Below are 44,710 nucleotides of genomic sequence, written 5' to 3' on the forward strand. Positions count from 1 at the left end.
CGACAGAGCGTTTTTCTTTGACAATACCATAACGGACGTAAAAAGCGAATATTCATTTTTTGCGGAGAAAACCGATAATAATTTATACATAAAAGACGGCGCAAATGTCCCTTGGTGGTTTGGGAAGTATTTGTTGGAGAGGTAAAATACGTTCCGCATGTATTTTTAGGAAAAAAAGGAGGCAAATATGAAAATGACAAGAAGAGATTTTATCGTCAGGGGCGGTATTGCCGCCGCGGGAGCTACGGCGGCGCTGGGACTTGGACTAACACATAATTTATTTGCAAAAAATCCTGATAGCGGCGAAGATGGAGCAACCCAAAACAAAAGAGACAAGCAGTTTTTAAGATATATCGATTTGGAACGCAGTGGTGAACTTAAACGTCGCGAAGAAGCGTTGTGGGATTTATATTCGCCTTGCAAACTCTGTCCGCGTATGTGCGGGGCTCGTCGCGCCGAAGGTCGGGGAGGCGCGTGTACTGTCGCGGGTAATTTTAAGGTTTCCTCGTTTGGTCCCGATTTTGGCAATGAACAACCTATTCGCGGAACGCGAGGGTCGGGCTCTATTTTCTTTTCGAACTGTAATCTGCTCTGCGTTTTTTGCCAAAACTGGCAAATTAACCACCGCGGCGACGGGCAAAATACCACGCACGAAGAAATCGCAAAAATGCTGTTGGATATGCAAGCTATGGGCTGTCATAATGTCAGTTTTATTACTCCAACGCATTTGGTGCCTCATCTTATAAAAGGATTACGGCTTGCTGTTGCAGGCGGGCTGACTGTGCCGCTGTGCTACAACTGCGGCGGATATGAGTCGCTTGAGGTGATTAAATTGCTTGACGGAATTGTCGATATTTACCAGCCTGATTTTAAGTTTATGAACTCCGCTGTTGCCGCGCGTTTCACACACGGAGCGCCGAATTACGCCGAACACGCCGCCGCCGCCATAAAAGAAATGCACAGACAAGTAGGTACATTGCAAATCGAAAACGGTCTTGCCTACCGCGGGACAGTGGTGCGCCATTTGGTTTTACCCGAAAACGTAGGCGGTACCGACAAAATTATTCGTTGGATTGCCGACGAACTCGGCACCGATACGCACGTTAATATTATGGGACAGTATTGGCCCGCGTTCAGAGCGAGCGAGTTTCCGCCGCTTGACAGAAGATTAACTCCTGAAGAATACGCCCAAGCGATGTATTGGGCAAGGGACGCGGGTTTGCATAATTTTCACTGATATAGCATTGAGATTACGGTTTTTTATAGCACATTCAATACGCCCCTGCAATAATTAAACTACTATAATCTGGCTTATATCTGCTTCTCATTTTTTGCCAAAAGCGACAGTAGGGCGAAAATCGAAATCACTCCCAAAACCAAATGAAGATTGCTGAGTTTGCCTGATAAACCATCTAAAAAGTTTATTGTCTGCGCGGACATAAAGCCGACAACGAATGCGAAAATAAAGACGTAAACTATAAAACGAAAGAAAAAGTTCATTTTCTTAGTGATGTCTTTCACCAATCTTTTAATGTAAATGCCGTAAATTGCAATTGTGGTCGCAACTATTCCGATTGCAATATACATTGAATTTGAACGGAACAGTTTTCCGAGGGCGTCTATTATTTCCATAATTTCTCCTCTAATTCTTTTTTGTTTTTGCATTCTTCGCTTATCATTGCGTTTCTTTTTACGCCGCCGTGAAAATCACTGCCGATGGTGGCTGTTAAGTTTCTTTCGGCGGCTATTTTGTTCAGCAGTGCTTTTTGTTCATGGCTAAAGGACAAATAATCGGCTTCTATTCCGTCTATGCCTGAATTGCACAGGTAATCTAATAATATGTCTAAATCTTCATTGCTTAAATATTCGGTGGTGTTATCTGTGTATGAAATAAACGGATGTGCCAAAATCGCAATTCCTGCGAATTTGTGAATTATATCTATTGCGTTTTGCATTGTAAAATCGTAGCAACGAAGGTCTTTGAAGCCGTCTCTTTCTAAGTATTTTATGCAGTTGTTCAGATTTTCGTCGTTTTCGACGTTTTCTTTTAGATGGTTGGTAATGTCTGCAATTCGCATTCGTTTTCGGGCGTGAAGTTTTATTTCGTCGTATTCTATATTATAGCCGAATTCGGACAGGCTTTTTACAATATCTTTGCATTTGTCTATTCTTCTTTTTCGGTGAGTAGCGAGCATTTCTACCAATTCTGTGTTTTGATGGTCGATGTTATATCCTAAAATATGGACTTGCAAATCTTGGGGAAGTTTTTCGATTTCGCCTCTGGTTGAGCAGGTAAATTCTATAGCGGGGATTAGTTTTATGCCGTACTTTTGGCAGGCTTGCGCGGCTTCGTCTATTCCACCGACGTCGTCGTGGTCGGACAGGGCGATTATGTCCAAATTGTTTTGATGTGCAAATTCCACAACTTCAGTCGGAGATAGTCTGCCGTCCGAAATATTTGAGTGAATATGCAAATCTACTTTCATTTTTAGTCCTTATTTGTTTGTTCTTTTTAAGGAAAATACTAAATGCCTACAAAAAAAAGGGCGAATAAATCGCCCCGATAAAGAAATCTTACTGTTTTGCATTATTGCGCAGGTATGACATTATCTATTGTTGCATTGGGAGAGCGACGAATTACTCCCTCTGCGCCGCTGTGATTAGAGCCATTACCTATGTCTTGCGCGCCGCCGCCGCCGCGCACGTGTATTGTGCCGCCCGAAATGTTAATAACTCCTGCGTGTCCGCCTGTACCTGCAAAACCTCCTCCGCCTCCAATTCCAGCGCCGCCACTGCTTGTCGGACGACCGCCGACGGCTATTATAGTGCCGCCTCTGATATTGATATTTCCGCCTGTCTCTGTTCTTGCGCCGCCTATGCCTGCGCCACCCGCGTCGGCAGGACCTACTCCACCGCCGCCTGTGGCATAAATTTCTCCGTCGTTTATATTTATTGTTATATTTTCGGTAGAGACGTTAGCTGTGCTTCTTTGACCACTGCCGATTCCCGGAGATCCGGGACCGCCTATGGCTCTTACTGTTCCGCCGTTAATGTTAATGAAAAGCGGATTTGTCCACAATCTTATTGTTCCGCCGCCGCCTATACCTGCTCCGCCAAAGCTACTCTCTGTGCCGCCAATGGCTGTAATGTCGCCGCCGTTAATAGTAATTGTACCGCCTCGAACATTAGAGCCGCTTCCGATTCCCGAGGCAAGTCCACGTCCTTCGGCAATTATTGTGCCACTGTTTATAGTGATATTTCCTGCCGTTCTTCCGCGATGACCTAGGGCTATACCTCCTTGAATGGAGAGTGGTATTCCGCCTTGATGACCGCCGATTCCAGAGGCGCTTGTTCCGCCTGTAGCCGTAAGTTTTCCGTCGCCTTGTATAACTATGCTCGTTCCTTCGGGAACGCCGAGACCCGCTGACCAGCCGGCATTTGCAGGAGGCAATACCAACTCATTTTCTCCGACAAGTGTAAGCGTGAGATGAGTACCGTCTCCGACCAACTGCATAGGAGATGCGCGGTGATAATAGGAGGGCAGTCCGAAAAACGGCGCTCCTTCGGGAAATATCGTTCCCGAAGGGTGGTCATATCTTCCTTGATAGTCAATAACGACAGCGGGACCTGTTCTGCGATTAACGGCATTCTCCAAAGTAATGTGCGCAGTACCTTCTACTTGTATTCGTATGCCGGGGTGAGCCGAAGTCCCCGTTATTCTGAGATTTGCGCCGTTGTTCACAAACAGCGTAGGTAGGTTTACACGTCCGTCGGGCGGAAAACGGCTCGGACGACTGTCATACCAAACATCCGCGTCAAAGTTCCAATTTGTTCCTTGCAGAGGTTGCAAGGTTGTTAGATTAAACGTCTCCGTCGGCGTTTGCGCAGAAATCGTAAATGCCGCTAAGGCTATAAATAAAAATATCTTTTTCATAGTGTTTCTCCTTATCTTCTCACGCCGATGCGCGTGGAATATGTGAATCTTCTTCCGCTTACGCCTGTCGCTTCAACGGTAATTAAATATGTGCCGCTTGCTACAAGTCGTCCATTGTTATTTATCAAATTCCAGACCGCGGTCTGTTGAGGCGAGTGCCTCGCCTCAACAATATTAAATACTTGATTGCCCAAAGCATCGAGAATGCGAATATTTATCGTCGCGGGCTCTGGGGTAATAACCGTGATTTTTGCAATATCCGACACTACCGCATTTTCGAGAATAATGCCGTATCTGCTATTGATTGCAGGATTGCGGTCGCGAATTGGAGATGGGTCGCAACCGTCGCAGATTTCTCCGACAATAAGACCGTCGTTTCTTCCCGCAAATACGATTTGATTTTGTCCTTTTATTTTAGAGTCCGCAATTCTGCCGCCGTTAAAATATACAAAACTTCCTGCGCTTCCTGTCGTCGAATTATCTGTTGAAATAGTTGCATCTGCCTCGGAATTTTTAATAAAGCCAAAATTCATTCCTATCAATCCGCCGCGCCAATTTCCGTTTGCTGTAATTTCTCCTTCAAAAGAACCTGCCGAAATTATGCCGTTGTTTAGACCTGCTAATCCGCCGATAACAGAACCTGTTCCCATCCCGGATGTTGCAATCTTTCCTGAGGCGGAAGAGTTTTCAATTATTCCGTTATTTGTTCCGACTAACCCTCCTAATACACCGCTGGATAAAACATCTGCATTAACGTTAATGTTCGTTATTCTTGCAAAGTCGCCTACAACTCCGAAAAAGCCGTGGTTTGGGTCCAAAGGAGATGTTCTGATAAAAATCCCATCGACAGTATGTTCGCCTCCGTTAAAATTTCCTTGAAACGGGCGCTCCGCAGTTCCGATCGGCGTCCATTGATTTGATTGACTGCCGTTAAGGTTAATGTTGGCGGCGAGCGTGATGTTTACATTTGCAAAACCGTCTCTGCGTTCGGTGGCGTTATTGCTTCTTACTCGCCTCGAAAGCTCCGTTAAATCTGCGGCAGTTCTTAATGTAATGTCGTTTGCAGTCCAAACTGGCGCTTGCGCCCACAAACAACTGATTAAAGATATTGCCAAAATAAATATTCGTTTAAGCATAGAAAAATTCTCCTTATTATTGTTTATATATTGGGCAAATATACTATATACCCTCAACAATATGCAAAAAAAACAAGCTTTTTGCGACTATTTTATCAAAAATCGTCGTCCAAAACGTTTGAACTTCTGTCGCTTGACCCCGAAATTCCGCCCAAAACCTTTAATTCAAAGTCGCTCGGATTACTTGCAAACGACTTGGCGACATCAAAATCTACGAGTTCTTTTTTGTAAAGTTCTTCGAGAGATTGGTCGAAAGTCTGCGAACCGTAAATTTTGTTTCCTGCAGCAATCGCGTCGTTTATCATATTGAGATGGTCGGGACTTTTCAGGTATTCTTCAATTGTGGAATTATTTACCATTATCTCGCAGGCGGGAATTAAACCGCCGCCTTTTTTGGGGATAAGTCGCATAGAAACCACCGCCGCAAGAACGCTTGCAAGCATTTGGCGAATTTGCTCGTGCTGATGGTGCGAGAAAAACGAAATTGCACGCGATACCGTTTCCACTGTGTTCATTGTGTGCAGTGTGCTTAAAACCAAATGCCCCGTGTCTGCCGCCGCAAGAGCCAAAGACATTGTTTCGGCGTCGCGGATTTCTCCCATCAAAATAACATCAGGGTCTTGACGCATTGCCGCCTTAAGAGCCTCGGTGTAAGAAATGGTATCACTTCCTACTTCGCGCTGAGCAACCGTAGCAAGTTTGTTGCGGTGCAAAAATTCTATCGGGTCTTCGATTGATATAATGTTTACTTTTTTGCTTGAATTTATTATGTCTATCATCGAAGCTAAAAGCGTGGATTTTCCCGAGCCCGTTGTTCCCGTAACCAAAATAAGTCCTCTCGGTTCCATTGCGATTTTGCGAATGGTCTCGGGGACGTTTAGGCTGTCAAAAGGCGGAATATCTAATTTTATGTTTCTTATTGCAATGGCGGGAGTTCCGCGCTGACTATACACGTTTACACGAAAACGTCCGACCCCGGGAAGCATTACTCCTGCGTCAACTTCTCTGCGCTGTTTAAGCATATTCAACTGCTGTTCGTCTAACATTTCCGATAAAATTTTCTGCATATCGTCAAGAGTTAAATTAGGGACTTTGGCGGGAACAAGCGAGCCGTAAAGCCGAAAAAACGGCGCACATCCGACCCTCAAATGCAAGTCGGAAGCATTTTGTTTAACCATAGCGCTCAAAAGACTTTTGTAATCCATAAAACTACCACCTTTCCCAAGTGTAAACTATATTTATTTTTATATACAACGAAAATCTTTCGTCGTATCAGTTATTATTTTGCAACCGTTATCGCCGACAATTACCGTATCTTCTATTCGGACACCAATTTTTTCGGGAATGTAAATCCCCGGTTCTACAGTGATAACCATTCCGTTCTGTAAAACGGTTTCGTCTTTGCTGTTCAACGCAGGTCTTTCGTGAACTCGAAGTCCGATTGAATGTCCTGTAGAATGCTTGAAATATTCTCCAAAACTCAAATCTTTAATTGTATTGCGAACTATTTTGTCAATTTCCTTTGCTTTGATGCCCGCTTTTACATTTGCCACTCCAATATTTTGCGCTTTTGCAACGACTTCGTAAATCTTTCGATGCTCTTCTTTATTAGCGCCGAAGCAAACAGTTCTGGTCATATCCGAACAAAGTCCATTTACCGTGCAACCAAAATCGCAGAGTATAAAATCGCCGTCTTTAAGCATTCTTTCACGGCTCGGAACTCCGTGCGGAAGTGCGCAATTTTCGCCGAAAAGCACTATCGTATCAAATGCAACTTTTTCGCTTCCGTTTTGAAGAGTAATTATGTCCAAAAGTCGCGCCGCTTCAAACTCCGATATTCCTGCGCGCAATTTGTATGTCCATTCCTGATATGATTTGTCGGCGATATTTGCCGCTTGTTTTATATGCTCTGCTTCTTTTTCGGTTTTTACGTAAAAAACTTCGTCGATTTCACTGCCGCAAGGAATAAAATTTATGCCGTTTTTTACTGTTTTTTTGTAATATTCAAATTCACTGACCGACATATAATTATCTTGAAAAAGCAAGTTCGCACCTATTTCTGCAAATTCAATCAATTTTTCTGCGAATTCGTTTTGCTTTGCTTCAATAAATTTCCAATCGTGGTTTTCACAAAAAATTTCGGCGCTTGTTTTGTAGCGCGAGTCGGTAAAAAGAAATCTTTTTTTATGTGAATAAAGCAAGGCAACATTTGACGAAACAAAACCCGAAAAATAACGCACGCTGATGCTGTCCGTAATCAGAAGATAATCGGCTTTATGCTTTTTCAGCAGAAGATTTGCTTTTTCAAATCTCGTCATCACTATGGTTTTCCTTCTTAAATTCCTCTTTTAGGCTTTCCCTGATTTCGGGTTTTATCCGCTTTCCTTTGAGCGATTTAATCGGTTTTTTTGCGGGATTCGGCACACGTCTCGGAGCAAAAGTTTTCTTTTCGACGATGACTTCTTCACCGTCTTCCAGCTTATTGATGTGCTTGTTAATTTCTTCCAGTTTTTCGGCGTAATCATCGTTGTCGGGACTTTGTGTAAGCAGTCGTTCGTATATTTGTTTTGCCAAATACGGCTGTCCTTGCTCCAAATAAATCTGTGCGAAAGTCGGCGTTAAAATATGGTCGGGTAAAAGTTGCGCCGCTTCTTTCTGCACAAGCATTTTCTCGAATGCTTCTTTTTCGCTTATCGGCTCGGCTTTTTCTTCCTCTTCGTTAAATTTTTGCTCGGCATTTTCTAAAATTTGCGGGTGTTCCGCTTCTTTATGCAATGGTGGCATCGGCGCATTTTCTTCTTCTTCTTCAAGCAAGTGTTCGTCAGCGTCGAAAATTAGCGGGGCTTCTGTTTTTTCTGCAATCGGTTCTTCTGCGACGGGGTCTGCTATATCTTCTATAAAGAAAGGCAATTCCTCATCAGTCGGTTCTTCCGCTAATGGCTCAACTACCACTTCGGGAATGTCGGTGGCGAGTTCTTTTTTGTAGTCTTCAAAGGAATTGTCGAATTTTTCGCTCAAGATTTCCTCAAAACCTTCTTCTGCGACTTCGGAAGCGCCTGTTTTTTCTTCGATTATTAAATTTTCGTCGTCAATAAAATCGTCTTCTAAAAAAGCGCTGTCAAAAATTAATGGCTCTGCTTCATCAAAACGCGACGGCTTGGCTTCTTCTTCGATTTTAGTTTCGTTTTCTTCTTCTGAAATTATCGGCTCGATTATCTCTATGTCGTCAATTATCGGTTCTTCTATTGGTGCGTCGTCTCCCATAATCGCTTCGAGTTCTGCATCTTCTTTGTCTGTAAAAAGTTTTTCGACATCCTCTGCTTCTTCTATCTCTGCAATAAAATCGTCTTGGATTTCTTCTGTTTTTTCTTCGGCATCTTTTATCTCCGATATAAATTCGTCAAAATCGGTTGTATCAATAAAGAATGAGTCTTGTTCTTCGCTTGTATCAATGATTTCTTTGACGGCTTCTTCCTGCGCCGCTTCTTCTGCAATCATTTCGTTTAAATCTGCGGTGTCAAGAACAAATGGCTCTTCCTCAAATGATTGCTCAATGTTTGTCTCGTCAAGCTTTTCTTCTATATCTGTTATTGTTTCGAGCAAATCCGCCGCGACATCTTTAATAAACGGTGTTTCGCTTATATCTTGGGTTTCAGTCTCTTCTTCTTCGTCTATATATTGACCCTGAAGTATCGCCTCTTCGACTTCCGCTTCGATGGTGTCTTCGATTTCGGGTTTTGGCTTTTCTGTGAGAAATTCTTCTTCTTCGACAATTTCTTCTTCTTCTGCTTGTGGTTCTTCCAAGCCTGCAAAAGGGTCGTCAATTTCTTTTGGAGCGTTTTCGGCTTCAGTTTGCGGAGTTTCTTCTGTTTCAGATACGATTTCGGGGATAATTTCTTCGTTTTCTGTTTGTTCTTCTTGCTTTTCTTCTACAGTTTCTTCCTCTGAAGGTAGTGGGACATTCGCTTCTTCTTTGGATAGGAACATATCTTCTATTTTGTCAAAAGTCGGCTCTTCTTCGGGCGTTTTCTCTGCGGTTGGCTCTTGTGCAACTTCTTTTGGTTTTTCTTCTGTTTTTTCCGATTGTGGCTCTTCAGGTGATATTTCCAATTCTGTGAAAGGGGCTCCGATGTCCGCAAGAATATCGTCGATTTCTGCTTCTTTTCCGGCAAGCAACTCGTCTCTGAATAATTGTTTTATGTCGGGCTCCGGTTCTGCTTCTGCTTCCGTTTGCGTCGTTTCTACCGCTTCGACTATTTCTACCGTTTCTGTTTTGTTTGCGTCGTCTTCTTCGCCAAATATTTCAGCCAAATCTTCTTCGTTCGTTTCTTCCGGAACATCGCCTGCTGAAGCGTCTGCTTTACTTGCAAATTGTTCCCAGTTTATTTCTTCTCCCAATATTTCGCGAATGTTGAATGCACCTTCATTTCTGGTAGTGAGTTTTTTCAGAAGCGAAGATTTTGGATTGCGCCGAAGTAGTAAATCCGCTACTGTGTGCGCTTTATCGGTGTCGCCTGTTTGTTCGTAAATATGGGCAAGTTTTTCCGTTGCCGCCTGATGCCCCGGCTCAAATTTTAGTATAGCGACTAATTGTTCTGTCGCAAGCGTATAACTTCCCTGTTCTATAAGGCAGAGCGCCAAAATAAAACGTCCTGTGGCATAATTCGGATGTTTTCCGACGCCGTCTTTTGCAATTTCAAACGCTTCGTCGTATTTTTTTGCTACTATTAAATTGTAAGCGTATCTCGCAAACAGAAGAGAATTCGGCTGAACACCCAACACATCTTTCATATAATCCTGCGAAATAACCAACTTACCCATAGTTTCTCCTACAAAAAAACGCCTCGTAAATTCGACTAAAATACTTTTTTCCCAAGCCAAAAGCAACAAAAAACACCATTACCTGCAAAATTAGCGAAAAAAAATGTAAAAAGGCTATTATCTGCTCAACAATCCTTGCCATTTATGGAACGATTTTAAGGCGAAATTGTCGGTCATTCCGCAAACGTAATCGGCGGCGAGCTGTAGTTTGTTGTAGGTTGTTTGCTTTGTGAATTTTTTGTAAATGAAACGATAATTTGTCGAAATCATCTCGTAAAATCTGTTGTGAAGCGGGTTATCGCTTTTGCCGTCAACAAGAACCACGGGTATAAGTTCGCCAAGCAAATAATTTATCGTGTTAAAGCCGATAATTTCGTTTTCGAGAATGGATTTGTCTCTGAAAATTATTTCTCCGCCTATGTTTTTAAGCGCCTTTGCGGTAGTTTGCGCGTATGAATTTTGCAGTAAATCGAAGTCGTATTCGCCTGCTGTTATTTTGTCGGAATTTTTGCAAAACTCGTCAACTACAGCTTCTATCATAAAGTTTTGGACAATAACCCGCAAATGCTGAATTGCAAGTTCGAGCCGATTTTGGTAGTCAGCGGAAATTCCGTCGTGGAATATCGAAAATTCGTTTATTAAGTCAAGTTTTTTCTCTTCCTCGCTTATGGAAATGTCCAAAAGGCGATTTTGCAGAAATTCTACAATAATGTTTTTGGTCAAAATGCCTTTTTTGCAAGCGTCTTCGATGTCGGCAACGCAATACGCGATGTCGTCTGCCGCCTCCAAAAGCGGGGTCAGCGGAAAACGTCCGTTTAAATTAAATGTTTTTTGAATGTCGCGATATGCGTCTTCTTCCGAGGCGAAAAATCCATACTTTTTGCGTGAAAGCCCCTTGCCTTTTTGATTACCTTCAAGCGACGAAAACGGATATTTTACCAAAGTTGCAAGAACGGCGTGGGTCAAATTCATCCCGTCGTGGTCTTTCACAAAATGAAGCTTGCGCAAAACCCTAAATGTCTGCACATTCCCGTCAAAAAACAGTAAATCCTGCTTTTCCTGCGGTGATAAATCGTTTGCTACCTGTGGGTTTTTCTCAAAAAACGTCTTGAAAAACCACCGCATACTGTCCTCGCCGAAATGTCCGAAAGGCGGATTTCCCAAGTCGTGAATAAGCCCCGCGGTCGCTAAAATCGAGGGAATACAACCAATTTTTTCCTCGCTCAAATCACCCTGCTCAACAAGTCGTTTTTCGACCGAAAGTCCAATCGAACGTCCCAGCGATGATACTTCCAACGAATGCGTAAGTCGAGTGCGAACAAAATCGCCTTTATCCAACTGAAACACCTGCGTTTTGTCCTGCAAACGTCGAAACGCCGACGAAAAAATAACCCGCGTAAAGTCGTTCTCAAACGGGTTTCTGTAGTCGCTCGCGGCAATTTGCGATTCGCGAAATCGTTTCGGTATCAAAAATCTGTCAAAATTTTTTTTTGTCTTTTCCATATTATACATATCTCCTTTTTCTTTTAATTTCTCGCTAAAATTCCAATAATCTCCTTAACCTCTACTGCAACACTCTTATCGCTCATCTTGCTTTCCACCTCTTTCACCGAATGTAAAACAGTGGCGTGGCTTTTTCCGCCTAATTCGTTTCCGATTTGTGCAAGTGATAGCGAAGTGTAGTTTTTCAACAGATAAACCGCGACGTGTCTTGCCCACGAAATTTGCGCGACGCGGCTTTTTCCAGCGAGAGTTTCCAAGTCTATTTTGTAATACGAGCAAACAGCCGCTAAAATTGTTTTTGCCGAGTGATAACCCTTGACGGGCTCTAATCGCCGATTTTTCAGCACTTTTCTGACGGCATTGCTTGTTGTCGTTTCTCCCGAATGCGAAACCGAAGCGGCAATGTTGGCGACAATTCCCTGCAACTCGTGAATGTTTTCGCTACAATTTTCTACTATGTATTCTATTTCGTCTTCGGAAATTTTGATTTTATTTTTTTTCAGCATATTTTCTAAAATAGCTCTGCGTGTTTCAATGTTTTCCACGCCCAGTTTTACTGAAAGCCCCCACTGAAATCTCGAAATAAGTCGCTCCGTAATTCCGCTTAACTCCGACGGCGCGCAGTTTGCCGTAATAACAATTTGCTTGTTTTCGCGGTGAAATTTGTTGAAAATTTTGTATAATTCGAGTTGCGCTTCTTTTTTGCTCGATAATTCGTGAATGTTGTCGAAAAGTACGACTTTTGCTTTATTGAAAGCGTTTTCAAAGTCGTTGTAAGTGTCTTTTCCCAAATGCGCCGAAAAAATTCTGTAAAATTGCGCTCCCGAAACCAGAATAACTTGGCTTTGCGGAATTGTTTTTGTGATTTCGTTTGCGATGGCGTGTAAAATGTGTGTTTTGCCGACTCCCGCTTTTCCGTATATATAGAAGGGATTGTATTGCCGCATTTGCCCGGGGGCGTTTGCAATTCCCGCGGCGCTTCCCGCGGCAAGACGGTTTTCGTAGGCGCTTATAAAATTGTCAAAAGTATAATGCTTGTTCACAGGATGCGAAAGGAATGCTTTTTTGTCTGTTTTTGGAGTATCTACCGATGGGGCTTGCGGCAAATCCTGCTTTTTTTCACGGAAGTCGTTATCTTTTTCGCCTGCGACCGAAAAATACATATCCACAAAATTTTCGTCTATGCTTTTGGCGATTTTGCAGAGTTTTTGTTTGTATCTGGCGTTTATAATTTGCGGCGCAAAGTTGTTCGCTGTTTCCAAACAGAGCGTTCCGTCGTCGTATTTTATGGGTTTTAGCGGCTTAAGTCGATTTTCGATGACCGTTTCTTGAAATTCTTTTTTCTCTGTCGCCTGCGTTATAATTCCGTCCCAAAGCGTTTTTGCACTGATTTTTTTCGCCATATTTATAAAAAACCTTTCTTTAGTTTTACAAAAAAATAACAAATATTACAAGTTGTATTGATTTTTGCTATTGGAAAATACTATATTCCACTGCAAATTATGGGTTGAAAATTAAATTTCGAGGAGATATAGAGATGAAAAGAACCTATCAGCCGTCCAAAAGGAAGAGAGCTAACACTCACGGTTTTCGCGCAAGAATGGCTACTAAAGCGGGAAGAGACGTCCTTAAAAGAAGACGGGCAAAAGGTAGAAAAAACTTGACTACGGTCAATGTTTAAGGCTTAATGAGGAACTGCTATAAAAAAGCGTTTCGCCTGAAAAAACAGAAAGAAATCGCAAGTCTTGTGCGTAATGCGCAACGAAATGATTGCGGTTTTTTTGTTGTTGTGTATGAAAAGAATGGCTTGGCGCAAGACAGGTTTAATGTTTTGGTGTCAAGAAGAAACGGTGGTGCGGTTGAGAGAGTCCGCATAAAAAGGATTTACAGAGAAGCATACATCAACACGCCTGTTGTGAGCGATGGAAGCTTCTACGATATTTTGGTGCGACCTGCCGTAAGCAAACAGCACGAATTCGGAGAAATCCTGAAACTTTACGGGAAATGGCGCAATGAGACGATTAAAAACGATTGTGGCAAATTCGCTTTACTTTCTGATACAGTTTGTTAAACAAATTTTTGGTATGCCGAGCGGAACTTGTCGGCACATCCCGACTTGTTCGCAATTCGCGCGCGAAGCTATTATCGAACTTCCGTTGCATTTGGCGGTATTGCGAATTTTGGGGCGGCTTTTGCGTTGCAATCCACTTGGAACTTATGGATTTGACCCTGTAATCAAAACAGAAAAAATTTATTCAAAGGAAAAATAAATGAAAAAAGAAACACTGCTTGGCTTTGCCATACTTATCGCGGGATTTTGGTTTTTTAATTCTCCGCATTACTATCGACTAATCGGACAACCCTTTCCGTTTGACGCACAAACACAGCAAGCGGAGGCGCAACAAACGCAACAAAACCTGATTGACGAACTTCGTGCGCAGGCGGATATTGTTGTAAGGCAAGAGCAAGAACGCGCTCTTTTATATATAAGCGAAAGTTCGGACGATGAATACGCAGACAGCGTTGAAGTTATAGCGCCGCCGAGGCAAATAATCCTTGAAAACAATGTTCTGCGATTGACAATCGACGAAATCGGAGCGAGAATAACCTCTGCGCAAGCATTAGACTTTACTTACGGAAGAGGGCATAAAAGAGAGGGCGAAACAGTCGAAATTATTTCTGACACAAATATCGGAATTATGACTACCGCAATAGGTCCCAACGACTTATCGCGAACAAGATTTTTCTTTGATGAAGAAGAGTCAAACGAAAGCAGGGCGATTTTTACGTCGCTCCTCAATGGTGAAACGGTGCGTAAAGTTTTTGAGTTAAACGAGAATTCCCACCTTGTAAATTTCAGAAAGCAGTCGGATTTGCTTGCTCAGCAGGCAAGTTTTGTGGCGCTTAAGGGCGGTGTTGCCGAAAGCGAAAGCGACGACGATCGTTCGCCGCCGTTTAGCGAAAGATACATAACAATAGCCTCGGATGGCAACAAAATAGAACGCCTTACGGTCGGAAGAGCGGAAACGCGCGAAAGGTCGGGGCTTTTTGATTGGGTTGCGCTCAATTCAAAATATTTTATGTTTGCGCTGATACCGCACGACAGAGTAAATCGCGACTTAACTATTTCGTCATTTGTCATAAACGAGCGTGCAAAAGTCGAGGGAATAAACATAAATTATGCGTTTGAATTCGGCAAAAATCCTCCTCGCGGCGCAAATCTCAGAGACGACAACTATGTCGAATACACAGTGTTTATAGGACCTTCTCGCCATTCTTATTTAACGGAAGCGGGTGTGGGCTTGGAAAGAACGCTTTTTAGAGGCTACGGTTGGTTTTTCCGCGCAGACTTGTGGTTTCCGCCCTTATGTGAAGGGGTTTTGTGGTTTTTGAACTTCTTCGGAAAACTTGTCGGAGACTATGGTATTTCAATCCTTTTATTGACGCTTTTGCTTAAAATCGTGACATTCCCGCTTTCGCAGGCTAGCATAAATTCTATGGCGGCAATGCAGGTATTGCAACCAAAAATCCAAGATATTCAGAAAAAATATAAGGATAACAAGCAGCTTCAACAGCAAAAAATTCTTGAATTATATCAGAGCGAGGGCATAAATCCGTTGGCAAGTTTGGGCGGTTGCATTCCGTTGCTTGTCCAAATGCCGATAATGATTGCGCTCTTTATTGTTTTGCGCAAGGCGGTGGAACTTCGCGGTGAAACGACGTTCTTTTTGCCGTGGGTACACGATTTATCGTCGGCGGAAGTACTTTTCAGGCTGCCGTTTACAATTCCGTTCTATGGCGATAACTTCGCAATTTTACCGATTGCTATGGCAGGGCTTATGTTTGTGCAAAACAAAATGACGATAAAAGACCCCAACCAAATCGCTATGGTTTATCTGATGCCTGTAATAATGCTTGTGATGTTTAACAACTTCCCTGCAGGTCTTACGCTTTACTTCGGTTTCTCAAGCTTGTTGCAGATAATTCAGCAAAAGTTTTTCGTAAAAAAGCCTGTTGTGTCGCAAGCAGTGGTAGTTGATACCACAAAAGGTAAGAAAAAATGAGCAAGCAAATCCGAAATCTTCTCCTGACAGCGTTTGAAGAAGATTTCGGCGCCGACGGCGATATTACGACCAACGCAATTTTTAACGAAGACAAAAAAGTTTGCGCGCAAATAAAATCCAAAGAAAACGGTATTCTTTCGGGCGCAAAATTCATAGCGCCCGCCTTTGAAGCATTAGACGAAAACTGTAAAGTACGCGTTCTTAAAACAGACGGCGACAAACTTGAAGCCGGAACGGTAATCGCCGAAATAGACGGCGGAATAAGAGGAATTCTTGCGGGGGAGCGCACTGTTCTTAATTTATTGCAAAGATTTTCGGGAATTGCAACCGCGACAAATAAACTAGTGCAAAAAATCGCCCACACAAACGCCAAAATTCTTGATACGCGAAAAACAACCGCGGGGCTTCGCGCTTTTGAAAAGGAGGCGGTTGTTCACGGCGGCGGGGTAAATCATCGTTTCGGGCTTTTTGATATGATACTTATTAAAGACACGCACGTGTTTGCGGCAGGCGGTCCCGACCTTGCAGTAAAAAAAGTGCAAGAAAAATACGCAAAATCTTTACGAACGCCGAAAATTGAAGTGGAAGTGCAAAGTTTGCAGGAATTCAAAAAAGCGCTCTCGGTAAATCCAAACAGAATTATGCTTGATAATATGTCGCTTTTCGATATGAAAACTGCCGTAGAACAAAGAAATAAACTTTCGTCGCTTTGCAAAATTGAGGCGAGCGGCAATGTAAATGAAGACACAATATCACAAATAGCTGAAACCGGTGTGGACTTTATATCGGTCGGAGCCATCACACATTCGGTAAAATCACTTGACATACACTTGAAAATAGTGTGATGTTTAAGGAAAATTCTTGTAAAATATGTGAAAATATGCCAAAAATGCAAGAAAAAACAAAAAAATGATGCTTTTGTGCTTTTTTTGTAGTATTTACGTATGAGCATATATTATATTAAACCTGTGTTTTTAATAAAAATTTTAATTTTTGTGTTTAGGGGGTATCCTGTGGCTAAATTATTTCTTGCATTGATTTTTTCAGCAGCATTTTTGTTGGTCGCCTGTGGCGGCAAAAACAACCAAACGGCAATGCCGGCAGATGGTGTAGAGGTTGTAGAAGTAGTACTTATTGAAGAAGCGGTTGACGATGAAGTTGACTACGCTGTAGAAGAGTACGAAGCAGAGCTTGCGGAAGCAGAAGAAATCGAAGTTGAAGCTGCTTACGAAGCTACTGAAGAGTAAGTGAATTTGCGCCGGAAAAAATCTTTTCGGCGTATTTTGTTTTAGATTTGAAACGAAATTGGGTTTAATGTTTAATTTTTTTTTAAGGGGTATTATTATGAAAAAATTCTTAGTTGTGCTTATAGCGGCGTTGTTTGCGCTTATTGCTTTTGCTTGCAGAGGAAATGACAACCAAGCAGCACCTGCAGTTGTGGAAACAATTGAGGTCGTTGAAGTTGTTGAATACGACGCAGACGGCGAAGAAGAAATCGTTGAAGAAAACGCATACGAAGCAGATGCAGAATAATTTTTCAGCGTAGCGAAAATATAAAATGGGAAGGAAGAAATTCTTTCCCTTTTATATTTATACTTTATATGGCAATTTAATTTGTTGCAGGCGTATTGAATGCGCTCTGAGAAACCGTAATCTCGTGGAGTAGAGCGTATGCGATGCGCCTGCAACAAATTAAATTAGCTGTCTTTCTTATTTTTGGCACAATTCTTGAAATTCGCACAGACGGCAAAAATTAGGTCTTTGGCATTTCTCGAAAATTTCTGTTGCCTGCGGTAAGTTTTCTTCTACATTCGAGCAATATGCCTGCATTTCTTTTGTTTCTTTCGCTACGATTTCGGCAAAATCATCAAGTTCTTTGTCGCATACGGTTAATTTAAGTTCGTCATAAGCACCGTTTACATAAACGGCTTTTGGGAGAATATCGCTTGCTTTTAGTTGCTCCGACAAAGTTTTTGCCGCTACCGCATAGCCTAAAAGTTGTTTTTTATGTCTCGCTTCGTCTTTTTGCCCTGTTTTCCAATCTACAATGTGAATTTTATCGTCTTTTATGAAAATGAAGTCCATTTTGCAATATGCTTTAAGTCCTCCGATTTTTGTTTCGCCGAAGTATTTTTTACCGTTCATTTTACTGCCTGCTTCAACGAGCCAAAGTTTTCTTTCGTTTGTGTCTATTGATTTTATCCATTCAAAAGTCGGCGAATTCAGAAAAATTTCGACGCACGACTTTATTTTCGCGCAGATTTGAGCGAAATCAACCTCTGCGGTACCGTAATATTTCTCAAAAAACACCTTTTGTGAAAGTTTGTTAAGGCATAAATTGTCAATAAAAGCGAAAAGTTTTTCTTTATTTATCGGCGCGTTGCTTTCTTGCATTCGCTCTAAAAAGACTTCCATAATGTCGTGATAAAGATTTCCGACTTCAAGCGGAACGGATGTAAGATTTTTCAAATTCTTGATTTTGTATTCCAAATTGCCGAAGGATTTAGGATAATACGAGTACAAATACTTGCGTTTGCACGAACAAAAAAGGTCGTAGCGTGAATTTGACCAACCCAAGATTTTAGTGAACGGGTAATCGGCAAAGCGTAAATTTATCATAGTTTATCCTTTTTGAAAGTCAATCCTTCTTTTTTCGCCAAATTTATCGCGTCTTTACTTCCCAAGACGGTTTTTTGCGCGTTCTTTGCGCTCTCGATTATTATGTCAATGTTGTGCTTAATGCTGTTTTCATCGGCATTCAAAATCGCTTCTCTTATTTTTTGTTCGTCTTCGTTGGTGTATTCGCAAAGGTGGTCGAATAGCTCATTTCTCGTTTTTACGGCAGGGCTTTTCGGCGCGTCTGCACCGCCTATTACAGACGGAATGGCGCGGTCTATTATTTCTTGTGAAATCGGATTTTGCGATAGTGATTTTGCAAAATTATCAAATGTTTTTGAAATATTCGGGTCTCTGAAAGAGCCGAAAGCAAATATCCCCGCGACTTGATTAAAGCTACAAAATCCGCCGTATGCTCCGCCTTCCACGCGAATTTTATCCCACAGATACCCCTTTGCCAAAATTTGTGAAAGCAGTTTAACTTCGCCTACAAACTTGTGTTCGCAGTTTTGGAGTTCAAACGCTTTTGCCGCATAATTTACCGAAGACGGAATTTCGAGTGCGTATATTTCGGAAATTTGTTTTATCTGTAAATTTTGAGGTGTCAATTCGATTTTTTTCTCAAAAGAAGGAATTTTCACGACAAATTCTTCCAGTTGACCGACAAATCCGTTTTCATTGCAAGATGTTGAAATAGTCAGCCCTTGCGAATTTATGAGAATAGAGTGAATTTCTTGCAGTTTTGCTAAAATTTCTTTCTCTTTATTACGCAGATTTTTCAAAAATTTGTAAAGTCCGATACCGTCAATTCTGTGTTTTATTGCATTGGCAGTTGAAAAGCGCGCCGCCGCGTTCATAATCGCGTGAGTATGCCCGTGTTGAATTATGTCCTCAAAAATACCGTTTTTGGTTTCGTTTATTACGTTTTTTATTAGTTTTGTGTCGCTGAAATCCGCCTCAAAAAGCGTTCTTGACAGGCAATTTAAGGTTTGCGGTATGTTTTTTTCGAGCGTTTTTACTCCAAAAGAGTTTTGGATGACAACGGGAGCGTTTCTGTTGTAAGAAGCCGAAATTATCGGGTCAGACCAAAATCCGCCCGAATGCAATTTCCACTGCTTTGCCGTTTCGGCGGCAGATAAACCGCCTGCGCCGCAACGTCCTAAATAGTCGGTGTAAAGCGGAAAATATTCAAGAAGATGGTTCGGAATTACCGAAAAATCGAAGGACAAATTTAAGTAGAAAACCCCGCCTGTAAAAATGGGCGAATGCAACCATTTTACTGCACCTATTTGGCTTTTTTCAGTCGGGATAATTTCGCCTTTTGTCGGAATATCGCTTTTTTTCAATAGCGGAATGCACGACAATTCTTGAGATGTATGCTCTCTTTGTTGATAATCGTTAAGTTCTTTTGTGAATTTGGCAAATGATTGTAAATCGGTTTTTGTGAAATCCGCCGACAATTTTTTTGCCTGCTCGCGAGATAATTTTCCGAGATTATCTCCCATTTTTGCGCTTGCCTCTGTGATTAACAGCAGTTCGTTTTTATTTTTCAACGTTAATTCTTCGAGTAAGTTTTCGAGGTAGCGCGGTTTTTCGGTGATGTTTTTGCGGAGTTGCGCAAACTGCTCTTCAAACTGCAAAAATCGGACGGGGTCGCAGTCGTAAATCCAAAATTTGTAAATTCTTGTGGCGAAACTCAGCGGATACGAGGCGTCGCCGCCGATTTCTCGTATCTTGAATTCCATTTGTCTTAAGATGCCTTCGATTGCTTCTTTGTCAAAGCCGTTCTCTGCTTCTTTTTTTATTGTGCTCTTAATTAAATCCACAATTTTTTCGGCGTTTTTCGGCTTGGTTTTTTTTAGTCCCACAACAAATGAAACAGCATAAAGTTCGGTTTCTATACCCGATAAATCGTCAATGTCTTCGCCTAAATCGCTGTCTAAAAGCGCTTTTTTGAGCGGTGCATTTTCGCCCGAAAGCAGATAACTCGACAAAACTTTCAACTCCAATGTGTTTGCTTCATTTTTTTGTTTTTCGCGCCAAATCCAAGATAAAAGCACCGTGGCTGTGCCGTTGTCTTCCTTTGAGGAGGGCGCCGAAATATGAATTTTTTGTGGTTTTTCAAAGTTTTTTTGCGGCAAAATCTGCGAATTAACTTTTAATTCGTCAAAATTTTTCAGATAGTTATCGTTTAGTCGTTCAAGAGACTCTTTAGAATTTATATTTCCGTAAAGCACAATAAAACTGTTGCTCGGGTGATAATATTTTTGGTGAAAGTTCTTAAAGTTTTCGTAAGTCAGTTCGGGAATATGCTTTGGGTCGCCGCCCGATTCAAAAAAATATGTTGTATCCGGAAAAAGTCCCGAATATAAATTTTTTCCGACGAAACTGTTGAAATCTGAAAACACGCCTTTCATTTCGTTATACACAATTCCTTTTATTGAGACATCGCTTTTGTCGGCGTTTTCGTTTTCCACGTCAAAATGCCAACCTTCCTGTGCAAAGGTATATTCGCTTAAAACAGGATTAAAAACAGCGTCGCAATAAACGTCGGTCAAATTGAAAAAATCGGCGGGGACTTGTGATGAAACGGGATAAATAGTGCGGTCGGGATAGGTCATTGCGTTCAAAAAAGTGTACATTGAACTTTTGAGAAGTTCCTTAAACGGGTCTTTCAGCGGGTATTTCTTTGAGCCTGCCAAGACTGCGTGTTCCAAAATATGAGGTACTCCCGTATGGTCAAAAACGGGTGTGCGAAATCCAATCGAAAAAAGGTTGTTTTTGTCGTCGTTATACCAATGAACGCATTTCGCCTTTGTTTTTTGATGTTCAAAAATGTATGCTACGCTGTTTCTTTCTTTGATTTCGCGGACTTCGTTGCACAAAAAACCGCCGACAACGTCGCCTTCTTTGATGTCTTGAAAATTTGCCAAAATCTAAATCCTCTCTTTTGTTTGATATGTTTTGAGGGAAAATACTATTTTGGCGCAACCGAAAGTAAAAACAGCAGTGTTTTGGGGTAAAAAAATCTGCCGTTTTTTAGAACGAAATCGTCACTTCCATTCCGAAGTTGGTGTTGTGGCTTAAGTTTTCGCTCCTGCCTCTTATGTTGCGGACTAAATTGTAGAACACCCGTGCGTCCACGTTTCTTGTCAGGCGGTATGTCATTTGCGGGCTTATGCTGACGGATATATCGTCGTATCTTTGGTCTTCGCCTGTTCTTTGTTGGAGGATGGGGTTGTCGTGCGAGACTTTGGTGTATCTTATTGAGAGCGAATAATCCATATCGCCGTTAATTTCTATGATTTGGTCTCTGAAAATTCGCATTGTCCGACCTCTTCGCCCCGGGACGTGATAACTTGCATTCCAAGTGTTTTGCGTGGTTTTTCTTTCGGTCAGCTGGGTTAGCTCTCTTGACCATAAATTATCGTTGTTGGACTCGCGGGTATGTGTTGTATCGAAGCCCAAATCGAGTTGGTAAGTAAAGCCGAGACCTATTCTTCTGAGGCGGAGGTTTGTCCTCAAAAGCGGCGTAAATCCCCAAGCTATGGTACTGTTTTCTTCTAATCTGACGTCTTTAACGCCCGATATTCTTTCGGTTCTTCTGAATGAATATCCCCAATCGACGCGGAAAGTCGAGAAGTTTTGATTTACCACTTCCAATTGTTCAAATGCCGAACTGCTTAGTCCGAAGCGAAGATCCGGGTATGTTATGGTTGTATCGAAGCGTTCGGGTATCGGGGTAATGTTATATTCTCTTCTCCAGCCGAGAGAAATTGTATTTACCGAAATTTCTACGGGTTGCGGTATCCTCATTGCGGTCGAAACCGTGTAATTTTGCGAGGTTCTTCGGGTGTCGGCGGCGTTTCCTTGCGTTGCGTTTTCGTCCCACCAATCGTTTCTGTTTTGCACTCCGCCGAACGCTCCCGCGTCATCCATATTTCCTGTGATAAAATCGCCCAAAGAACGGTTGAAAACACCAAACGAATAAAGCATAAATCTGCCTGTGTGGCGGTCAAGCCTGTGGTCGAGGTATTCCATATCGAGGCGATGATTTGTCAGGTTCATAGAAGCGCCGTAATTAAAGTTTACGCTTTCAAAACCGAAAGTTTCAAAGCCGCTTGCTATGCTTGACATTGCATTTGAAAATCCTTCGCGCTCTCTTGCTCGTCGAGAAATATCTTCAAAAAGACGTCTCGTAAAAAGTTGAGTATTTACGGTAAAGCCGCTTGTAATGTTTGTGCGCATAAAAGTAGAGTCATTGTCAAATTCCATATTTTGTACGTAATTTCCCGTAGAATTGGACGAAATTCTGAGCCAGCGAGTTATTTCGGGCGTAAGTGAAAGTTGAATACCTTGGTCTCGTCCGTGTTCGCTGAAAAGTACGTTGTAAGGACCAAATTCTCTATCCAAGCTTAAAACCGCTTCTCGCGCAAAGTTTGAAACGCCGCTGTTGTCCCAGTCTCGGATAAATCTGTCGAAATTTCTGTTTATGCCGATATTGTAGTTTATGGACACAAACGGATGTATCGGTCTGTGCGTTATGTTCAAACTATGTCGCATTCTCACTTCTTCGGTTGGGCGGGTGCTTATTACATATAAGCCTGCATCCGTCGTATCCATAACGTCTCGTATTGAGGAATATCTTTCGTGCCAATTGTATTCCACGTCGAACAAGCGAAATACAACGCGTTCGGGAAGCAGGTTGAAAGACATATTTTTTATGTTTCTCGAAAGCGTCGAGCTTGTATTTTGGGAGAACGGCTGCCACGAAAGCACTTGCATAACCTCTTGTGAAGGCGAAAAATCGTAGGTCACATCCATAGCGTGGCGTTGGCTTGTAATTATTTCGGCGTGAAATCTGTCGTCAAAGTCGGGTCGGCGAATAAGTTCTCTTTCGTCTTCGGGCATACGTCCCATTCTTGCTAAAGAGTCTCTGAAAGTCATACTGTAATTTACGTCTATTCTGTCGGCGGTAAGACGAGTGCCCACTCTTTCGGAACGCCTGCTTTTTCTGAAGCCTGTGAATGCGGTTCTGCTTCTTCCGCGCATTTCGTATTCTTCGGATAAAGTGGTGTTGCCTCTTTCGGAACTGCCTGTAATAAATCGCGCAAAATCGCCTCCCATATCACGCAGATTGTCTGCCTCGCCACGCTCGTTTCGCAGGCTTATATCGGAGTTGGGACGAATTTCCGGACGTTCGATTGTCGCTCTTATTTCACCGCCCAAAGGTATGTGTAAGCCGTGCCTGTCGGGAAAAAATCTGTCTAATCGTATGTCGCCGCTCGCTCCCGAACTTAATTGTGTGCGGCTGTCGGAAAGTATGTCATCGTTCATCATTCTGAAACCCGCGTCCTGATACCTGAAATCGAATGAATTACTTATAAAATCCGACCACCTGAAACGCATTGACGCGCGCGCCGCCCATCCCGACCTTTCGCTTATACCTGTCGCTCGAAAGCCGTTTATCCGTATATCGTAGCTTTTTACACTTCCCGAACTGTTTTGGACACCGAAGGCAATCCACGTAATGTTTGAAAGATTGGGCGGAATTCTGGTTTCGGTAAAAACCCTTATATAGTTGCCGTTGATTTCTTTTGTAGTATCTATGCCTACGTGCCTTTCGCCGCGCCTGTTAAACCACGCAAGTTTAAGGTCGGTAAAATCGTCCAGTTCTATTGAAAATCCCGGTCCCCAATCTTGCGTCAGCCGTCGGGTTCTGAATTCGTAAAAAGTCAAAGAATCGGTTCCGAGGCGCAGAATAAACCAACTACTGCTGTCGGCGGTGGCATTGATATTGTTTATACTTCCCAGACTGTCCATAGCCCAAAATCTTATTGCTCTATAATTGGATAAATTCATCGCTTGCGACGCCTCAAATCTTCTGTTTACAAAAACGCTTCTGGGAGTTGGGCTTTGAGCAGGCAAATCTTTGATTTCGAGACGAAGCGTGTAATCCACCGCCTGCTCGCCGTTAATTGTGTCGCGGTTTTTCCCTGACGGCACCGTGTAGCCGATGTGTGTGCGGCTGTCGAGAATACTTGCCGATATAAGCCCCGTGGTTTTTCCTGTACCGCCTTGCACCGAGTCGTAAACTTGCTCTTGCCACAGATTGCCGACAAACTGAATGCCTTCAAATTCCAAAGAATCCGCTTGTGCGTTTACATTTGTAGCCATTTCCGTCCAGAGCATTCTAACGTGTCTTATGGAACGCCAACCGACGTTTTCTAGCCAAAAACCTGCCGCGGGTTCTTGATAGTTTTCTGAGCCCCAGTTTGTACGAACGCTGTCGGGGACAAATCCTATGGGAAGACGAATGCGCACCCAACCGTCGTTGTTGGGATTTACGCCAAAACCTGCAAAAAACGGCGAGCTTTCAATATCTTCCAAGTTAATAATGTATCTGAAAAAAGCGCTGTCCGCTCTTCTCCAGCCGTTGTTGCCGATGTCTTCGCTGTCCACTCGGTCGTTGCCTTGCGTTCCGTTTACAAATCTTCGGTTTTGATGATTATTGTGGTCATAAATTCGCCAGTTATCTCTGCCGGGGTCGTGTCTCCAACCGCCTAAAACATGGTCGCGACTGTCATCTAAACGCGTGTCGCCGTATATCAATCTTTCCCAAACGGGCGCGTTTGTACCGTTTAGTCTCGGAAAACGCCAAAATTCCGAATGGTCGGGCAATCTGTCTAATCCGAGGTCGTTTTCGGCGCTGATGTCGCTTTGTTGGGATTCAAAATCCAAAATTCCGTTCGGCAGACCGCCGTCAAGCGAAATATCTGTCGATACTATACCGAAGTCTATGTTAAGCCTTCCTCTTCCTCTTGGGTTTGCAGTTCTGTCGAGCCTTAGCCAAAACTCAAAATATCGGTCTTCGCTTCTGTTCCAAAGATGTGAAGACAACGGATAAGTTATGCCTGCAAACGGACTGATTAACGACCTTCCCGTAAGCGTACTGTCTTCAGAAATACCTCTGAGCAAATCAGGATTTTGCGGAAACGGCTCTACTACAAGTCGCATAGTGCTTATTCTTTCGTCGTGCACTCGGTTGCCCCAAGATGTTGTAAAATCAGGCGGATAAATCTCATTACGTCCTGCTCTGTTGTCGCCTGTAGCAGGCAAATACCAATATTGATGCCATACGGGAGGGGTTCGCCATATATTGCGCGTATCGTCTTCGTTGCAACTCTGCACCCTTACATCGCACCCGTTTATTGTGTCTGCGCGCATAGCGTTATCGGGCGCGGCTCTGAACCAATTCAGATGTGAAAGGGAAAGCGAAACAGTACGGGCGGCGGTTGAAAAATTGTCTATAAACGCCTCGCCTCCGCCTCCTGCGGCGCTCGTTGCCCGAGAATGCGCTACTTCTATGTTAAAAGTCGCCGAACTTTGCGCCTCTCGTTCAATGAGCGGGATTAAGTTTATAAGCGAAGTCATCCAAAGCGGTGTAAAATCCAAGTTTAGATTGGAAGCGAACAAAAAGCGATTATATGGCTCCGTGCCTACTCGCGGCATCATTCTTTTTGCGTCCATCAATTGCCACATCAAAGTTGTGCTTAAAAACGAATTTCGACCGAGCCCGGGGAAATTAAGGATTGTATTAACTCCGATAAATACCTTTCTGTCGAGCAAAAACAGCGATTCTCTCTGATAACTCACCTCTAAAATGTCGGCGGCGAGAGCCCGCGGCGAAATCAAAACAACCTCTCCGAAACTGTAATCTATAGAGTAATCGATATGCCGTTGCAAAGTGTCGCCTGCCTGCGTCCAAATCCGCTCCGAATTTTCTACAACGCCGAAATCCAAGTGAAATCTTTCGCTTCTCCGTTTGCTTTCGGTGACTATTCTGAAATGTGCGGGCGGAGGATTTGTTCTGTTAAAATCATCGTAAATCTCGAAATTTACGTTCGGCACTTCATTTCTGTATAGTGAGGGGTTGGTGAAAACCCAGTTGGGGTTCAGCGAAGCGTCGCCTCTCGTGTCAAACGGCGGAATAAACATAAAGCCGTTTTCCAAGTCGAAAATACGCTGATTGTCTGTTTTCAGAATTCCTCTGTCGTCCGCAAGCCCCAAAATATCGGTAAAAAATCGTATGCTGTCGTTTTGTTCGTGCAATTCTCCGCCTACACTGCGAAAAATTTGCAATCTGAAATCTTCCCGACTGCTTTGTCCGATGTTATAGACGTTTCTCATCATTAAACGACCTCTGTCGAACAGCACGTGGTTAGTGTCGATTATTGCCTCGCGCGGCTTGAGCGTCCAGAAGTTGCTTGCAGGACTGGTTATTGTGTCGCCCTGCGGACTTACGGTTTGGACTGTCGTGTAGTTTTGCCTGCCTTTGGGCGGAATTCGCGGGTCGCCGGAATCCCAAATAATACCTATAATATCGTGGTCGCTGATATGAGTTAAAAACTGGATAACCCCGGGGCGGTCTCTATGTATTATATAGTCGCCGTCTCTGCCGTCGTTGCTTTGTCGCAAACGTCTGAACGTGTGTACTTCTTCGGGGTCGTTTCCGTCAAGAAAACCGAAATGAGGCTCGTCGGGCAGACTGGAGACTCGTCTGAAAACGTGGACATTTTCGGCAATAACCGTCGGAAGGTTTGGGACTGCCGACGGATTGTTTGCGTGCGCCCAAAACAGCGAGTCCAAAAAGAAGAACCGATTTCTGATATATCCGCCTTCAAAAATACTGTCGGTTCGCGGGTCGCCGCTTCTTATTGAGCGCCGCTGGTGTTCAACGTTTTCAATACTTGCTATGGTTGTGATATCGAGCGGACCAAACCTTGAACGAATTCTTATCCCGAACAGGTTGTCGTTGCTACCCGAAGAAAATCCCGCAAGTCCGTGTCCCGGCATCTGAAAGCTCGTTCTGCCGATTTCAACTTCCTGAATAATATCGTCTTCGAGTTCTCCCGGGTATGACTCGCGATAGTGAATTCTGACTTGCGAAAGCTGGTCGCGCGCCTGCTCAAAAAAATCGTAGCCGTGCTGTTCGTCGCCACGCAGGTTAATTTCTAAGGTTAAAAGCCTGCCTACCGTTCCTCTTATGTTAAAATTACTCGTCGGTTTAAATTCGGGAGTGGGGCGGTGCTTTTCGGGGTGCTGGCGCGTTCCCGATATGTTTCTTTGAGCACCTATCAGCAATCTTTGAGTTCCTGTTATGGCAAGTTTCGGCGGCTCTTGTCCCATAATTCTTGTAGCCCAGCGCGGTAAATTGGCAGGGACGGCAAAAGCAAGTCCCGAGCCGTCTGTTGTTCCTCTTGTTGCACGCGCGGCGCGCCCTCTTTCGCGAACAATTTCGTTCCATAAGGATTGGCGTGCGTGGTTTTCAATGTCGCGGAAAAAATCCTCCATTTCGGCATAATGAAAAGACCAAATCGACATACCTGTAAGTTCGTCAATTCTTGTAAAAGTGACCTGTCGGCTTTCAAAATCTATTATAAGTGTGTCGCGCATCATTCGCGGTCGGTTGTTGTCGAGTATGTCCGCGTGAAACTCCAAAAGTGGAGAGCCGCTGTATAAATCGTCAAAAGGATTTCTGAAACTTCCGCTTCCGAAGCCCGATTGCGCCGCCGCCACAGAGACGAACGACATTAAAATCATAAACGACAAAAATATTTTAAGCAAACTTTCGTTCCTTATTTACGCAATAAATTCGTGAGAAAATAATATGTTCACTGAACTTGCCGCAAGTAAAAGCGGTTTAATCGGTGAATTTTAGGAAAAAAGGCAATTGAACGCTCTTTCTGCTGCCTTTTCATTTGAGCATAAATTATTTTATCTCGGAAAAATTAGAAAATTCAGAGGATAAAATGGCAAAATATTTATTGTCGACAATTTTTGTTTTTGTAGTATTTGCCTTTGCGCAAGAATTGTCATTGGAAGAAGAATTACGACTTTTAGGCGGGGATATATTCTTTATCGCCGACCCTCAGCAACAAGACGAAGAGGCGTTAAACGACACCGATACGACAACCGCATTACTCGAAACAGAAGGCGAACAAAACGGCGAATTACAGGCAAATGAAGGCGACGACGGCGGTATGCAGGCATATCGCGGTTCACGAGGACCGGGCGGTCCGGGTTTCACAGGATTTTCTCCGATGCAAGGCGGGCGCGGCGGCGGTGGCGGCGGCGATACGGACACGACTGATACGCCGAGAGTTTCGGTTTTTGATACGGCAATCGTTATGTCGGAGCGTTCCATTGACTTTGCGCGCAATGTAGCGGAGTATCGTAATCCGCAAAGAGCGCTTCTCTTCTCGCTTTTAGTTCCCGGGCTCGGGCAGGTGTATAACAGAGATTTTGTTCGCGCGGGAATTTACGCCGCCGCAGAAGTAGGATTTATAATCGGCGCGGTTTATTTTCGCAGAGATTCGCGAAGATTACGAAACGAAGCGCACAGACACGCCGACAGATATTTTGACAGCGAGCGTTTGAGGCAATTTTATACGGAAATCGGAATAATAGCTCAAGGAAATCACGACGATTTTCCTCAAATTCCCAATGATACCATAACAATCGGTCAGCGAATTTTCGGACCGATAATTACCACCAACGACCCGACTGTTGCTGTTAATACATTTATGCAAATGGTGCAAGACGACTATTACGGCAACGATTTTGGAGCGGGAAGCAATTTTGGCGTTCGCGGTTGGAATGACGTAAATCCGCAAGATTACGGTCAGGTTAGTTTTAGTCCGGACGGGAGTTTTAACCTTATCAGTACGGGTGGTTTGTTTATATCTTGGGATGGCGGAAGTTTTTTCGGCACGTCGCAAAATCAACAGGTTTTTCACTCTATTATGGATGACAGCAGAAGACAGCATAATCGCAGTCAGGTTTTTGTCGTCGGAATTTTCGTAAATCACATTGCCGCGGCGACGGACGCATTTATTTCGGCGATTATTCATAACCGTCGTCTGCTTCGCGAAGAAAAAGGCGAGGAGCCGACAAGGGCGCAAGAAATAATAAGCAGAATGTCGATAGAATCAAATATGTTCAGAGACGACATAACAGGCGACTTTACTTCAAGAATGAGTTTAGTATGGCGGTTTTGAAAAAAAAAAGCACAGCGACTGTCTTTGTCGCAATCTTGTTATTCTGCATTCCCGCTTTAAGTGGCGGGTCATCTGCTTCGCAGGAAATATTACTTGATTTACAGAATATTCAGAGAGTACAGCAGGAAAATCGCGGTAAGCCAGATTGGGCGGCGAGCGGGCTAAACCTTCTTGTCCCCGGAGCGGGTTATCTTTATTTAGGCGAAAAAAACACAGCCGCCGCGTTTTTTACTACAGACCTCGTTATTTTCGGAAGTTTTCTTTTTACGCGCCTTACTTCTACACGCCGCTATGAAGCGTCTATCGGATTTGCAAGAATTTATGCGCATACACAAAGCCGCTTGCCTTACGACCACGCATATTGGAGTTATTTAAGCAACAGAAATTTTATGAACATTAACGAATTAAATTGGGCGTTTCAAAACAACCGAGAATTTGACCGTCAATTTATAGAACCAAGCGAATTTTACAGTTGGGACAGTCCCGAAGCCCGCGACCGCTACGCAGAAATGCGCCGCGAAGCAGGAAATTGGCGCACAGCCTCAACCCTAATGCTCGGCACCCTCGCGCTAAACCGTTTAGTCTCTTTTGTCTCCGCCAGAGTAGCCACCAGAAGATACAACGACAGAATGTTCTCCGCTCCGCTACTTGCCCCGACGGCGGATTTGGAGAATAAATCGGTCGGTGTTGTGGTGGTATGGGGGCGGTAATTTCGTTTAAAATATGTAAAAATGGTAGTCGTGTATCATTTTTGCATAAAATACGTTTTTGAGCTCAAATATTCGTCAAAGTCGTATATTAAATATTCGGTTCCTTGCGAATGCAAAACATCATAAAATTCCTCGATGTAATCAAGTAATCCGCTTGTTTGAAACAGAGAAAGCGCCTCTTTTCCCGTAATATTTTTTGCCGCGCGATATTCTTCGATTGCAAATATCACAAACTGCATTACTTCGTTTGACTCGTTTTTACACATCGGGATAATCAACCTTTCCTGTCGCTTTTTCCTGCATAAGCAAGTCAAACAACAAAATCTCGGAATAGTGCCAAATTTTTGTACTCTCGTCTTCGAGTGTTGCAAAAACTTGCGAATTATATATGAATGCCAACGCTTCTCGAAATTTAAGTCCCGTTTCACGCATAAACAGTTTCACAAGACCATTTAGTTTTGTGTACATTATTATTGAATATTTGGGTAGTTGTTTATTTTTCATATAATTTCCGCCCTGCAAAATTTCAAGAATTCGATAGATTTGTCTGTGCAAAACGTCCATTGGTCAAACAAATTTCTAACCTTTAACCGCCTTAACGTTTCACTTTTGGTGTAAGTGCCGTTCAAATAGAGATTTATTACGTTATACACGGTATCGTTTGCAACTGCGCCGATTACCAAATCATACTTTTTGCCTATATATGTATTCGTTCTGTTTTGAGCGACAAAATCAAGCCATTTTTCATCGGCTTTTTCAAATTTTATGTAAGAACATTTTGAGAAAATTTCTTTTTCGTCCATTTCGTAAGTCGATACTGTTCGTTGCCCTTCTTTTTTTCTTTGGACAACATTTTCGGTAAATCGTAGTGCTTGGTCGTAGTTGCTTGTAGTATAAAAACCGTTTCCGAAATCCAATCCGCGAATTCCGATTATTATTTCAGGTTTTTTAACAGCAACATTACTTCCGTGGTATAAAAGCATAAATCACCTCTTTCGTATCTATTAAAAATAATATTTGGCAAAACAAAAAGGGCGAAGAATTTATCCTCGCCCTAATTAAATAAAACACTGAATGTTTTTCTATCGATTCACTCCGATCCTTGTGGAATAAGTAAATCTCCTTCCGCTTACCCCCGTCGCCTCAACCACAATCAGATACGTCCCGTTGGCGACAAATCTGCCTGATTGGTTGGTTAAATTCCAGACGATTGCGTTTTGTAGGGGCGGGGTCTGCCCGCCCAAATCGCCGTTCGTTCTGTTTTCATGGCGGGCAAACCCCGCCCCTACGACGGTTTCCGCAAACACCACATTCCCCAAATTGTCCAAAATCGACAAATTCACCGTTGCCGCCTCGGGAGTTATTACGAAAATTTCCGCAAAATTACTCGACACTGGGTTTTCTTCAACAAAAATTCCGAATTGGTTATTTTGTTGCTCTCTGTCGCGAATTGAGTTCGGAAGACAATCGCCTTCGCTTAACATAGGAATTACAAAATCACTCTCCGCCTTTTTTGCACCGCAGACAGAACACTCATAATGCCCTGCGCCTGCTCGCTCGCAATTTGCCTCGAGGGTTGTTTTTCGGACAAAATCGTGCTCGCAGATTATCGACCACGGCAAATTAAGCGGCTCGGAATGGGTTTCACCACTCCACCTGCGGTTTATTGGGTCAACCAAACTTACTATTGCCGTAAAATTCCCGATAGCCGTTTTTTCGGTGTCGCCGCCCAAGGTGTAAAGTTCGGTGTTTACTGGGGTTAACGCTACTGTTTTCGGGTCGCTATCATAGATAAATTGATTTGCAACAAGAGCGGGTTTGGCTACCGACGCTTTATTCACAACAAAACTCAACGAAACATTTACCGAAAACTCTTTTCCTTGATTTTCTCCGCTTAAAACAAGTACATCGGTGTGGTTGTTTGCCGAAAGCGAGTTTTTGGGGCGAACGCTGATTGTGGCGAAATAGCCGTTTCCTGTTTGGCTTGGGGTGGTGGCGAGGGTGGTGGTGATTTCAAATGCCGAATTGTCGCCGTTTTGGAAAGTTGCGGTTAAATCTTTCATTTCGCCGTAGGCAACGAATGTGAAAGTTTGCGCGGCGATGTCGGAATAATTGTTCCAAGCTACTGTGCCGAAGTTTCGGCTGGCGGGAAAAGCGTCTATTCTGTTGTAAGTTTCGTCAAGAAAGGCAAATCTCTCTGTAAAATACAGTCGCATTCTAGGTATTTCATTAGAATATCTATTAATCCTGTTGTAGCGTATGTCATCTTGTTCCGCACTTCTTGCGACTTCGATCGCCATAGAATCGATAAATTTGCTCATATCCTCTTGAATCCATTCTCTGTTTTCATTCCAAATTTCTTTATATCTTGCACGAAATACAGGGTCTTGTAAAAATCTGTTAAAAAAAGGATAATTGGGATATGGCAATCTGTTTGCCGCCAAAGAATTTGGAAGTCCATTAAAGAAAGAACCAAAACTAAGGTCAAAATCCCAAAGAGGTCCTGCCTTTATTAGCGAACTATAGTTATTTTTGTGAATAAATATACTACCGGGATTCTCTCTGGAATCGTAAGTTTGCACATTAAAATCAGCGTTATTGGCGAATACTTGCACTAAGAAATATTTTATCCACGAATCTATATCAACTAAATCACGGTAGCCATTTTCTGGAAAATTGTCTGAAGCCATTAAATCCGTTAATTGATTCCAATCGTTTCTTACAAAATTATCTACTGAATTCGGTATTACGCCTGTAGGAAAATCGGGAGATTTTATCAAAACGGGAAGATTGTAATTACTTGTTCTGAATCCTGCATCGCCTGTGGGGCTGGTGTCAAATCTAAAATCCAATTCTACAAACCAACCTCCGTTTTGTGTATCAATTAATGGTCTTCCCCGAACACCATCTCTTCCGTAAGGGTTTGCTTGTCTATGTTCGGTAAACAGATAACTTCCTGCATACGTACCGTTTAAGAAAAGTTCCGTATGATTAAAAGAAGGTGTGCACTCTAAACCTAATCTATAACCCATTTCAAACGCAAAAGAAGTTCTTATCAAAGATGCATCAAACCAATTTGCCAACAACACCCAGTTTCTTGCCTCCGGAAGCCCAAAAGGAGATTGTCGTTCATTGTCTCTAAATCTCATACGATACGGATTTTTATTGTTGCCGCTTTGCCAAGTAGAATTTCCCCGTCCTCTAATCTGTTGATTGCTTATTGCGGCAATATCGTTTGCAGGGTCGTTGGGGTCGCTTAAAGAAAATCGCATAGTAGTCCATATATTGGCGGAACTGTGATGTATTGCCGCGCCGTTGTGTGTATCTATGCGAATAACGGGCAAACCTGTTGCTTGCGGGGAGGCAAATCGGACGGTGTATTCAAAATCGCCGACTTGGTAAATTACAGGGTGGCGAAAATCGTGCGGCGTAATTCCGCTGACTTGCGGTTGTCCGTTTACAAATATTGTTCCGTGTGGGTTGTCGGTAGTGAAGATAGGAGCAATATTGGTGATATTCGGGATCCATCGTTGGGTTGTTATAGTTATAGTGTGAGCGTAATTGTCGATTTCGACGTTGTTGTTGAGGTCTAAATGTCCGTATTCGTTCCAGCCGAGCGCTTCAAAGGAAATTCTGAAATCCGTAATCATTGTGGGAATATCCATTGGCGGGAACGGGTTCCATTCGCCGTGGGCGAGGTTTTTGGGGCGAATGATGCTTAATTGGCTTGCATTAAAATCCCCATAGCGCGTTTCGGCAAAATCGGTAAAGTTATTTGTGCTTACGTCAAAAGAAACGCGCCTTACTCCCGCCGAACCCGAGTTTCGCGGTGGAGCCACTATATAAGCGTTAAGCAAGTCCGAATTCGCATTTCTTGAACCGAGGAGGTCTATAAGCCCGTCGTCTTTTTCGCCGTCCGTAAATGGATTTTGCACGGTTAATTCGGTCTTTCCGCGAAATAATGCTATTCTGAGCGCGCGGTTATTCAATATGAAACTCGGATTATTTATGTCGCCCGAATTGTCTTGTATTTGGAGAGGCATTGCCGCGTTCGAGTGATTTCTCGCTCCTAAAATAAGAAAAGATGTTTGAGCGGGTATTGTTCCGCTTAAAGGAATTGCGCTCCAAGCGCCTGTTCCCTCGGCATAAAAAAGCGTTATGTCGTCCAAATCGATTTCGTCGTCGGAGGCGTTAAAAAGTTCCACAAACGAATGAGTTGCCGCTCTGTCGTTGTTGCTCGTCGCTCCCGTTCCGAATGCTTGGAAAATAAGCAGTTTCCCCGCAAGTTCGTCGCGTTCGATGAGCGGTATCGGGTCTGGATCCGGGGCTTGCGGAAATGGTTCCCAAGCGCCGTCTGATGTGCTTCTCGGTCTGTGTGATTGTAATCGCTCGTCGGTCATACCTTGCGCAAGTCGAAAATCAACCCTTTCAAAGTCGATACTGTTATCATCGGTATCTGTAAGAGAGCGGCGGCGAGCAGTTGCTTGTTGCGAAATTACGATTGCAGGCGATGCTTCATAAGCATCGACAGCATCTCCGGGTGCAGTGTTTATAACTCCAAGTAAATCAACAAAATCTTCGGCAGTTTCTCCGTTGCCCATATCAAATGGATTAGCGACAGTCAAATAGTTTTGATTAGCCATAAGCGCTACTTTGAAACTGCGATTACTTAAAGCGTGAAGAACAGTTGCAGGAACAGCATTGTCCGCTTCGGTGTCTTCAAATGCAAATCTTTGGTTTATTGTGTTGCTCACTTTGTTGAAGACAACAAGATACGAATGATTGGGCTGGATAGTTCCGCTTAAGTCAATTTTGACCCATTCTCCGCCTGCATCTCGATATTGCGTCCAACTGTTATTGCTGGTACGTCCGTTGGCTACGTGCAGAGAAAAACCATCTAAGTCGATTTCCTCGCCTGTATTGTTGTATAACTCTACAAAACTGCGCCCGATAGCGCCGTCGCTTCCTGCTGCACCTGCCTGAAAAATAAGCAACCGCCCCGCAAATTCGCTCGCGGCTCCCGCCACTGTCCCATTAGCCCATACTCCACCGACGATAAACACTATCGCCGCCAAGATTTTAATTTGTTTACCCAACAAAAGCAACCTCACACAAAAAAGTAATACAGAAACAGCAAAAGGCTGTTCTGCCGAAAATTCTTATTTTCGCCAAAAAATGTGAATTAAGTTATCGCTTCTTTAATACAATAGCGGTAAAGCAGCACGAACACCACTAGGACAGAACAACCTAATTAAAAGCGTTCTGTGGTGTTGTAGCACCGCACGAAATGTATAAAGAACAGCAATAAATAAGGATAAAATCCTTACTAATCACATTTTTTGGCAGTGGTAATATAATTTATGCTTGCGGCTAAGTGGGAGAAAAATTTTTGTTTTGTGGAAATTTGTGAAGAAACGTTGGTTTCTGAGCTGAAAGCTAAAAAATGTTAAGCGTTAATTTTACCTTTATACAATTGCTCAACAGGGAAAACCAAATCCCAGTTTTGACCCCAAACGATATTTCCGCTCTCTATTTTGAATTTTTTGAAATTATTTTCGTCCAAATAAGAGCGAATAGTTGGATGTAATGATTTTTTCAAAAAACTGCCGAAATTTACTTTTCTTTTCACTCCGTCGTTAAAAGTAAGTAAAACAGAATAAGCGCCTATAAAATCGGCTTGTTTAATTTTTGGTAAAACAAAAGATTTGTTGTTTTTGTTGTATTCAACTGTTATTTTCATAAATGCTTTTCTATCCTTTCGAAAGGAACGTCCTTATGATAAACAAAGAAGTCCACCCATTTGGCAACAATTTGCGGCGAATAATTTTTAAGAAAGTCCTTAAAATCTTTCAGCTTTGCGCCTTTGAGCGGTTTCATACCTCTTACTTCTTTTATTTTTATTTCAGTTATCTCACCGTTTATTATGTAAAATTCCGCTTTACTTTCAAACTCTCCATATCTGCCGTGGCAGTGGATTGGTTGATGTTCGCTCGAATAAAAATACAGCACTATTCCCAAGTATTCAAATATGTTAGGCATAACTTTTTCTCTCTTTCTGTATAAATATACTATATTGCTATAGTGTGCGGTACGTTTTTTTTGAAAAATATGAAAAATAAGCGTTAATCAAAACAAAAAAAAGCCGAAGTTTCCTTCGGCTTTTTTTATCTTAGTAGGCTTGTTGCTTACTTCGCAATAACTTTTACCATTTCGAGGCATTTGTTTGAATAGCCCCACTCGTTGTCGTACCAAGATACTACTTTTACGAATGTGTCGTCGAGTTGGATGCCTGCTTTTGCGTCGAAGATTGAAGTCAATTCGCAAGTGCGGAAGTCGGTCGCAACTACGTCGTCTTCAGTGTAGCCGAGAACGCCTTTCATTTCGCCTTCGCTTGCGGCTTTCATCGCCGCTTTAATGTCGTCCATTTTGGCGGGGTTTTTAAGAACAACCGTCAAATCCACAACTGATACGTCTGAAGTCGGAACGCGGAAAGCCATACCTGTGAGCTTTTTGTTAAGCTCGGGAATAACTACGCCAACCGCTTTTGCCGCGCCTGTTGAAGACGGAATGATGTTTTCCAAAATTCCGCGACCGCCCCTCCAGTCTTTAGAAGAAGGACCGTCAACGGTTTTTTGTGTTGCGGTTGCCGCGTGAACAGTTGTCATAAGACCTTTTTCGATGCCGAATTTATCGTTAAGAACTTTTGCAATCGGAGCAAGGCAGTTTGTTGTGCAAGACGCGTTTGAAATAATGTCTTGTCCCGCGTAAGTTTTGTGGTTTACGCCGTAAACAAACATAGGAGTGCTGTCTTTTGAAGGCGCGCTCAAAATAACTTTTTTTGCGCCTGCTTCAATATGTTTGCGCGCTGTTGCGTCGTCCAAGAAAAATCCTGTCGATTCGATAACTACGTCTGCGCCGACTTCGTTCCATTTGAGGTTTGCGGGGTCTTTTTCCGCAGTCAAACGAATTTTTTTGCCGTTTACGATAAGGTTGTTTCCTTCAACGGAAACTTCGCCTTTAAATCTTCCGTGAACCGAATCATATTTGAGCATATACGCCAAATACGCGGGGTCGAGCAAATCGTTAATTCCTACGATTTCGATGTCGTTTGCAAAGCTTAAAACCGCGCTGCGAAACACATTACGACCAATACGTCCAAATCCGTTAATACCAACTTTAATAGCCATTAAAAAACCTCCCAAAAAAAGATTAATGTAATATACAAAATAAATACCGCGACTAAAATACGTTAACGCCGAACGCCTTGTCAATGATAATCGCATCTATCACATATTTTGCAGTCGGAGTTTGTAATTTTATTCACAAGCGAGAGTGTTTTTTTACGCCGCTTTGCTTATTTTACCTTAATATAAAACTCCAGATTTTCCATTTCTTCCTGAAAATCTTCGCCGCACTCAATCAGCATATCGTCGTCTTCGTTTGCGACAAGCCAGTTTACGACTACTTTTTTGCCGGGCGCGCTCTCGTCCATAAGCCGCATTATGTTGTAAAGCATTTTGGTCGTTGAGCTGTTGAAATATTCCAACGCGCAGTCAAATGTTAAATTTGCAAAACCCGACGAAAGATAATTTTTGAGCCATTCGTTTATCTCTTTAAAGAAACCGATTGTGTCTTCGAGATAACTTTCGCCTTCAATACGAACGTAGCCGTTTTCTTCGTCTATTAAAACATACGGCGTTGTTTTGGTTTTTTCCCGTTCCAATTTATAAGCCATACTATTTCTCCTCCTGTTTAGATAATGAAACTTCCACATACATCGTGAAATAAGTCAAACCGTCGTTTGCTTGTTCAAATTTGTATTCTATAGGCGCGGACGCCCGTCTTGCAATCACTATAAGTCCCAAGCCCGCGCCTTTGCTGTCGGGATTGTCGTTTTCGCTTTGCACCATTTCTTTTTGGTACTGCCTGAGCTCTTTTTTGTTCAAGGTGTTCAGGTAGTCTATTTTATTTTTCAGATACTCCGTTTTTTCGCTTCTGACGGCGTTTCGGGTCTGGATAAAACACATATCGTCTTTTTGTCCGAGCACAAGCATACCCATAGGCACGTTTATGAGTTCTTTGTTCGTTTGATATTGCCCCTTTTCAGCCGAATACATCAGCATATTGGTTATCTGCTCCACAAATACCGAGAAAATGGATTTCGCCGTGTTTCCGCTTAAATTGTCGTGCGATAAATTGACTTTTACCATTTCGGCAATCCCTTTTATGCCGTCTTCCCACATCGGACCACTGTAAATGATGCTGATGTTAAGGTCGTTTATCATTCTGGCATATTCGTTCATATTTAATACCATTATACCTCCGCCTCTTTATTCATTGTCGTCCTCCTCCGTTTTTGGTTTAAACGTAATTAGTTGCACGTCGTCTCGTTGCGCTTCTTCGCCGCGGTGTTCTTCAAATGCGTTCCATATTTTATCGGATATAACCGTCAGCTTTTCGTCGTGATTTTCGAGAATAATCTGCTCAAGCGTTTTATAGCCGAACTGTTTTGCCTGCTTGTCGCCGATTTGGTCGAACAATCCGTCGGTGGCTATATAGAATTTGTTATTCGGATTTGCAGGAATAGATACGACTTCCACCTCGTCTTTGCTTTTTAATTTACCCTCGCCGATAAAAATCGCCTGCCCTTTGTGTCGGATAACTTTTTCTCCGTCGCATACAAACAAGTTGGTATTTCCCGCCGACATTTTAATGCCGCCGTCTTTTGCGATAAACAATACCGCAAGGTCGCAACCGTCGTTTATTTCCATATCGTTGTTGTTTACGTTAAGCACGGTTGAAAGCCGCTTGTCGAGTTTGTAAAGAATTTCGGCGGTGTCGTTGTGTCTTTCTTCGGTAATTACCATTTCAAATACGCTTACGACCAGCATTGTAAGCAACGCGCCCGGCGTTCCGTGTCCCGTACAGTCGCATACGCAAAGAATGGTGCCGCAGTCAAAGTTCGCAATCCAGTAAATATCTCCGCCTACAATATCGCGCGGTTTCCATATAACCGAATAATCCGCAAAGGCTTTGTGGAACATTCCCATTTTCGGTATAAGATTTTTTTGAATTCTGCTCGCGTAGTTTATGCTTTGCATAATCGTTTCTTTTACGGCTTCGGCGCGGTTTTTTGCAAGCTCCGACTCATACATCAACTGTCTCGATTCGATAATTTCGGTTATGTCAACCGAGTGCTGCAGGTGAACGGTTCTTCCGTCTATCCATTTAATATAGCGGTCGGTGTTGCGGTATATGCGTTTGGTCAGAGGGCTGTTTTCTTCCCAGACTACGGTTTTTGTCGGGTCTTTGTCAAGTTCGTGGCAGGGGCAGAAAGGACATATATCATCCAAGCCTTTTTGGAAAATTTTATAGCAAATCAAATCTTTTACGTCGTCCTTAACGCCGTAATTCTCTTTCATTAAATCGTTAATAAACAGGATTTCGCCCGTATCGGGAACGGTGGCGTATATCATAGCGTCAATGCTGTTTAATACGGAACTCAGCAAACGGTCTTTTTGCTTAAGAGTTTCTATCAGCGCTCCGAAACGCCTTTCAATAATTACGGAAACAATACCTGCGATTATAAGACAAATTATAAGCGCCGCAAGCATTATCAACAATCCGTTAAGAATAAACGCCTCTATTTTCCGGTCGTATTCTTCGACGTAATTACCTACAAAAACCACTCCCGCAACTTCTTCTTTTTCGTCGTATAACGGGAAATATTTGGCGAGCATATCTCTGCCGAAAAGCAAACGCCTGTTAACATACGTTTCTCCCGACAATACGATTTCGCTTACGTGCGGCGACAATTTTGTGCCGATTAAAGGGCTTCCGTCTTCAAAATACATAGTGGACGAAATGTTTATGTCGTCGCGGAAAAATGTTATTTCGCAACCCGTAAGCGCTCTCAGACGTTGCACCAATTCGGGATTATCCAAGCGAAAACCCATTGTGACCGCGCCGATTATTTCATTATCGTTGTCCATTATGGGTATGCCCGCCGAAATTCCCAAAGGTATGGTCGGCGACTTAATTATGCGCGCTTCCGTTTTTCCTTCAAAAGTCAGGCGTACGTGAGACAAGTAAGAGAGATTGTCGCCGTAGCGCTCCAAGGCGTGCGTTCTTGCTATAACGTTGCCTTCCGCGTCAAGTATGGTGGTGTAATCAATCTGCGCCACGGATTTTAATTCGTTCGCTATCCTTAAAACGCCTGCGCGGTCATTGTTTAGGATTGCCGTTTTCAGGTCTTCCGTGTTTTTTATTGCAAGTACGGCTACGTGCGCCTGAGTTCTCAGCGTTTTCAGTTCGTATCTTACGACGTTTTCCGCAACGTTGTTTTTTTCGATTACCGCGCTGTTTATCTCATTTTTAAACATTGCAATAGACGAAATAAGAACGACAACGCTACCTAAGGTCGTCAATAAAATCATCGGCAAAAAGATTGTCTTTTTGAAGTTTGTGTTTATATCAGCTTGTTGCCCGCGCGAAGCGCTTGCAATTTTTAGATTTTTTTTCATACTGCTCCAACCTTAACCATTTTCAAAAAATTTTGATAGCGGTCATCAATAATTCACGGTCTAGCCCATAGACCTCAGAGGAAAAAATACATTATGCCGCGGCGCGTGTCAATAAAAAAAGCATTTCTTGTAAAATTTGTAGATTGAGGTTTTACTTAGTTTAATTCCACAGGCATAGGAAATTTTACTTTTTCTTCGACGGCGTGCGTTTCTTCGACCGAGCATATCGGGAATTTTTCGCTGATATTTTTCACCAGCTCCTGCACAAGATATTCGGGCGCCGAAGCTCCCGACGTAATTCCGACGTTTTTACAACCGTCAAACCAAGACAAATCTATGTTTTGCGGCTCGTCTATCAAATAGGATTTTATCCCGACCGCCTCGCCCAATTCCTTTAAACGGTTGGAATTTGAAGAATTTGTGCTTCCGACCACCAAAAGCAAATCGATTTTCCCGACAAGCTGTTCTATAGCCATTTGTCTGTTTGTGGTGGCATAACACAAGTCGCCTTTTGACGGACCCGAAATATTTGTAAATCTGCTTTTCAGCTCCTTAATTATGCTTTCCGACTCCATTCTGCTGAGCGTTGTTTGGGTGATATAAGCAAGCTTTTCGCCTTTGTCGAACGGAAGAAGCGCAACGTCTTCGGACTTTGTTATCAGATAAATTTCTTCTTCGATTTGCCCCAAATGCCCTTCGACTTCGGGGTGTCCTTTGTGTCCGATAAGTATAATTTTTGCGCCGTCGCGAGAGTATTTTCTTATATTGTAATGCACTTTTTCCACAAGCGGGCAGGTCGCGTCCAAAATAGTGAGTTTTTTGTTTTTCGCCTCGCTGTATGCGCTCATTGCCGCTCCGTGCGCCGAAAAAATTATTACCGCCCCGTCCGGAACATCGCCGACTTCTTTCACGAAAACCGCCCCCAAATCCCGCAAAGAATTCACAACCGCTTTGTTGTGCACGATTTCGTTTTTCACATAAACGGGCGCGCCGTATTTTTCTATCGTCTTCTCCACGATGTTAATCGCCCTGTCCACTCCCGCGCAAAATCCTCGAGGATTAGCTAAAATGATTTTCATAAATTTTCTCCGATAAATTTCCCCGTCGCCGCTCGACCCTCCGCCCTTTGCGCGCAAAAATTCCGCGAAATAATTTCGACCGCATTCGGAAGCATTGCCGCCTGAATTTCAAGCAAACGCTCGCTCGAAGCAGGTTTTACCCAATCGCAAGTTCCGTGCCTGTCCAATGAATTAAGCTGAATTTTCGTCGGTTTTATTTCGCCGAAATAGTTTTTAAGCGCGGCAATTTCGTCGTCGCTGTCGTTAATTCCCGAAATTACAAAATATTCTACCCACATTATTCCTTTATATATACGCGCAAATTCGCGCAACCCATCCAAAACAAAATCCACGCAGACATTTTTTGCAGGACGGTTGATTTTTCGGAAACTTTCCTCAAAAAACGCGTCCACCGACGGCAAAACAAAGTCGGCGGGTAAAATTTCGTCGCGAATGCTTTTATCGACAAGCGAAACCGAATTAGTCAAAACGGCGATTTTAAATTGCGGATAATTCTTTTTTATATGCGAAATTATTTTCCCGCCCCCGCTGTTAAGTAGCGGCTCTCCGCTTCCGCCCAAGGTTATGACGTCAATATGCGGCGGATTGTTGCGCAAAAAAACGTCCAATTCGTCGATAATTTTGTCAGCCGAAATATATTCGCGCCGCTCGTTTGTTAGCGTGGTAGTTTTCCCGCATTCGCAATAAACGCAGTCGAGCGAACAGATTTTTGACGGGAGTAAGTCGAGCCCCAAAGAACTTCCCAATCGCCGAGATTGTATAGGTCCGAAAATTACCGAGTGTTTGTTTTGCATAGTTTTTTCCATAGTTATGATATTCGTGTTATAATACCGTCAATTCTTTCGAGCATATATTCGGCAAAAAGGGTTTCGAGTTTTTGCTTTTTTACTTCGATTTCTTCGTAAAGTTGTTCGGGCGTTAAATCGGCGTTCACGCGGCATTCTCCTTTTTTGGGGTTTCTGGTTTGAAAAATACGTTATGCCAAAACTGCTTGTTGCTGCGTTGTTGCTCCATATACAGGTCTGCTTTCCGCTACCATCATTTGTTCAATAGGGCGGGACGACAGATATGTTGCCTTGTTTGTTTTACGTTCTGCAATACATTTCTTGACAAAAGCAGAGTCTTCGGCTGTCCATTTGTAATTCTGGTCGCCTGCAAAGCCAATGTCGTCAAGAGCGTAGTAATTGTACTTTTCGTGCTTGCTCATAATTTATTCCTCCCTTGGAAAATAATTATTTACCAATATCGCTGCCTTGTCTTCAAATATCGCCATTCTTTGCCTACCCAAATAAACTGCTCCAAGCGTTTCAAAACTTTCGCCTGTTTTTGCACATTCAATAGATTGGGTTATTTTGTCAATTTCAAAGTCAAGTTCCAATTTACCCTCTGGCAATAATTTTTCTGCATAATTTATGCGTTTTTTACAAAATACGTTATGCCAAAACAAAAAACAAAAAAAACAACGATTTCTCCCCACTATACAGCGACAATAAATTATATTTCCGATGTCAGAAATACAGAATTGCAGGAATTGTTCCTGCTTTTCGTAAAATTATATCTCAATAGGTTTATTGAGAGAGCACGAGAACACCTTTGCGGTTGTTCTGTCTCGTGCTCTCTCACATTTTCTCTTTTTGATATAATGTTATGGAAGTAATTCTGTGTTTCTGACAAAACAATGAATTTGGCAGAACAGCCGTCGCTGCTTTGTCTTTTATTGGCAATTCGAGCGCGGTGCTCTTTTGCATAATTTATTAACTATTTTCAAAGGAGTTCTTTTATGAGAACAAAGTTTTTAGTTGTTGTTGGCGTGCTTGTATTGGCAAGCGTTAGTTTTACATTTGCAAGAGGCGTGCGTTTGACGCCTCCAAAAGTTGAAGCGCCAACATTGGAAGCGCCAAAACTAGACACGCCGACATTGACAGTTGAAGCGCCAACATTAACTGCGCCCGAGCTGACAGCACCGACGTTGGAAGTTCCGGAAATTCCGGAAATACCAACATTGGAAACTCCTGCATTACCCTCTGCACCTGAAGTGCCGTCGTTGCCGGAAAGAAGGCTGCCAAGTCGCCGCTAACAACACGTCGCACTGTTTGCGAAATAAATAAAGAACATTACCAATAGGCAGAACAGTTTTTCCACTGTCTCTGCCTTTTTTTATTTCTAATAATAAATTTATCGCAAAACAAAAACAGGTAAATTTTCAGCTATTCTTTATTTTTAAGTGGCGTTGGGTAAACACAAGTGATTTTTCGCCGTGAACGCGTTCGCGGTTGCAGGCGTGCAGAGCAAGGCTACGCAAATTCTCTTGTTAAATTTCTTTTGCCTGCAACACAATCCGACAAATACAAATTTATGAGGTTGCCGTATGACATACCCATATTTGCCGCATGATTTTTGAAATATTCTATCGTATCCGTATCAACCTTGATATTCACGGATTTTCGCAATTTGCGAGCATACGGATTTGACATTGCCGCAGAAAAATCGTATTCACTTCTCATTTTTTACCTCCATATTGTTTCTTTTCGTTAGTGGTCGCTTTTCTTGCCGAGATTATGCGGACAAGTTCATCGTTTTCTCTATAAGAATGACAAACAATTAACATTTTCAGTACTTTACTCAGCCCCAAAAGAATAAAACGGTCTTCTTCTGTTGAGTGGTCGGGATCGTATATCAATTTTGCGTTTGGGTCATAAAACACCGTTTCTGCCTCTTTGAAAGAAATGCCGTGCGAAGCAATGTTTTTCTGGTTTTTGTTTTCGTCCCACGCGAATCTTATTTTGTCCATAAAATTTTTTAACCTGGCAAAGTTTATCGTTATTATATAAAATACTATTTTGCTCGCAATAAGATGACAGAAAAACGGTTTTTAATAGAAAAACCTGCTTTTTTACTTTCCAGCTTCTCTGCGAACTTGTTTTTTCTGTCGTACAAATAGTATTTTTTCTGCAAAAACACTTAAAATATTAAGATTTTGTTCCTTAAATCTTGTCATAAGCCCTCCTTTTTCTTTTTAAAATAATATTTGCCGCAATAAAAAAGGGTGCACTTCTGCACCCTCTGTTAAAAAAACAAACTGGAAATTTTACCTGCTCACGCCAATTCTCGCCGAATACGTAAATCTTCGACCGCTGATACCTGTTGCTTCGACGATAATCAGATATGTACCGTTGGCGACGTATCTGCCCGTGTTGTTGGTCAAATCCCAGATAATCGCGTTATCGGCGGCGTTTGTAGGGGCGGGTTTGAAACCCGCCCCTA

General features: G+C 42.8%; 38 protein-coding genes and 2 pseudogenes. 12 read left to right on the top strand and 28 right to left on the bottom strand.

The features are described 5' to 3' along the window. Positions 1 to 187: 187 nt before the first annotated feature. On the top strand, positions 188 to 1,237 hold the full coding sequence (locus FWE23_05735) for a radical SAM protein (protein ID MCL2844935.1): 1,050 nt from the start codon (positions 188 to 190) through the stop codon (positions 1,235 to 1,237). Positions 1,238 to 1,311: 74 nt separating this feature from the next. Here FWE23_05735 and FWE23_05740 read toward each other — a convergent pair whose 3' ends face one another. Together FWE23_05740 and FWE23_05745 are read right to left on the bottom strand one after the other, a co-directional pair. After that, a complete protein-coding gene (locus tag FWE23_05740; protein ID MCL2844936.1) occupies positions 1,312 to 1,632 on the bottom strand; it encodes a DUF3392 domain-containing protein in 321 nt (106 codons plus the stop codon). After that, positions 1,623 to 2,486, bottom strand: coding sequence for a PHP domain-containing protein (locus FWE23_05745; GenBank protein ID MCL2844937.1), 864 nt, complete (start codon positions 2,484 to 2,486; stop codon positions 1,623 to 1,625). Before FWE23_05745 ends, FWE23_05740 begins: the two co-directional genes overlap by 10 nt. 258 nt (positions 2,487 to 2,744) lie before the next feature. Here FWE23_05745 and FWE23_05750 point away from each other — a divergent pair. After that, positions 2,745 to 2,921: pseudogene (locus tag FWE23_05750) on the top strand (energy transducer TonB). A 96-nt stretch (positions 2,922 to 3,017) separates the two neighbouring features. Here FWE23_05750 and FWE23_05755 read toward each other — a convergent pair. From FWE23_05755 to dnaA, 7 genes and pseudogenes are all read right to left on the bottom strand, one after another. Beyond that, a pseudogene (locus FWE23_05755) lies at positions 3,018 to 3,514 on the bottom strand (cell wall-binding protein). Positions 3,515 to 3,945: 431 nt separating this feature from the next. Beyond that, the gene (locus tag FWE23_05760; GenBank protein MCL2844938.1) at positions 3,946 to 5,070 is read right to left on the bottom strand and encodes a hypothetical protein; all 1,125 of its coding nucleotides are present in this window, start codon (positions 5,068 to 5,070) and stop codon (positions 3,946 to 3,948) included. Between the two features lie 95 nt (positions 5,071 to 5,165). Beyond that, a complete protein-coding gene (locus tag FWE23_05765; GenBank protein MCL2844939.1) occupies positions 5,166 to 6,275 on the bottom strand; it encodes a PilT/PilU family type 4a pilus ATPase in 1,110 nt (369 codons plus the stop codon). Between the two features lie 39 nt (positions 6,276 to 6,314). Continuing rightward, a complete protein-coding gene (locus tag FWE23_05770) occupies positions 6,315 to 7,388 on the bottom strand; it encodes a Xaa-Pro peptidase family protein (protein MCL2844940.1) in 1,074 nt (357 codons plus the stop codon). Continuing rightward, positions 7,375 to 9,891 carry a tetratricopeptide repeat protein gene (locus tag FWE23_05775; protein ID MCL2844941.1) on the bottom strand — a complete coding sequence of 839 codons (2,517 nt, stop codon included), beginning with the start codon at positions 9,889 to 9,891 and terminating at the stop codon, positions 7,375 to 7,377. Before FWE23_05775 ends, FWE23_05770 begins: the two co-directional genes overlap by 14 nt. A gap of 117 nt (positions 9,892 to 10,008) precedes the next feature. After that, complete coding sequence (gene dgt, locus FWE23_05780) at positions 10,009 to 11,394, bottom strand: dNTP triphosphohydrolase (protein MCL2844942.1); 1,386 nt, start codon at positions 11,392 to 11,394, stop codon at positions 10,009 to 10,011. Positions 11,395 to 11,417: 23 nt separating this feature from the next. Beyond that, positions 11,418 to 12,797 carry a chromosomal replication initiator protein DnaA gene (dnaA, locus tag FWE23_05785; GenBank protein ID MCL2844943.1) on the bottom strand — a complete coding sequence of 460 codons (1,380 nt, stop codon included), beginning with the start codon at positions 12,795 to 12,797 and terminating at the stop codon, positions 11,418 to 11,420. Between the two features lie 134 nt (positions 12,798 to 12,931). On the opposite strand from dnaA, the gene rpmH reads away from it, so the two are divergent. The 7 genes from rpmH to FWE23_05820 all read left to right on the top strand — a co-directional run bounded on the left by rpmH (position 12,932) and on the right by FWE23_05820 (position 16,991). After that, positions 12,932 to 13,075: a 50S ribosomal protein L34 gene (gene rpmH, locus FWE23_05790; GenBank protein ID MCL2844944.1), complete on the top strand. Its 144-nt coding sequence runs from the start codon at positions 12,932 to 12,934 to the stop codon at positions 13,073 to 13,075. A 6-nt stretch (positions 13,076 to 13,081) separates the two neighbouring features. Continuing rightward, positions 13,082 to 13,465 (top strand): ribonuclease P protein component, encoded by a 384-nt coding sequence (locus tag FWE23_05795; protein MCL2844945.1) that lies wholly within the window; start codon positions 13,082 to 13,084, stop codon positions 13,463 to 13,465. Next, on the top strand, positions 13,407 to 13,664 hold the full coding sequence (gene yidD / locus FWE23_05800) for a membrane protein insertion efficiency factor YidD (GenBank protein ID MCL2844946.1): 258 nt from the start codon (positions 13,407 to 13,409) through the stop codon (positions 13,662 to 13,664). The genes FWE23_05795 and yidD overlap by 59 nt, the downstream gene beginning before the upstream one ends. Beyond that, positions 13,665 to 15,458: a membrane protein insertase YidC gene (yidC, locus tag FWE23_05805; protein MCL2844947.1), complete on the top strand. Its 1,794-nt coding sequence runs from the start codon at positions 13,665 to 13,667 to the stop codon at positions 15,456 to 15,458. Beyond that, positions 15,455 to 16,303, top strand: coding sequence for a carboxylating nicotinate-nucleotide diphosphorylase (nadC, locus tag FWE23_05810; GenBank protein MCL2844948.1), 849 nt, complete (start codon positions 15,455 to 15,457; stop codon positions 16,301 to 16,303). Before yidC ends, nadC begins: the two co-directional genes overlap by 4 nt. Positions 16,304 to 16,513: 210 nt before the next feature. Further along, a complete protein-coding gene (locus tag FWE23_05815; protein ID MCL2844949.1) occupies positions 16,514 to 16,705 on the top strand; it encodes a hypothetical protein in 192 nt (63 codons plus the stop codon). A gap of 97 nt (positions 16,706 to 16,802) precedes the next feature. Then, positions 16,803 to 16,991 (top strand): hypothetical protein, encoded by a 189-nt coding sequence (locus tag FWE23_05820; protein ID MCL2844950.1) that lies wholly within the window; start codon positions 16,803 to 16,805, stop codon positions 16,989 to 16,991. A 177-nt stretch (positions 16,992 to 17,168) separates the two neighbouring features. Here the strand turns inward: FWE23_05820 and FWE23_05825 are convergent, their stop codons facing one another. The 3 genes from FWE23_05825 to sprA all read right to left on the bottom strand — a co-directional run bounded on the left by FWE23_05825 (position 17,169) and on the right by sprA (position 27,701). After that, positions 17,169 to 18,077, bottom strand: a complete 909-nt coding sequence (locus FWE23_05825) for a PD-(D/E)XK nuclease family protein (GenBank protein MCL2844951.1) — start codon at positions 18,075 to 18,077, stop codon at positions 17,169 to 17,171. Then, the gene (locus tag FWE23_05830; protein MCL2844952.1) at positions 18,074 to 21,007 is read right to left on the bottom strand and encodes an insulinase family protein; all 2,934 of its coding nucleotides are present in this window, start codon (positions 21,005 to 21,007) and stop codon (positions 18,074 to 18,076) included. The genes FWE23_05825 and FWE23_05830 overlap by 4 nt, the downstream gene beginning before the upstream one ends. Positions 21,008 to 21,113: 106 nt before the next feature. Next, positions 21,114 to 27,701: a cell surface protein SprA gene (gene sprA, locus FWE23_05835; protein MCL2844953.1), complete on the bottom strand. Its 6,588-nt coding sequence runs from the start codon at positions 27,699 to 27,701 to the stop codon at positions 21,114 to 21,116. A gap of 185 nt (positions 27,702 to 27,886) precedes the next feature. Here sprA and FWE23_05840 point away from each other — a divergent pair, with 185 nt between their 5' ends. Further along, positions 27,887 to 29,134 (top strand): DUF5683 domain-containing protein, encoded by a 1,248-nt coding sequence (locus tag FWE23_05840; GenBank protein ID MCL2844954.1) that lies wholly within the window; start codon positions 27,887 to 27,889, stop codon positions 29,132 to 29,134. After that, positions 29,122 to 29,844: a hypothetical protein gene (locus tag FWE23_05845; GenBank protein ID MCL2844955.1), complete on the top strand. Its 723-nt coding sequence runs from the start codon at positions 29,122 to 29,124 to the stop codon at positions 29,842 to 29,844. The genes FWE23_05840 and FWE23_05845 overlap by 13 nt, the downstream gene beginning before the upstream one ends. A gap of 35 nt (positions 29,845 to 29,879) precedes the next feature. Here FWE23_05845 and FWE23_05850 read toward each other — a convergent pair whose 3' ends face one another. The 14 genes from FWE23_05850 to FWE23_05915 form a co-directional block, all read right to left on the bottom strand. Next, entirely contained in the window at positions 29,880 to 30,110 is a 231-nt protein-coding gene (locus FWE23_05850; protein ID MCL2844956.1) for a DUF3791 domain-containing protein, read from the bottom strand. Next, positions 30,103 to 30,348, bottom strand: a complete 246-nt coding sequence (locus FWE23_05855; GenBank protein ID MCL2844957.1) for a hypothetical protein — start codon at positions 30,346 to 30,348, stop codon at positions 30,103 to 30,105. The genes FWE23_05850 and FWE23_05855 overlap by 8 nt, the downstream gene beginning before the upstream one ends. Continuing rightward, on the bottom strand, positions 30,345 to 30,827 hold the full coding sequence (locus tag FWE23_05860) for a DUF3990 domain-containing protein (protein MCL2844958.1): 483 nt from the start codon (positions 30,825 to 30,827) through the stop codon (positions 30,345 to 30,347). Before FWE23_05860 ends, FWE23_05855 begins: the two co-directional genes overlap by 4 nt. A gap of 99 nt (positions 30,828 to 30,926) precedes the next feature. After that, complete coding sequence (locus FWE23_05865; GenBank protein MCL2844959.1) at positions 30,927 to 34,940, bottom strand: CotH kinase family protein; 4,014 nt, start codon at positions 34,938 to 34,940, stop codon at positions 30,927 to 30,929. 350 nt (positions 34,941 to 35,290) lie between these two features. Further along, complete coding sequence (locus FWE23_05870) at positions 35,291 to 35,584, bottom strand: DUF2442 domain-containing protein (protein ID MCL2844960.1); 294 nt, start codon at positions 35,582 to 35,584, stop codon at positions 35,291 to 35,293. Then, positions 35,581 to 35,883, bottom strand: a complete 303-nt coding sequence (locus tag FWE23_05875) for a DUF4160 domain-containing protein (GenBank protein ID MCL2844961.1) — start codon at positions 35,881 to 35,883, stop codon at positions 35,581 to 35,583. Before FWE23_05875 ends, FWE23_05870 begins: the two co-directional genes overlap by 4 nt. 146 nt (positions 35,884 to 36,029) lie before the next feature. Then, positions 36,030 to 37,031, bottom strand: coding sequence for a type I glyceraldehyde-3-phosphate dehydrogenase (gene gap, locus FWE23_05880; GenBank protein ID MCL2844962.1), 1,002 nt, complete (start codon positions 37,029 to 37,031; stop codon positions 36,030 to 36,032). 167 nt (positions 37,032 to 37,198) lie between these two features. After that, entirely contained in the window at positions 37,199 to 37,579 is a 381-nt protein-coding gene (locus FWE23_05885; protein ID MCL2844963.1) for a DUF1987 domain-containing protein, read from the bottom strand. 1 nt (position 37,580) lies between these two features. Then, positions 37,581 to 38,159 carry a SiaB family protein kinase gene (locus FWE23_05890; protein MCL2844964.1) on the bottom strand — a complete coding sequence of 193 codons (579 nt, stop codon included), beginning with the start codon at positions 38,157 to 38,159 and terminating at the stop codon, positions 37,581 to 37,583. A gap of 15 nt (positions 38,160 to 38,174) precedes the next feature. Continuing rightward, positions 38,175 to 40,367, bottom strand: a complete 2,193-nt coding sequence (locus tag FWE23_05895) for a cache domain-containing protein (GenBank protein MCL2844965.1) — start codon at positions 40,365 to 40,367, stop codon at positions 38,175 to 38,177. A gap of 155 nt (positions 40,368 to 40,522) precedes the next feature. Next, the gene (gene ispH / locus FWE23_05900; protein MCL2844966.1) at positions 40,523 to 41,446 is read right to left on the bottom strand and encodes a 4-hydroxy-3-methylbut-2-enyl diphosphate reductase; all 924 of its coding nucleotides are present in this window, start codon (positions 41,444 to 41,446) and stop codon (positions 40,523 to 40,525) included. Beyond that, positions 41,443 to 42,240: a radical SAM protein gene (locus tag FWE23_05905; GenBank protein ID MCL2844967.1), complete on the bottom strand. Its 798-nt coding sequence runs from the start codon at positions 42,238 to 42,240 to the stop codon at positions 41,443 to 41,445. Before FWE23_05905 ends, ispH begins: the two co-directional genes overlap by 4 nt. A gap of 182 nt (positions 42,241 to 42,422) precedes the next feature. Continuing rightward, on the bottom strand, positions 42,423 to 42,653 hold the full coding sequence (locus FWE23_05910) for a hypothetical protein (protein MCL2844968.1): 231 nt from the start codon (positions 42,651 to 42,653) through the stop codon (positions 42,423 to 42,425). A 3-nt stretch (positions 42,654 to 42,656) separates the two neighbouring features. Beyond that, entirely contained in the window at positions 42,657 to 42,824 is a 168-nt protein-coding gene (locus tag FWE23_05915) for a hypothetical protein (protein ID MCL2844969.1), read from the bottom strand. A 402-nt stretch (positions 42,825 to 43,226) separates the two neighbouring features. Between FWE23_05915 and FWE23_05920 the strand changes: the two genes are divergently transcribed. Next, the gene (locus FWE23_05920) at positions 43,227 to 43,523 is read left to right on the top strand and encodes a hypothetical protein (GenBank protein MCL2844970.1); all 297 of its coding nucleotides are present in this window, start codon (positions 43,227 to 43,229) and stop codon (positions 43,521 to 43,523) included. A 217-nt stretch (positions 43,524 to 43,740) separates the two neighbouring features. On the opposite strand, the gene FWE23_05925 is transcribed toward FWE23_05920, so the two are convergent. Continuing rightward, positions 43,741 to 43,950: a BrnA antitoxin family protein gene (locus FWE23_05925; protein ID MCL2844971.1), complete on the bottom strand. Its 210-nt coding sequence runs from the start codon at positions 43,948 to 43,950 to the stop codon at positions 43,741 to 43,743. Further along, positions 43,947 to 44,237: a BrnT family toxin gene (locus FWE23_05930; GenBank protein ID MCL2844972.1), complete on the bottom strand. Its 291-nt coding sequence runs from the start codon at positions 44,235 to 44,237 to the stop codon at positions 43,947 to 43,949. The genes FWE23_05925 and FWE23_05930 overlap by 4 nt, the downstream gene beginning before the upstream one ends. Positions 44,238 to 44,710: the final 473 nt, after the last annotated feature.

It is taken from the genome of Chitinivibrionia bacterium (assembly GCA_009779925.1).
Classification (GTDB): domain Bacteria; phylum Fibrobacterota; class Chitinivibrionia; order Chitinivibrionales; family Chitinivibrionaceae; genus WRFX01.

Coding starts and splice junctions, on each gene's coding strand:
- FWE23_05735 (MCL2844935.1), top strand. CDS start 188: ATGAAAATGACAAGAAGAGATTTTATCGTCAGGGGCGGTATTGCCGCC.
- FWE23_05740 (MCL2844936.1), bottom strand. CDS start 1,632: ATGGAAATAATAGACGCCCTCGGAAAACTGTTCCGTTCAAATTCAATG.
- FWE23_05745 (MCL2844937.1), bottom strand. CDS start 2,486: ATGAAAGTAGATTTGCATATTCACTCAAATATTTCGGACGGCAGACTA.
- FWE23_05760 (MCL2844938.1), bottom strand. CDS start 5,070: ATGCTTAAACGAATATTTATTTTGGCAATATCTTTAATCAGTTGTTTG.
- FWE23_05765 (MCL2844939.1), bottom strand. CDS start 6,275: ATGGATTACAAAAGTCTTTTGAGCGCTATGGTTAAACAAAATGCTTCC.
- FWE23_05770 (MCL2844940.1), bottom strand. CDS start 7,388: ATGACGAGATTTGAAAAAGCAAATCTTCTGCTGAAAAAGCATAAAGCC.
- FWE23_05775 (MCL2844941.1), bottom strand. CDS start 9,891: ATGGGTAAGTTGGTTATTTCGCAGGATTATATGAAAGATGTGTTGGGT.
- dgt (MCL2844942.1), bottom strand. CDS start 11,394: ATGGAAAAGACAAAAAAAAATTTTGACAGATTTTTGATACCGAAACGA.
- dnaA (MCL2844943.1), bottom strand. CDS start 12,797: ATGGCGAAAAAAATCAGTGCAAAAACGCTTTGGGACGGAATTATAACG.
- rpmH (MCL2844944.1), top strand. CDS start 12,932: ATGAAAAGAACCTATCAGCCGTCCAAAAGGAAGAGAGCTAACACTCAC.
- FWE23_05795 (MCL2844945.1), top strand. CDS start 13,082: ATGAGGAACTGCTATAAAAAAGCGTTTCGCCTGAAAAAACAGAAAGAA.
- yidD (MCL2844946.1), top strand. CDS start 13,407: ATGAGACGATTAAAAACGATTGTGGCAAATTCGCTTTACTTTCTGATA.
- yidC (MCL2844947.1), top strand. CDS start 13,665: ATGAAAAAAGAAACACTGCTTGGCTTTGCCATACTTATCGCGGGATTT.
- nadC (MCL2844948.1), top strand. CDS start 15,455: ATGAGCAAGCAAATCCGAAATCTTCTCCTGACAGCGTTTGAAGAAGAT.
- FWE23_05820 (MCL2844950.1), top strand. CDS start 16,803: ATGAAAAAATTCTTAGTTGTGCTTATAGCGGCGTTGTTTGCGCTTATT.
- FWE23_05825 (MCL2844951.1), bottom strand. CDS start 18,077: ATGATAAATTTACGCTTTGCCGATTACCCGTTCACTAAAATCTTGGGT.
- FWE23_05840 (MCL2844954.1), top strand. CDS start 27,887: ATGGCAAAATATTTATTGTCGACAATTTTTGTTTTTGTAGTATTTGCC.
- FWE23_05845 (MCL2844955.1), top strand. CDS start 29,122: ATGGCGGTTTTGAAAAAAAAAAGCACAGCGACTGTCTTTGTCGCAATC.
- FWE23_05850 (MCL2844956.1), bottom strand. CDS start 30,110: ATGTGTAAAAACGAGTCAAACGAAGTAATGCAGTTTGTGATATTTGCA.
- FWE23_05855 (MCL2844957.1), bottom strand. CDS start 30,348: ATGAAAAATAAACAACTACCCAAATATTCAATAATAATGTACACAAAA.
- FWE23_05860 (MCL2844958.1), bottom strand. CDS start 30,827: ATGCTTTTATACCACGGAAGTAATGTTGCTGTTAAAAAACCTGAAATA.
- FWE23_05870 (MCL2844960.1), bottom strand. CDS start 35,584: ATGAAAATAACAGTTGAATACAACAAAAACAACAAATCTTTTGTTTTA.
- FWE23_05875 (MCL2844961.1), bottom strand. CDS start 35,883: ATGCCTAACATATTTGAATACTTGGGAATAGTGCTGTATTTTTATTCG.
- gap (MCL2844962.1), bottom strand. CDS start 37,031: ATGGCTATTAAAGTTGGTATTAACGGATTTGGACGTATTGGTCGTAAT.
- FWE23_05885 (MCL2844963.1), bottom strand. CDS start 37,579: ATGGCTTATAAATTGGAACGGGAAAAAACCAAAACAACGCCGTATGTT.
- FWE23_05890 (MCL2844964.1), bottom strand. CDS start 38,159: ATGGTATTAAATATGAACGAATATGCCAGAATGATAAACGACCTTAAC.
- FWE23_05895 (MCL2844965.1), bottom strand. CDS start 40,367: ATGAAAAAAAATCTAAAAATTGCAAGCGCTTCGCGCGGGCAACAAGCT.
- ispH (MCL2844966.1), bottom strand. CDS start 41,446: ATGAAAATCATTTTAGCTAATCCTCGAGGATTTTGCGCGGGAGTGGAC.
- FWE23_05905 (MCL2844967.1), bottom strand. CDS start 42,240: ATGCAAAACAAACACTCGGTAATTTTCGGACCTATACAATCTCGGCGA.
- FWE23_05910 (MCL2844968.1), bottom strand. CDS start 42,653: ATGAGCAAGCACGAAAAGTACAATTACTACGCTCTTGACGACATTGGC.
- FWE23_05920 (MCL2844970.1), top strand. CDS start 43,227: ATGAGAACAAAGTTTTTAGTTGTTGTTGGCGTGCTTGTATTGGCAAGC.
- FWE23_05925 (MCL2844971.1), bottom strand. CDS start 43,950: ATGAGAAGTGAATACGATTTTTCTGCGGCAATGTCAAATCCGTATGCT.
- FWE23_05930 (MCL2844972.1), bottom strand. CDS start 44,237: ATGGACAAAATAAGATTCGCGTGGGACGAAAACAAAAACCAGAAAAAC.